At 48.4% G+C, this 57,671-nt stretch carries 55 protein-coding genes (1 of these 55 running past the window's edge); 21 read left to right on the top strand and 34 right to left on the bottom strand.

The genetic code is table 11. The features are described 5' to 3' along the window. Nucleotides 1-459: the 5' portion of an NAD(P)H-binding protein gene (locus tag GSO_RS14375; RefSeq protein WP_010493550.1), read on the bottom strand. 195 nt of this gene lie to the left of the window's left edge; the window shows 459 of its 654 coding nt (coding positions 1-459); it begins with the start codon at nt 457-459; its stop codon lies off the left edge, out of view. 175 nt (nt 460-634) lie between these two features. Here GSO_RS14375 and GSO_RS14370 point away from each other — a divergent pair, with 175 nt between their 5' ends. The 3 genes from GSO_RS14370 (at nt 635) to thiD (ending at nt 3,607) form a co-directional block, all read left to right on the top strand. Continuing rightward, the gene (locus GSO_RS14370) at nt 635-1,471 is read left to right on the top strand and encodes a hypothetical protein (RefSeq protein WP_010493547.1); all 837 of its coding nucleotides are present in this window, start codon (nt 635-637) and stop codon (nt 1,469-1,471) included. Beyond that, complete coding sequence (locus GSO_RS14365; RefSeq protein WP_010493545.1) at nt 1,464-2,525, top strand: hypothetical protein; 1,062 nt, start codon at nt 1,464-1,466, stop codon at nt 2,523-2,525. The genes GSO_RS14370 and GSO_RS14365 overlap by 8 nt, the downstream gene beginning before the upstream one ends. A gap of 260 nt (nt 2,526-2,785) precedes the next feature. Further along, nucleotides 2,786-3,607 (top strand): bifunctional hydroxymethylpyrimidine kinase/phosphomethylpyrimidine kinase, encoded by an 822-nt coding sequence (gene thiD, locus GSO_RS14360; RefSeq protein ID WP_010493543.1) that lies wholly within the window; start codon nt 2,786-2,788, stop codon nt 3,605-3,607. A gap of 118 nt (nt 3,608-3,725) precedes the next feature. Here thiD and GSO_RS14355 read toward each other — a convergent pair whose 3' ends face one another. From GSO_RS14355 to GSO_RS14305, 11 genes are all read right to left on the bottom strand, one after another. Beyond that, nucleotides 3,726-4,358 (bottom strand): hypothetical protein, encoded by a 633-nt coding sequence (locus GSO_RS14355; RefSeq protein ID WP_010493542.1) that lies wholly within the window; start codon nt 4,356-4,358, stop codon nt 3,726-3,728. A gap of 176 nt (nt 4,359-4,534) precedes the next feature. Further along, nucleotides 4,535-4,819, bottom strand: a complete 285-nt coding sequence (locus GSO_RS14350) for a type II toxin-antitoxin system RelB/DinJ family antitoxin (RefSeq protein ID WP_430413362.1) — start codon at nt 4,817-4,819, stop codon at nt 4,535-4,537. Between the two features lie 217 nt (nt 4,820-5,036). After that, nucleotides 5,037-5,561, bottom strand: coding sequence for a DUF308 domain-containing protein (locus GSO_RS14345; RefSeq protein ID WP_010493538.1), 525 nt, complete (start codon nt 5,559-5,561; stop codon nt 5,037-5,039). 78 nt (nt 5,562-5,639) lie between these two features. After that, a complete protein-coding gene (locus GSO_RS14340) occupies nt 5,640-5,819 on the bottom strand; it encodes a hypothetical protein (RefSeq protein WP_010493536.1) in 180 nt (59 codons plus the stop codon). Beyond that, entirely contained in the window at nt 5,816-6,484 is a 669-nt protein-coding gene (locus GSO_RS14335) for an NAD(P)H-dependent oxidoreductase (protein WP_010493530.1), read from the bottom strand. The genes GSO_RS14340 and GSO_RS14335 overlap by 4 nt, the downstream gene beginning before the upstream one ends. Next, nucleotides 6,481-7,272: an alpha/beta hydrolase gene (locus tag GSO_RS14330; protein ID WP_010493523.1), complete on the bottom strand. Its 792-nt coding sequence runs from the start codon at nt 7,270-7,272 to the stop codon at nt 6,481-6,483. The genes GSO_RS14335 and GSO_RS14330 overlap by 4 nt, the downstream gene beginning before the upstream one ends. 114 nt (nt 7,273-7,386) lie before the next feature. Further along, nucleotides 7,387-8,502 (bottom strand): A/G-specific adenine glycosylase, encoded by a 1,116-nt coding sequence (gene mutY / locus GSO_RS14325; protein ID WP_029345626.1) that lies wholly within the window; start codon nt 8,500-8,502, stop codon nt 7,387-7,389. A gap of 428 nt (nt 8,503-8,930) precedes the next feature. Beyond that, nucleotides 8,931-9,407: an Hsp20/alpha crystallin family protein gene (locus tag GSO_RS14320; RefSeq protein WP_010493513.1), complete on the bottom strand. Its 477-nt coding sequence runs from the start codon at nt 9,405-9,407 to the stop codon at nt 8,931-8,933. Between the two features lie 498 nt (nt 9,408-9,905). Next, nucleotides 9,906-10,049, bottom strand: a complete 144-nt coding sequence (locus tag GSO_RS18250; RefSeq protein ID WP_005684115.1) for a hypothetical protein — start codon at nt 10,047-10,049, stop codon at nt 9,906-9,908. Nucleotides 10,050-10,163: 114 nt separating this feature from the next. Then, the gene (locus GSO_RS14310) at nt 10,164-10,748 is read right to left on the bottom strand and encodes an NAD(P)H-dependent oxidoreductase (protein ID WP_010493507.1); all 585 of its coding nucleotides are present in this window, start codon (nt 10,746-10,748) and stop codon (nt 10,164-10,166) included. A gap of 47 nt (nt 10,749-10,795) precedes the next feature. Next, nucleotides 10,796-12,259: a YhgE/Pip family protein gene (locus GSO_RS14305; RefSeq protein WP_010493506.1), complete on the bottom strand. Its 1,464-nt coding sequence runs from the start codon at nt 12,257-12,259 to the stop codon at nt 10,796-10,798. A gap of 146 nt (nt 12,260-12,405) precedes the next feature. Between GSO_RS14305 and GSO_RS14300 the strand changes: the two genes are divergently transcribed. Then, complete coding sequence (locus GSO_RS14300) at nt 12,406-12,924, top strand: PadR family transcriptional regulator (RefSeq protein WP_010493505.1); 519 nt, start codon at nt 12,406-12,408, stop codon at nt 12,922-12,924. 135 nt (nt 12,925-13,059) lie between these two features. Here GSO_RS14300 and GSO_RS16130 read toward each other — a convergent pair whose 3' ends face one another. The 3 genes from GSO_RS16130 to GSO_RS14285 all read right to left on the bottom strand — a co-directional run bounded on the left by GSO_RS16130 (nt 13,060) and on the right by GSO_RS14285 (nt 17,761). Beyond that, nucleotides 13,060-13,389, bottom strand: coding sequence for a helix-turn-helix transcriptional regulator (locus GSO_RS16130; protein ID WP_010493504.1), 330 nt, complete (start codon nt 13,387-13,389; stop codon nt 13,060-13,062). Nucleotides 13,390-13,514: 125 nt separating this feature from the next. Continuing rightward, complete coding sequence (locus GSO_RS14290) at nt 13,515-16,640, bottom strand: AAA family ATPase (protein WP_010493503.1); 3,126 nt, start codon at nt 16,638-16,640, stop codon at nt 13,515-13,517. Next, nucleotides 16,637-17,761 (bottom strand): exonuclease SbcCD subunit D, encoded by a 1,125-nt coding sequence (locus GSO_RS14285; protein ID WP_010493501.1) that lies wholly within the window; start codon nt 17,759-17,761, stop codon nt 16,637-16,639. The genes GSO_RS14290 and GSO_RS14285 overlap by 4 nt, the downstream gene beginning before the upstream one ends. 65 nt (nt 17,762-17,826) lie before the next feature. On the opposite strand from GSO_RS14285, the gene GSO_RS14280 reads away from it, so the two are divergent. From GSO_RS14280 to GSO_RS14235, 10 genes are all read left to right on the top strand, one after another. Next, the gene (locus GSO_RS14280) at nt 17,827-18,453 is read left to right on the top strand and encodes an HAD family hydrolase (RefSeq protein WP_010493499.1); all 627 of its coding nucleotides are present in this window, start codon (nt 17,827-17,829) and stop codon (nt 18,451-18,453) included. 500 nt (nt 18,454-18,953) lie between these two features. Next, complete coding sequence (locus GSO_RS14275) at nt 18,954-19,718, top strand: DeoR/GlpR family DNA-binding transcription regulator (RefSeq protein WP_010493497.1); 765 nt, start codon at nt 18,954-18,956, stop codon at nt 19,716-19,718. Between the two features lie 57 nt (nt 19,719-19,775). Continuing rightward, nucleotides 19,776-20,204, top strand: coding sequence for a galactose-6-phosphate isomerase subunit LacA (gene lacA, locus GSO_RS14270; RefSeq protein ID WP_010493495.1), 429 nt, complete (start codon nt 19,776-19,778; stop codon nt 20,202-20,204). 45 nt (nt 20,205-20,249) lie between these two features. Beyond that, complete coding sequence (lacB, locus tag GSO_RS14265; protein WP_010493492.1) at nt 20,250-20,768, top strand: galactose-6-phosphate isomerase subunit LacB; 519 nt, start codon at nt 20,250-20,252, stop codon at nt 20,766-20,768. A 57-nt stretch (nt 20,769-20,825) separates the two neighbouring features. Next, entirely contained in the window at nt 20,826-21,827 is a 1,002-nt protein-coding gene (locus GSO_RS14260) for a tagatose-bisphosphate aldolase (protein ID WP_010493491.1), read from the top strand. A gap of 248 nt (nt 21,828-22,075) precedes the next feature. Next, nucleotides 22,076-23,014 carry a tagatose-6-phosphate kinase gene (gene lacC / locus GSO_RS14255; protein ID WP_010493489.1) on the top strand — a complete coding sequence of 313 codons (939 nt, stop codon included), beginning with the start codon at nt 22,076-22,078 and terminating at the stop codon, nt 23,012-23,014. A 20-nt stretch (nt 23,015-23,034) separates the two neighbouring features. Then, nucleotides 23,035-23,715 carry a DUF4867 family protein gene (locus GSO_RS14250; RefSeq protein WP_010493486.1) on the top strand — a complete coding sequence of 227 codons (681 nt, stop codon included), beginning with the start codon at nt 23,035-23,037 and terminating at the stop codon, nt 23,713-23,715. A gap of 81 nt (nt 23,716-23,796) precedes the next feature. Further along, nucleotides 23,797-24,822: a serine hydrolase domain-containing protein gene (locus GSO_RS14245; protein ID WP_010493485.1), complete on the top strand. Its 1,026-nt coding sequence runs from the start codon at nt 23,797-23,799 to the stop codon at nt 24,820-24,822. A 119-nt stretch (nt 24,823-24,941) separates the two neighbouring features. Further along, the gene (locus tag GSO_RS14240; protein ID WP_010493484.1) at nt 24,942-25,709 is read left to right on the top strand and encodes a sulfite exporter TauE/SafE family protein; all 768 of its coding nucleotides are present in this window, start codon (nt 24,942-24,944) and stop codon (nt 25,707-25,709) included. 203 nt (nt 25,710-25,912) lie between these two features. Continuing rightward, nucleotides 25,913-26,107: a hypothetical protein gene (locus tag GSO_RS14235; RefSeq protein WP_010493483.1), complete on the top strand. Its 195-nt coding sequence runs from the start codon at nt 25,913-25,915 to the stop codon at nt 26,105-26,107. 122 nt (nt 26,108-26,229) lie between these two features. Here the strand turns inward: GSO_RS14235 and GSO_RS14230 are convergent, their stop codons facing one another. From GSO_RS14230 to GSO_RS14185, 9 genes are all read right to left on the bottom strand, one after another. Continuing rightward, nucleotides 26,230-27,681 (bottom strand): PTS galactitol transporter subunit IIC, encoded by a 1,452-nt coding sequence (locus GSO_RS14230; RefSeq protein WP_010493482.1) that lies wholly within the window; start codon nt 27,679-27,681, stop codon nt 26,230-26,232. Nucleotides 27,682-27,737: 56 nt separating this feature from the next. Beyond that, nucleotides 27,738-28,046: a PTS sugar transporter subunit IIB gene (locus tag GSO_RS14225; protein WP_010493481.1), complete on the bottom strand. Its 309-nt coding sequence runs from the start codon at nt 28,044-28,046 to the stop codon at nt 27,738-27,740. A gap of 14 nt (nt 28,047-28,060) precedes the next feature. After that, nucleotides 28,061-28,555, bottom strand: a complete 495-nt coding sequence (locus GSO_RS14220) for a PTS sugar transporter subunit IIA (RefSeq protein WP_010493480.1) — start codon at nt 28,553-28,555, stop codon at nt 28,061-28,063. A gap of 313 nt (nt 28,556-28,868) precedes the next feature. After that, entirely contained in the window at nt 28,869-29,594 is a 726-nt protein-coding gene (locus tag GSO_RS14215; RefSeq protein WP_010493479.1) for a hypothetical protein, read from the bottom strand. A gap of 326 nt (nt 29,595-29,920) precedes the next feature. Further along, nucleotides 29,921-30,931, bottom strand: coding sequence for an aldose epimerase family protein (locus GSO_RS14210; RefSeq protein WP_010493477.1), 1,011 nt, complete (start codon nt 30,929-30,931; stop codon nt 29,921-29,923). Between the two features lie 475 nt (nt 30,932-31,406). Then, entirely contained in the window at nt 31,407-32,402 is a 996-nt protein-coding gene (locus tag GSO_RS14200) for a LacI family DNA-binding transcriptional regulator (protein ID WP_010493476.1), read from the bottom strand. 42 nt (nt 32,403-32,444) lie between these two features. Further along, on the bottom strand, nt 32,445-33,902 hold the full coding sequence (locus GSO_RS14195) for a UDP-glucose--hexose-1-phosphate uridylyltransferase (protein WP_010493475.1): 1,458 nt from the start codon (nt 33,900-33,902) through the stop codon (nt 32,445-32,447). Next, nucleotides 33,899-34,894: a UDP-glucose 4-epimerase GalE gene (galE, locus tag GSO_RS14190; RefSeq protein ID WP_010493474.1), complete on the bottom strand. Its 996-nt coding sequence runs from the start codon at nt 34,892-34,894 to the stop codon at nt 33,899-33,901. Before galE ends, GSO_RS14195 begins: the two co-directional genes overlap by 4 nt. A gap of 66 nt (nt 34,895-34,960) precedes the next feature. After that, the gene (locus GSO_RS14185) at nt 34,961-36,127 is read right to left on the bottom strand and encodes a galactokinase (protein WP_010493473.1); all 1,167 of its coding nucleotides are present in this window, start codon (nt 36,125-36,127) and stop codon (nt 34,961-34,963) included. A 353-nt stretch (nt 36,128-36,480) separates the two neighbouring features. On the opposite strand from GSO_RS14185, the gene GSO_RS14180 reads away from it, so the two are divergent. From GSO_RS14180 to GSO_RS14165, 4 genes are all read left to right on the top strand, one after another. Next, entirely contained in the window at nt 36,481-37,200 is a 720-nt protein-coding gene (locus GSO_RS14180; protein ID WP_010493472.1) for a glycosyltransferase family 2 protein, read from the top strand. A 228-nt stretch (nt 37,201-37,428) separates the two neighbouring features. Beyond that, a complete protein-coding gene (glpK, locus tag GSO_RS14175; RefSeq protein WP_010493470.1) occupies nt 37,429-38,946 on the top strand; it encodes a glycerol kinase GlpK in 1,518 nt (505 codons plus the stop codon). Between the two features lie 49 nt (nt 38,947-38,995). After that, complete coding sequence (gene glpO / locus GSO_RS14170; protein ID WP_010493468.1) at nt 38,996-40,849, top strand: type 1 glycerol-3-phosphate oxidase; 1,854 nt, start codon at nt 38,996-38,998, stop codon at nt 40,847-40,849. A gap of 14 nt (nt 40,850-40,863) precedes the next feature. After that, nucleotides 40,864-41,571: an MIP/aquaporin family protein gene (locus GSO_RS14165; RefSeq protein WP_010493466.1), complete on the top strand. Its 708-nt coding sequence runs from the start codon at nt 40,864-40,866 to the stop codon at nt 41,569-41,571. A gap of 179 nt (nt 41,572-41,750) precedes the next feature. Here the strand turns inward: GSO_RS14165 and celB are convergent, their stop codons facing one another. From celB to GSO_RS14115, 10 genes are all read right to left on the bottom strand, one after another. Then, a complete protein-coding gene (gene celB / locus GSO_RS14160; RefSeq protein WP_010493450.1) occupies nt 41,751-43,112 on the bottom strand; it encodes a PTS cellobiose transporter subunit IIC in 1,362 nt (453 codons plus the stop codon). 136 nt (nt 43,113-43,248) lie between these two features. After that, nucleotides 43,249-43,776 carry a hypothetical protein gene (locus GSO_RS14155; RefSeq protein ID WP_010493449.1) on the bottom strand — a complete coding sequence of 176 codons (528 nt, stop codon included), beginning with the start codon at nt 43,774-43,776 and terminating at the stop codon, nt 43,249-43,251. Further along, nucleotides 43,751-44,110: a PTS cellobiose transporter subunit IIA gene (locus tag GSO_RS14150; protein ID WP_010493448.1), complete on the bottom strand. Its 360-nt coding sequence runs from the start codon at nt 44,108-44,110 to the stop codon at nt 43,751-43,753. Before GSO_RS14150 ends, GSO_RS14155 begins: the two co-directional genes overlap by 26 nt. 5 nt (nt 44,111-44,115) lie before the next feature. Continuing rightward, entirely contained in the window at nt 44,116-46,104 is a 1,989-nt protein-coding gene (locus GSO_RS14145) for a BglG family transcription antiterminator (RefSeq protein WP_010493447.1), read from the bottom strand. 84 nt (nt 46,105-46,188) lie between these two features. Further along, the gene (locus GSO_RS14140; protein WP_010493446.1) at nt 46,189-46,503 is read right to left on the bottom strand and encodes a PTS cellobiose transporter subunit IIB; all 315 of its coding nucleotides are present in this window, start codon (nt 46,501-46,503) and stop codon (nt 46,189-46,191) included. Nucleotides 46,504-46,561: 58 nt separating this feature from the next. Continuing rightward, on the bottom strand, nt 46,562-47,995 hold the full coding sequence (locus GSO_RS14135) for a 6-phospho-beta-glucosidase (protein ID WP_010493444.1): 1,434 nt from the start codon (nt 47,993-47,995) through the stop codon (nt 46,562-46,564). Nucleotides 47,996-48,306: 311 nt separating this feature from the next. Further along, nucleotides 48,307-48,888 (bottom strand): uracil-DNA glycosylase family protein, encoded by a 582-nt coding sequence (locus GSO_RS14130; protein ID WP_010493443.1) that lies wholly within the window; start codon nt 48,886-48,888, stop codon nt 48,307-48,309. Further along, on the bottom strand, nt 48,885-50,561 hold the full coding sequence (locus tag GSO_RS14125) for a MutS-related protein (protein WP_010493439.1): 1,677 nt from the start codon (nt 50,559-50,561) through the stop codon (nt 48,885-48,887). The genes GSO_RS14130 and GSO_RS14125 overlap by 4 nt, the downstream gene beginning before the upstream one ends. 441 nt (nt 50,562-51,002) lie before the next feature. Next, on the bottom strand, nt 51,003-52,646 hold the full coding sequence (locus GSO_RS14120; RefSeq protein WP_010493437.1) for an ABC-F family ATP-binding cassette domain-containing protein: 1,644 nt from the start codon (nt 52,644-52,646) through the stop codon (nt 51,003-51,005). A gap of 100 nt (nt 52,647-52,746) precedes the next feature. Next, on the bottom strand, nt 52,747-53,412 hold the full coding sequence (locus GSO_RS14115) for an MgtC/SapB family protein (RefSeq protein WP_044113037.1): 666 nt from the start codon (nt 53,410-53,412) through the stop codon (nt 52,747-52,749). Between the two features lie 251 nt (nt 53,413-53,663). Between GSO_RS14115 and GSO_RS14110 the strand changes: the two genes are divergently transcribed. The 3 genes from GSO_RS14110 (at nt 53,664) to GSO_RS14100 (ending at nt 57,551) form a co-directional block, all read left to right on the top strand. Next, nucleotides 53,664-54,605, top strand: coding sequence for a Dyp-type peroxidase (locus GSO_RS14110; RefSeq protein ID WP_010493433.1), 942 nt, complete (start codon nt 53,664-53,666; stop codon nt 54,603-54,605). Between the two features lie 570 nt (nt 54,606-55,175). Further along, entirely contained in the window at nt 55,176-56,492 is a 1,317-nt protein-coding gene (locus GSO_RS14105) for an ammonium transporter (RefSeq protein ID WP_010493431.1), read from the top strand. A gap of 147 nt (nt 56,493-56,639) precedes the next feature. Further along, nucleotides 56,640-57,551, top strand: coding sequence for a quinone oxidoreductase family protein (locus GSO_RS14100; RefSeq protein WP_010493429.1), 912 nt, complete (start codon nt 56,640-56,642; stop codon nt 57,549-57,551). Nucleotides 57,552-57,671 lie beyond the last annotated feature (120 nt).

Genomic DNA, 57,671 nt, shown 5'->3' with positions numbered 1-57,671 from the left:
CCAGTTAACATTATCGGTCATCTGCAAGAAGCGATATTCATAATACTGATATTTAGCGCCATCATACCATGGCTGGCTTGCAGCACTCTCAGGAAAATCAAGAATCATGGGATGGTCCGCGCCTGGCATCGACAGACTCGCGCTACCCAAAATGAAAACCGCTAAAGTGTCCGTATTCCGTAACAAACTAATTAAGTGGGTCGCAAAGTCCAAATGCAAATACCCACGACCGGATCCCCACGGTACACTCAGCGCATCCACAACGGCATCAACGTTATCTAAATCGGCTTCTGTCAATTCCAGCGGCGCCTTCACCAATGTCGGGACATTTTGCCCAAGGCGACTGGCAGCTTTTTGCGTATCCCGAACGACTGCCAACACCTCATGGCCACGTCGCTGCGCCTCGGCAACAATTGCGCTCCCAGCCCGGCCAGTCGCACCTAAAACAGCTATTTTCATTTTCCTACCTCATTTCGTTTACGCTTACCAACCAGATTTGATTTCATTCTAGCATGCATTTGATGAAAGCGGCTGATTCAACCTTCTCTGTGGCAAAAATGAGAATAAAACTTCCTTATATGCCTGTTTATGCGGTACACTTAAAATAACCGGATAGAATGTGAGAGGATATTAAATGTCAATCGAAACGAGTCTAACTTACCAAAAAAAATTCTTCAGTGATTTTACCGATGCCTGGCATAAAAAATCACGTTATCGCTTATATCAGGGAATCGATGCAACCGCCGAAAACTTGCGACTTGATATCGAAGAAGCCCCTGGTTACATCTTAGCCTACGACAAAAGCGCCCAAGCCGAGTTGCACGACTTTTTGCAAATCGGGTTCATTGATTTTTTGCGTCAGCACATCCCTTTTTTTGAGGTCAACGACCAAGGAACCGTCTATTTCGGGAACTGGTACCACCGTCGTGACTTCGGGCATATCAATGTTATTTTACGCGCCATCACCCAGTCGACCGATGAGCAGCGCAAAATTCTGCCACAATTGGAAGCCTTCTCTGCCGACCCTGACCATTATTTAGATCGTCAACTAGATGCGATGCGCAAGGAAGTGTACCGCGATGTTGATTCGCTGCACACGCAAATCGATAATCTCGAAGCCGAGGCTGCGCCGGAACGCGACCAACCTGCCCAAGGCGGTAGCGGATTCCGCGGGTTGTTGAAAAACTTCATCGATCCAAACGATGACGATGATCCTGCGCCAACGTCCCGAACTTCAGCCGCAGACGCTTCACAACTCAAAGCCCGCTTTGACAAAGAAAAGCTGGCCGCTGATGACACCTTCGACAAGCGCAAACGTGAACTGGAAGTTTCTGCAGCCATCACGCGCTATGAATATCAGGCCGTCATGAATACTTACAGTTCCGTTGCTGAATTTGAAAATGTCCTTGCCAATCTAAAGGACGATTTCATGCAGTCATTAAAGCTTGAAGGAGGCCGCACGAATGCTTAATCTGAATGACACACATCTGGCTGCCTTAATTGCCAAGCCCTTATCCGTTTCCCAATTACGGCAACAAATTAGTACCGCCTATCAAACCGAAACCGATCGCCTGGCTGACTCACCTTTATGGGGCGCCAACGATGACGCTTTGACAGCATTATTAGCCAGCTACACCGGTCTCATGCGCGATAAGCTCTATCAGACGTTGCAAAACATGGCGTCAATTCCAGCCAACTTTTTGCAGACGTTGTGGTTCAAGGATACGACAACCGATTCACAGCACAGCGAAATCACCCTCATTCAAGCAACTGAAAACGACAATAACACCTTATTGACGATTGTGAATCCCTTAAGCGCTGACGCAACGCTCAAAGCGGTCAATCTGCCAACCTTATTGCAGATAACCGCAAGCGACAGCCATGCGTTGCCGTACGATGACGATGAAGTCAAGGCACTTTCTGCGTTAACCAAGGCGCTTAACCAAGGCGGCTACCAGTTCTCATCAATTGATGAAACAGTCTTACAACCTGTCAACGGGCTACACTTTAAGACCCGTTTTGACAACCTCAAGCCGTTAGTTGCCAAAAAGACGGTTGTCAAAGCAGGTGCCTTTAGCATTAACGTCACCTTAGATCTTGAAAGCAAAGTACTCGATTATCAGATTCTGGATGAAGACGGCCACGACTGGAAAGATCTGGGCTCGGAAGATGTTAAAAGTGATCGCTTCGAATGGGCATCGACGACAATTCCGGAAGAACTGGTCAATCACCATCTCAAATTGGTCGTGCGGGTTGCGGCTGGCAATAACTTTCCTGCCTTAGACGAGCTATTTGTCATTGCATCAAACAATGCGATTTTGATGCGTCAAGGCAAACAAAAAGGTGTCTACGAATTACCGCTGCCTAATCAAAAACTCTTTACAGTTCTGATTGATCCTGATAATAATATGGTTTATCTGAAGTATCCGGATCCGGAAACTCAGGTAATTGAATTAAACCGGCAGTATCCGTTTATTGGCGAATGGCTCAAAGCCGTATTGCCGCAGAAACGGGCATTTAATTAAGTTTAATCATCACGCATCAGGCAGCTTAACGTGTTCGCTGGTGAGGAAATCTGCGTGTAAAGGGGATCTCGGTGAAAACTTACACTCCGACTTCTAACCGCGCTGGCTCACGCTCATTATAACGCGTTCGCTGGCGCAGAAGTCTGCATGTAAGGACCTCGGTCGCAATGGCCAAAGCCCGGCCATTACGCCCGAGGCCGCTTACACTCCGACTTCTAACCGCGCTGGCTCACGCTCACAATTTGTTGGGAGGTTTTTCCATGGCTAATGAATTTCCGCAAGTAATGACGATTGGCGGTACGGATAGCGACGGCAGTGCCGGCGTTCAAGCCGATTTGCATAGCTTCTTTATGCGCGGTGTGTATGGTGCCACCGTTTTAACCGCTGCTGTTGCTGGCAACTCCTATGGCATTCAGGATAGCATGGTAATGCCATTGCCGTTCATCGATGCCCAATTCAAGTCGTTGGCCGCTGATCTGAAAATCCGCGCGGCCAAAACCGGGATGTTGGCTGATCGCGCTTTGGTGCAGGATATTATCAAGAACTGGCAGCAATATGATTTTGGCGCGTTGGTAGTTGACCCAGTCATTATTACCAAACACGGTGCCATGTTGCTGGAGCAAGACGCGTACGACGCCGTCAAAAATGATCTCATCCCGCTGGCAACCGTTGTGACGCCAAATCACTACGAAGCCGAGCACCTTACCGGCATGAAGCTTGATACGGACGCCAGCATTGAAGCAGCCGCGCATCAACTGCAAGATTCCGGAGCCAAGAATGTCGTTCTAAAAGGCGCACACGATAATCCTGAGCAAAAAGAAGTTCGCGACTTCGTGTTGCTGGAAAGCGGCAAAACCTTCTGGCTGAGCGAACCTTACCACAATACCGACCGGGTCAATGGCACCGGCGATACACTGTCGGCCGTCATTACCGCCGAAATCGGTAAAGGGAACACGATTGAAGACGCCATTCGGATTGCCAAGCGCTTTACGAACCAGGCGATCGGCCATCCCATTGCCGTTGGCCACCAATACGGCCCGATCAATCATTGGGCCAATCAGATCGTTTATCCGCAAAACTGAACAACGCACAGAACTGCAAAACAAAATCGGTGCAGGAAACCCAGACAGTTTCCTGTACCGATTTTAGTTTGGCCCAATCACCAGTACCGCCTAACCATTAAATGCCACAATTAATAAATTAGTTATAGACGACATGCTCTTCATCAATCTGTCCAAAATTTTCGTCTAATGCCACTCGCAAAAGTACAGGTGCCGTTTTCGAATACCCCGCCACATAAACTTCACGATGACGATCATTGTACTTCGGCACCAGCTGATTGTCCGCAATCGTTGTTTGAATCCGCTTCAAGGCAGTTGCGCTATCATCCAGCGGCGTGTCGCTGAAACTCTGAATCTCGAAACCCTCGGCCAACTGTTCAAAATGTAACTGTTTGGCGATGGCGGGATCAAGATCAAGTTGCGCCAATGCAGCCGAAAATTGTGTCTTTTCAATAAACAACGGTTGTTTGAGCCATATCCGGAAAACATGGCGATTGCTGATTTTGTCACCACCTGACCAAACCGCCTGCAATGGATAAGGTCGGTATGCCTTAAAATTCGGAATCTTGATGCCCACGCTAGGACCTTCGCTGATTTGCTTGGCCACTGCCGTAACCGCCGCTGCCAAATCGGTAAATGTTGCATCAGCTAATCGATTCGGCGCAACCCCCATCGCCGTAATATAACTCCGCGTGGTTAATTTAACGAAGCTGGGTGTTGCCGAACGAGAATATTCGTCCTGTTCGACTTCCTCCCAATTGAATTCACTCATTTTATTGTCCCCTCTCTGTAAGCGCTTATCACATTCCTGCCACAGAGTTTAGCGATGTTGGCGGTGAAACACAATTAATTTGTCTGGGGCTTGAGTTGGTGCTGTTTTGGCCGATGTTGAAATCAAAGGGTAAAAACGCCGCCTGTTTCATCCACGCACACCTTGTACATTAATGGTTACTTCCCATTCTCCGATAACTGACGAGAATGGATATCCTGACTGCTGGCCACCTTTTGGAAACGCCGACTAAGTTCTGCTTGATTGGCCTCACTATAAAATGGATCCTTGATCTCAAAAGGAAATCCACCTTCAGCAATACTCTTCTTGATGAAAATGTTTATAGCTGTTGCTAAATCAAGTCCTAAGCTTTCAAATATTTCCGTAGCTCGCTGCTGATCAGCTTGGCTAACTTTAACCGCAATGGTCACTTTCTTTTTTTCACGATCTTGCAAAACCTTCACCTCCGCATCGTTTTAACCTGATGCAAATACGCTGAACAATGCTTATTAAGCCTACAATATCAAATGCCAGTCGCAAGTGATACTGAGTTGATGAAAAATTCTGTTCATGGGCAGTGTCCAACCTAATCATTCATGTGCGCCTATATTGGCTATTAAATTCTGATCGCAAACAAAAAGTCGCGGACATCATGATCCGCGACTTTTCTACATATAGATTTTATTTCTGCTTACTACCAAACAACTGCAGAATCCCCATCACGACTAACAATCCGCCGAATAACGAGAAGACCATCATCACGGTTCTGAATGGGTTAATCACCATGATCGCCCCGATGACGATGAGGGCAACGCCATAGACGATGGTTGGCCACGGTGCGACATTTACATATTGCTGCTGATGACGGGCGCTCATAATTTTATTGATGCCATAAACGATCAACACGATGCCGATGATAAACGGCCCCATGCTCATCAGTGGCATGACAATCGCCGGTAATAGCAGCGCCACTAACAGATAGACGATGCCTGTAAAAAGCGATGTGCTATAAGTTCCGGAACGCTTTTTGGCCGAGAAGCCGTCGATCAGCTTGGGGATGGCCGCAACAACCAACACCGCAGCCACGATCCATAGAAAACTCCGATAGACTTGGTGGGGTTCAATTAAAATCCATGCCCCGATCAGAATCATAAGCAGGCCGCGTAACCACGACCACCGTTGAAGACGATCAAACATTGCTTGCATATATCCGATGCTCCCTTGTTTTACTAATTAAAGCATAGCATATTGCCCAGCAATGCCCCTCCGTCGTCAGACCGAACTTTACCACTGTTCATGATTCCAGCTGCGACCGTCGATTTCTGCTTCCAGTTGTTCGCGGCGCTCGGCTTGTTTCGCGACAAAAGTCTGCAAAGCCGCAAAAAATGCCGCCTTTTCATAAGATACCGCATCTTTTTCATGCTGGGCGGCCGTGTTAATCAGCCACTGTTCGTCAGTCGTCACTCAGACTCACCTGCCTTCAACTCATGCAGCGTTAACCGCAAGCGATCAATTTCATCGGTTTGCGTAGCCAATTGGTCAGCCAATATGGCCGTCTTAGGATCTGCCTGCAACCGATCGATAAACCACTGCGCCTGAGCTTCAAAGTTATCAGGATGCTGCAGCGTCAAATATTGCTGATAACGGATCAGTAATTGCTGGTGTTCCGAATCATTTTGGTTGGCGAATCGGGCAATGGCCAATGGCGTCAACAGCTGCAAGCCGGTCTTTTCTGCCAATGCCGCATAAGGTGCCAAAAATTGGCTCAAACTAAACCCTACCTGGCCGCCAAGTTGATACCCCGATTCCGGTTGGCTAAAGCTCACCACGAGGCCCAATGACTTCCCCTTCAAAAGGCCGCCATGTGCGTCATAAACGAATTGCTTCACCCAAACTTCTGTCAACCACTGATGCAAGCTCGCCGGCGCCATGTACCAATACAACGGGAACTGCAAGACAATCCGGTCAGCTTCCTGAATCATTTGCTGCTCGGCGGCGACATCAAACGGCAAGTTCGCATCTAAATGGTGCCACACAACTTGCGACAAAGAAGCGGCACTGGCTTTTAAAAACTGCTGTGTGTCGCTTTTTTCGATATTCGGATGGCTAACAACCACTAGTGTCTTCAATTTGATCCCTTCAGTAAATGCTGTGCTAAGAATGCGACCGTGCCCGGCCACGCTTCGGCAAGATATCCTTCCGCATGCTGGCCGCCGGGGATGACCTGCAATGTCACCGGCACGCCAAACGTTGCGGCTGCTTGGCCGAGCTGATAAATGCCGCTCACCGGAATGATTTCTTCCTGCGAATTAGCCAGATACATTGGACCAGCCTGCGCCGTCAAACGTTCAAACGGCTCGACTTGCGAAAACTTAGTCTCATCCGCATCCACATAATTCAAAATGAACCACTTGTAAAATGGATCGTTCCGGCCGCCTTGATCAATTTTAGCGCTCGCGGTGTTCACAAAATCGGTTTTGGTATCAGGTTGCGCCACAACGTTTGGGTGCGCCGCAAACCACTGTTGAATGTCAAAAATCCCCGACCATGAAACCATCGGCACGCCTTCAGCCAAGCCAACGTCAACCGATAGAGAACCACCGGCACTCGATCCGAAAACGCCGAGCTTTTTTGTTTCGGCATGATCACGCAACCACGAAAAGGCCGCTAAAACATCATCCCGCGCTGCCGGGAAAAAGGCTTCCGGTGCTAGTCGATAATTCGGAACGGCAACCGCGTAGCCAAGCGCGGCGAAGCGTTCGGCCATACTACCTTCCTTATTCTTTTCACCGCGAAACCAACCGCCGCCGTGAATATCAAGAATCGCGGCACCATTTGGTTTGTCCGGCTCATAGAAATCGAGTTTCTGTAAAGGAGCATCGCCATAAGCAATATCTTTGGTGACTTTAACTGTCAAAATAATCGCCTCTCAATCATCACGATGACCACAGTATAACGCCCTTTTCTATAAAACAGCTAAAAATTGGCCCGCTTCAGCTTGCTGCCAAGCTTGACATAAACGGCCCGAAATCTAATCCAAATCACCCAGTCCTAATGCCTGATTCAACTTCTTCTGGACGGTTGGCAGTGCTATTTTGCCAAAATCCTTAGGCGCCACCCACCGTGCAGGGATAAACTTCAGCTCTTCGGCTTTGGCATCGGCGCCGATTAATGTCATCTGCCAGCGTTGGTGGGTAAACGTATGTTGAACCTGCTTGACCCCAAGATCGGCAAACGTTAAGGACAAGCCTGATGACGCCCCAAAAATCCGGCTCACTTCATCTAGTTGATCGCTCATCATGGTTGCTTCGAGATCCGCCATATCAATCAGTGGGAACATCCATAAATCTGCCAACATCCCGGTGCTAGGACGCTGTTCGAATAAGTAACCGGCATCGGAGCGTACCACTAAAGCAAAATAGCGATGCACAACTGGTCGCGGTTTTTTCGTTTTAACCGGATAATCCGCCACAACGCCATCGCGATAACTCGCATCAAAATCACGGACAGGCGAGTGTTCGGGATCCGGATGACTGGCGGACATATAACTTGAGCCTAGATCCATCACCGCTTGATTGAAATCGCCAGGACGATCTTTTGGAATTAAGGGGCGAATCAGATCGTAAAATACTTGGCGCGTTTGCGGTCGCGCGATATCGGCATCCACTTTGAACAAGCGGGCAAATACCCGAAACGCATTGCCGTCAATCGCAGGCACAACTTCGCCAAAACTAATGGAAGCAATCGCGCCGGCTGTATAAGGGCCGATGCCAGCCAATGTTTGTAACTCGGCTGACGTCTGCGGCCATTTTCCGCCATAATCGTTCACAATTTGTTTCGCTGCCTGCTGTAGGCGCCGCGCCCGTGAATAATAACCTAAACCTTCCCAAGCCTTCAAAACTGCCGCTTCCGGTGCTGCGGCCAACGCCTCGACAGTTGGAAACTGTGTCATGAAGCGTTTGTAATACGGAATCACTGTCTGAACCTGAGTCTGCTGGAGCATTAATTCGCTCACCATCACATGATAAGGGTCATGATCTTGCCGCCACGGCAGCGTTCGCGCGTGTCCGTCATACCAATCTAAAAGTGCCTGTTGAAACGCCGCTACTTTTTCTGGCGGCCAATCCATTAATTTGTTGTTTGTCATCATAGGGATTAGCTTACCATGGAGTTTGGTGTTGGGAAACTGTTTGGTGGCTTGATGGGGATTGTTCTATTTGAGGCAATGGGATGATCAACTTTCGCTTTCTATAACGCGCTCACAGTCGCAGAAACCTGCGTATAAGGACCTTGGTCGCAATGGCCAAAGACCAGCCATCACGCCCAAGGCCACTTATACTCCGATTTCAAAGCACTCCTGTTCGCGCTCAAAAAAAAGTCACCCTCACGATCATACGTATCATGGGGATGACTTCCTTTACGGTTCAATGATCACTGCAACTGCTGCAATTCTCATCGATTCGTTTTGCTTACTACTGGGTTTTGCCCATCAACGACAGTGGTGCCGCTTCTGATCATGCTTGCGATGCAGTTCGTGAGTCTTGAGCCGCCTGACGACAAACACTACTCAATCCATTACTGAATTTCAATGTTGTGACCAGACTCCTTTGATTCAGTCAACTTTGGGCATGTGATGTTGAGAACACCATCTTTGTAGCTTGCCTTGATGTTGCTGTCATCAACGTTTGGCAGTTGATAGCTCCGACTCATCGTGCCATAGCTGCGTTCGGACATCATGACGTTGCCGTTCTTGTCGGCGTGATCTGTGATGTCATCCTTGTGAACATTGATGCTCAAAATGCCATCATGGTAGTTCAACTTGATGTTGTTCTTATCGATCCCAGGAACATCAACATGAACTTCGTAAGCGTCCTTGGTCTCCTTAACGTCAGTCAGCAATCCGTTGACGGCCGTGCTGGCAATGGAAGGAGTTGCCCAATCCATCCAGTCAGATACCGGGCCGAAGAACCGACGCGCCAAGTTGTCAAAGAACGGATCATTAACATCATTCATCAACTCATTATTACGACGATTCATAACTTCATTAGCCATAACAGATAACTTCCTTTCAATCAGAGACTTTGGGGATTCAGGAGAACGATCTTAGCTCCGGAGCCTTTGTTCCTTCTCCCTCGCTCCACCTATAGTTATACCACAAATTAGCACTTGTGAACGCCGAGTGCTAAAATTTTTTGAAAAAATTTTGGTTTGCGGTTGTTATGGGGCGTCATTATTGTGTTTTCGGGTTGTGTATTTACCTATACCTTTGTTGGAAGTAGATATCATCGGGATACTTTTGGTTGTGGCCGTAAGTGATTTTAGCGGCATCGGTATTTGTTCTATTGTCTGCAAAGATAGGTTGGGCTGTTACGTTCTATAACGCGCTCGCAGTCGCAGAAATCTGCGTATAAGGACCTCGGGCGCAATGGCCAAAGACCAGCCATCACGCCCGAGGCCACTTATACTCCGATTTCTAAGCGCTCCTGTTCGCGCTCAACAAAAAAAGATCCCAAACAATTTCTCATTTGGAATCCATGACTTAGCTAAAAATTAGTTTTCATTTTCAAGGCGTTCTGCTTCTTCGTCAATCGTTTCGAAACCTGACTTCTTAGGTTTCTTTTCAGGATGTTCTTGGCGCTCCTTTTCGACCTTAGCGATCAAAGCTTTCTTCTGTTCTTTGCTCAATGATGCCATGTGATGTCGCCTCTTTTTGGTGTGAGTTAGAAGGTTTGACCCTTTCAACTTCTGTTATACCACTTAAATGGCACCTTGACACACCAAATTTTAATCTGACTGCTGACAAGTACGTTAAAAAGCTTTTTTATCAATGGATTGCAAGTAAAGCCGCCGTTGTCCCTCGGTTGAATTGGTAATTCCGCCGAAGTTTGTCCATTGAACATGCCGGATCCCTAGCTGCTTGAGAGTCGCTCCAATCAGCACTTTTTTAACCGCATTACCACAAAAGAAACGTAGGTAAAAAGTCGGCGATGTTGAGGTGGTTAAGATATATCCTTTTTTGATATTGGTTAGCGTTCCCTGTACACCACGCTTGGTCACCACGTGCGTCAGTCCAGGTCCTTCTTTCATTACCTTGTCGATGAAGCCTTTGAGCATCCCTGGAATATCGTTCCACCAAATCGGCGTGATGATAATCAGCGCCTCCGCAGCCTTGATCTTCTGCAGATATTGTGTAACCAGCGGATCGTGGGTCTGACCAGCGTGAAACAACTTTAACTCTTCCGCATCATACGTTGGATTAAACTCATCTCGATACAGGTCAATCACATCAGTCGTGTCACCTTGCCGTTGCAGCTTTTCCTGTACTTTTTCTAACACGGCATGGTTGAAACTGCCGCTGTATGGATGCGTATAGATAATCAAAAATTTGGTCATTAGGATCTATTCCTTTCTGCGTCTAGAAAACTGGCTACTTCCGCAAATCACACCGTCACAAGCTCTTCAGCCAAGTCGACAAACTTTCCTCGGCGCCGGTCCCATTCCAACTTACCCATGACAAGGATATTGATACCGACTGTCACGGCAACCATAACCAGCAAGTCCTGAGACATGCTGCCACCGATAGAAATTCCCTGGCGCAACGCATGGATCCCATAAGTCATTGGCAAAAACGGACTGGATATTTTCGTGAATACGTTAGCGGTTTCAAGCGGATAAACTCCCGTGGACGCTCCTAGCTGCAGGATCAAAAGGATGGTCACCAAGTATTTACCAAATGCCCCTAAAATGACGTTCAGCCCGAAGACACACGTGATGAAAGTGATGGCGGTCACAGTCATTGCCACGACCGTGTTCACTACCGATAGCGGGTTGAGGCCGAGCCATTTCAAGACAACCACACCCAGCAATGCAACTTGGACGCCCACTAAGGCTAGTAACAAACTGTATTTGCTCCACCACCAAGCCATCGCATGGGTCGGCCGTTTCTTCGGCGAATACATGTCATACATAAAGCTCAGCGAGATACAACCCACGTATAAGCCAATCGAGATGGCGAAAGGTGCCATACCGACCCCATTAGTCGGCGTGTTGGAAATATCGACCCGTTTCAAGTGCGCCGGGGCAGCTAAGAGCAAAATGTTCTTCGCTTTTGTAGATAGCTTTGGTGTGGCTTGTTTGGCTTTTTGCAAAGCGGCTTGTAGACTGGCGGTTCCTTGTGCCAACGTTTGACTTGATTGGCTGAGTTGGGTTCCGGAGCTCGTCAGCTGACCCACAGCAGAACGCAATTCAGCCGTGCTTGCCGTGTTAGGGATTCCTTCAGCTAGCTTCTGGATTCCTTGCGTCTGTTGCGCAATGCCTTTAGCCAAGGATGTCTGTCCAGCAGCTACTTTTTGTTCTCCCGCCAGTAGCTTGCTTGTCCCTGTGCCACTGGTCGTCATGCCGGCCAGTAGATTACGGTAGTAGATGGATGAAATTTCCTTATTGAGGTTGGCTTGAATCGCCGTGGCGGTTCCTTTGGCAATCTGTCCGGCAAAATAATCCTGGCCAGTATTGACCTTATAGGTGAGATTCATGGCGGTCGGTTTGGTACTGAGCAATGACCGTGAAGCCCGAGAGAAGTCCTTAGGGATGTCCAATACTAGATAATACTGGCCGTTTTTCAATCCCTTCTCTGCTTTGGCAGCCGTTGTTACCTCATATTGCAGAGAGCCCGAGCTGACCAAACCCTTGATCAAGTCTTTCCCTGCATGCACCGATTTCCCGTTTTCCTTCGTGCCTTGGTCGTTGTTCACGATCGCTGCAGGTAGATTGTTTGTATTTTGGTAAGTGTTCCACATAGAAGAAAGGTAGACACCAGAGTAGATCGCTGGGATCAAGGTGATGAAAAAGAGAACTACCATTACCATTGGCCGTTTAAGGACGGCTAACCATTCGCTTTTGAACATTTGCATGCCTCCATATGTTTTGCGTGTGTATTGACGTCGTTCATATGGATGACAATACTACCCGTTTGCGCAAGTGTCAACCATTAATATTGTTTTCGTTAATATGCTTGTGGTACAGTAGGGACATCCACTAAGGAGGGATTCCCGTGAACAACGAACAAATTATTCTCGGTCTGCTCTATAAAAAAGACCGTACCGGCTACGAACTCAATGAAGTTTTTAAAGATATTTTCAGCCATTTCTACGATGCTTCGTTTGGTATGATCTATCCGACACTGCGGCGACTAGCGAAAAACGGCCTAGTATCTAAAAAAATGGTGGTCCAAGCTGGCCGCCCCAACAAAAACATCTATTCAATTACCCCAGCGGGCAAAAAAGAATTCGAAGCTTCTCTGACCACCCCTACGCTGCCAGACACACGCCACTCCGACTTTCTCATGCGGCTATACTTCGGCGAATACGAAAAGCCAGCTGACCTGACCCGCATCATGCAGGAACAAGTCAACTGGCTAAAAGAACAGATTGATAAACTACAGGATCGCTTGCAAGAATGGCCCAATATAACGCCTCCGCAGAAACTTTCCTTCACAATCGGCATTGCGGAGTATGAGGCTCAGTTAAAGGTGCTGCAGCGCGAACTAACCCCGGCAAAGTCCACCGACTGACACACCATGAACATGCCGGTCTGACAGTTATAAAGATAAACTCAGATAACGCAGTGGCAAAAACATAAAAAACCGCGAAGTTTAACGTCAGCTTCACGATTTTTTATGTTCAACAATAATCAACGCATCATTAAGTTACTTTTCTTGGGGTTTCGCCCAGTCAAATCGTTTAACTTGAGCAAAGTCGTTGGTCTCAGCCTGTGACAACCGATAATTAAAGTCAAGCTGTAAAAGCCATCTAGCACTCAGACCAGTGGCTTGCTCAATTTTCCGCGCAACATTGATGCTCATATACGCATGCCGATTCAAAATAAATGAAAGTTGCTTTTGCGAAACGTTAATGTGCTCCGCAAACTCAGACTGCGTAACATTGTGATACGCCATCAATTCCTTCAACGCATCAGCTGCCGAAGTCGTTGGCACAATGTTCATGGGTACTGAATCATTAAAGTCTACTTCAAACATAAATCCCTCCTGGCAATGGCCATGTTCAGTGCTTGCAAAAATACCAATCGTTTCATTGAACATTACCATATGGGTATATTCCTATCAAGTAAAACTTTTGTCGCACCGCGCTCAACATCCCTTAACTAAGCCATATGCAGCACTTTCAGCCGACTGCGCCCAGTTCCTGCCGGTTGTACCTGGAGCTGATCGGGAATATTATCGCGTAATTCCGTGACGTGGGAAATAATGCCGATCAGCCGCGATTCGCCTTCCAATGACTCAAGGGCGTTCATGGCCACGTCAAGGCTATTGGTGTCCAAGCTGCCGAACCCTTCATCAACAAACAACGCATCAATGTTGATGCCGCCGCTTTCTTGTTGAATCACCTCACCTAATGCCAGCGCCAGACTAAGGGCTGCAATGAAGCTTTCGCCACCAGAAAGCGTCTGAACTGCGCGCTGTTCGCCAACCTGATCATCATAAACATCGATTTCCAAACCGGAATGAATTTTCTGCGTGCCTAGATCGGTGTGCAGCACAAACTGATACCGCTGATTGGACAGAACCTGCAACCGCGTGTTGGCGACGTCCAGAATTTGCTGAAGATAGGCTTGCAGAACATACCGCTCCAAGCTCAGTTTCTTCGGCCCATTGCCGTTCATCACTGTGGTTAACGTCTGTAAGTCAGCATAGGCAGCCAAAGCAGTTTGATTTTTTGCCAAAACGTCCGCAGCTTGCTCCAACAGCTTCTTGGCCGTGTCATGCGCCTGCTTCACTTCAATCAATGCGGTCTGGGCCTTGGTTGCTGCAGCTTCCGTCGAAGCAGCCTGCTCTTCAAGTTGATCAAGCGCCGGCTCGTGCTGATCGCCAATGGTTTTATTGCTGGATTCTAATAACGTCTTTTGTTTCAAAACCGCATCCTTATAATCTTGAGTCTGTTGCTGCAAAATCGGCAACTGATCCAACTGTTCTTTTAGTGCAGTAAATTGTTTGGACCCATCTGCACCAAAATATTCTGTTACTGCTTGTAAAAAGGCCGCCGCTGCTTCCTGATGGTCCTTTTCCAGTTTTGCAATTTGCTCCGTGGCGTGGCGCTCATCAGCATATAGTCCAGCTAGCTGGCGATCCAAGTCGCTTACTTTGTCTTGTGCGGCTTGGCGGTTTTTCTGATAGGTGTCAACCGCTTGGGTCAGTTCCGCTGACTGTGCGGTCACAGTTGCCAAATCGCCGGTTCCTTCAGGCAGCGCCGCTTGCATCGTTGCCAGCGCACTCGTAGCCGTAGCGGCCTCAAGTTTGGCAGTATTAACTGCATCTTGAGCGGCTTGAACCTTGTCCGTATCCTTCGTGACAGCGGTTTGCAATGATTTCAATGCTGTCTCAAGCGCTGTTTGTTTTGCCTCGGCCGCTGCCAGCTTCTTCACGATTTTATTAGTCTCAGCTTCAAACGCACTCAATTGAACCAAAATATCGGCATTGTCAGCCTCAGAACTGAGGAGACTTGGTTGCTGGGCCAGTTTTTCCACAAAGTCACGTTGGGCAACACTAGCTTTTCGGGTCGCCGCTGCCTGTTGCTCTTCAAGATTTTTAAGCTGCGTTTGCAGAGTTGTTTCTTTTGCGGCAGCCTGCTGACGCGTTTGTTCTGCCTGCTTGATGGCCGCCTCGGTTACCAATGGTTCAGTCGTGGCAACGGCTGGGTGGGGATGCTCAAGGCTGCCACAAACCGGACAAGGCGTGCCTGGTTCCAGCTTAGCCGCCAGCCGGGCAATTTGCTGTTTGATTTGGGTTTGTTGCAGGTCATTTAGTTGTTGCGCTGTCGTTTTGCTGGTCTGTGTCGCCTTTTCCAACGAAGCTTTAACTTTTGCTAACTTTTCTCCAAAAGTAATGGCATCTTTTTGCGCTTCCTGGTAGTTCGCTGCAATCGGCGTCAAGGTCGCCAATAACTGTTTATGTTCGGCTGCTTGATTTGCTAAATCGGTCACTGACAAGTCAGATAATTCGGTTTGCTTCTGGGTGAGCGTTTGTTGATCATCCGCAAGTTTTTGCTGCGCCTTCTTCAATGCAGCACTTGCTTTCGTGACCGCAGCGGCTTTCATCGCTGCCTGTTGTTTTTGCGCGCTCATGGCAACAAGTTGTTCGCGAACCGCCTGCAGCTGATCAAGCTGTTTTTGCTTCGCGTCAATGGCAGGCTCTTGTTGCTGCAGCTCGGCCAAGCTTGCTTTAGCCTGATCCATGGACTGTTGGATCGTCACCAAAGTTGCCTGGGTCTGCGTTGCTTGCTTCCGCGCGGCTGTCAAATCCTGCGCTGTGGTTTCGACTCGTTGCGCAGCGGCTTCATGTTGCTGAACCCAGGTTAATTGAGCCATGCGTTTCAGTCGGTCTTGTTGAGCCGGTTCCTGCTCAGCGAGTTCCGCCAGGGCAGCGGTGGTCTGTTCGCGATCTTTGAACGCTTGCGCCAACTGTCTGCCTGCTTGAAGCGCTGCCTGTGCAACCTGATAGGCATGATGACTGCTATCGGCAGCTTTTTGTCGTGCCGCAACTGTCACCGCTTGTTTTTCGACAGTCTCCCGCATCAAGTCCAACTTGTCCGCTGGGGTGGCATTTTCATCTGGCTCGACTTCAAAATCAAACTGAGATGTCAGCAGGTTGAGCATGCGTTCCTGATCCTGAATTTCCGCGCCCTGCTTTTTGGTTTTGTCCAACATCGCTGTCTGCCAGCGCTGAATGAGCTGCGTGCCAAATAAATCACGTAGTAAATCTTCCTTAGCATTGCTGTCCGCATCCAAAAAGTGCCGAAAATCACCTTGAGGCAACAGCACAATCTGGCGAAACTGTTTGGCATCCAGATGCAAAACCGCATCTAACTGCGCCTGCACCTGATTCTTCTTGGTATATTCCGCTACCTGCTTATCGCCATCCGCGATCGCCAGCACGACCTTAGCCTTAACCTCGGTAAGCCCATCCCCGCGCTTTTTTTGTTGCAACTGTTGCGGCTGCCGCGTGACCGAATAGTGTTTGCCATCATGCTCAAACGTCAACGTCACCTTGGTCAAATCATGATGGCTGGCAAAATTCGACCGCATCTGAACGCCATCACGCTCGCCAGAAGTTTCACCATATAAGGCATACACCAGCGCGTCAAAAATGGTGGTTTTCCCGCTGCCGGTCGGACCGCTGATCAGAAACAAGGGGCTGGTCTGAAAATCATCAAAATCAACCGTTTCATCTGCGTATGGGCCAAAAAACTGCATGTGTAATTGTTTTAGTTTCATTGCTTCTGCTCACTTTCTGCTGCGGCAAGACCAGCTTTTGCCCATTTTAACTGATCAGCCGTCAGATCTGTTTGCATCAGTTCTTCATAAAAGGCCTTCAATAAACTGACCGGATCCAGATCACGTTGCCGCTGCTGTAATGGTTTCACCGCTTGGACACCATTTTCGCGGCGTAAGCTGATGATGCGTGGATAAATCTGCCGCAACTGAGCCATCACATTGGGAATCACCTGGGTATCGGTTAAATCAACCCCGATGTAGGCATCTCGATCCTGCTTTTGGTAATACGCCGGATCGGTCAAATCAGCATAGCTGGCTTTTAATTCCAGTAAGTCATGCTGTGGCTTCAGCGACACAAATTTCCGCTGCATCGTTTCGGTGTCCACAATGTAGACACCCTTCTCCTGCTTCGCCTCGCCTACTGCATACTTCAGCAAAGCGCCGCTGTATTGAATTTTCGGCTCGCCATGCAGCGCATTGTGATTATGTAAATGTCCCAGCGCAACATAATCAAACGCCGCCAAATCATCGATCGGCACCGCGTCCAAGCCGCCGACATTCACCTTTGTTTCTGAAGCGCTATGGTCACTGCCAGCCGCAAAAAAATGGCTCACTAAAATATGCCGCATGTCCGGTTTGAATAGCGTCTTCATCTTGGTAACGATCGGCCGAATCGCCTGCGCGACGTTCGTAATGGTCTGATCCTGAAAATATTCGCGAACCGCGAACGGCTCGAAATACGGCAGCAGGAAAAATTGAACGCCATCCATCTCAATCGGCGTGAACGCTTCGGCTAACTGCGTATTGACATACATTTGGGTGGCGGAAAACCAGGAACGACCGGTTCGCAAACGAACCGCCGAATCGTGGTTGCCCGAGATCACCAACAACGGGTAATGCAAGTCGCGATTCAACTTCACGAGCATCTGGTCCAGCACCGCCACCGCTGCTTCGCTCGGCAAGGCTCGATCATACAAATCGCCGGCAATCACAATGGCGTCTACCTTTTGTGCCTTCGCAACCGCCACCAGCTGATCAAAAACCGCCTGTTGGTCTGCTAATAAGTCAAAATCGTTTAATTTTTTGCCAATATGCCAATCGGCTGTGTGTAAGAATCGCATTTGAACGCCTTTCTTTGTTACCGCTTACTTGCTACAATAATATTGGTTATTTAGGAGGAAAATTTATGAACACGTTTATCTTTGATATCGATGGAACCTTACTCGATAATGTCGAGGGTTATCTCTACGGTTTACAGAAAACGCTGATGCGGCACGGTCGCAAGGTACCCATCCAGGATCTGACTTGGACCAATGGCCGCGCCGGTGTCGACAGCTTAAAAGAGCTCGGCTTTAGCGATGCGGAAATCCCCACGGTTCACGAAGAATGGCGGGAAGATTCTAAAGCCTTTTTGACTGACGTGAACTGGTTCCCCAACATGCAAACTGTTCTTAAACAGTTAGGCCAGCAATATAAACTCGGACTCGTCACGTCAAAAGATAAACCGCAGTTTCTTGAAGAAGACAAGAAGTATCACTTCAGCCCTTATTTCCAGACGGAGGTTGTCGCTGGTGAAGCCAAACGCAACAAGCCATTTGGCGATCCGATCACGTTAGCTCGTGAACGGCTGGGCGGCACCCCTGAAACAACGGTCTACATCGGTGATACGTCAACCGATGCCCAAGCAGCCGCCGATGCCAATGTCGCTTTTGCGCTTGCCGGATGGACCACGCCGCCTTCACCGGCCGTCGCCCCGCGCATCGCTGTCTTGCATCAAGCCGCCGATTTGCTGAAGCTGCCCGACTTAGGATAAACGGTTGTTTCTATTATATACTATGCATTTGTTACGCTAACGTCATTTTAAAAGGCCGAAAAAATGGACAAGAAATCGATCATACTCATATAGAAGCTTTTAGAAAAGCCGACCCTCGACGAACTTTGCCTGTAGGGATCGACTTTTCTTTGGTTTTATCAACTGATTGGTGCAGCAGATGACGCACTTTCTCCTTCACCAGAAAAGCTCATCTTTAAATGGCTTCTAGCCTATCGCAACCGTAAGCCAAGCAGAAATTGTGCGAACGGTATATACCGAGCGTTAAAATCTGTTATATTCTGTTCACTTTTTCGTGCAATTTGTGAGCTTATTCAGGTAATAACCAATTTCTTAAAGATTCAAACAAGTCGCCAAAAACCATATAATCAACGGAAAACATTGTCATTATGAGCTTGACGAATGGTGTCGCCGGTGGTAACTTAAAAATGTAATAAGGAACAAAAACAAACAACAACGAACAGATTATGTGAGGTGATTCAATGTTAAAAGACGAGCGCTTGCTGACAATCCGTAACTTAGTGGATCGCAAAGGGATTGTGACCGTTAACGAAATTGGTGATAGTTTAGGTGTTTCAACCATGACCGTGCGCCGGGATCTGGAAGAGCTCGCCGATCGAAATGAGTTAATCCGCATTCACGGCGGTGCCCAAAGCACGCATTTTAAGCCGCTAACCGAATTATCCCGAAACGAGAAGCGATCCATTCATGTCAACGAAAAACGCAAAATTGCCGCGACCATCGCAGACATCATTACGTCAGGCGATACGGTGTACATCGGTCCCGGCACGACCATGGAACTCATTTCCCAGTACCTCAAAAAACCGGAAGTGCGCATTATTACCAATAGCCTTCCTGTTTTTCAGAGTTTTCAGGATCGTGCAGATTATTTTTCACTGAAACTAATTGGTGGCCAGCTGCGAGAGCGCTCCGGTGCTTTCATTGGCAGCTTAGCTAATGAGATGTTAGCTCACCTCACGACTACCAAGGCATTTATCAGTGTCAACGGGATTGCCGACAACCATATCAGCAATGCCAGTCCTGAAGAGGGACAGACCCAGCGGATTGCCCTCAACAATGCCGGCATGAAGTTTGTTGCTGCGGATCATTTTAAACTGAATCGACAAGATTTTTACAGCTTCTATGACCTCGATCAGACTGATGGCCTCATCACGGATGATGGTATCAGCGCTGACGATAAGCAGCATTTTAGTGAGTATACCTCTGTTATCGTAGGAAAAGCATAACGCGTTTACTGGCGCAGGCGCCGGTTCACGCTCACACACACAAAGGAGAATTGAATTATGGATGTCATTATTGGTGCAGACAAAGACGGATTTGCAATGAAGGAACAGGTTAAGAAGTATTTGGAGGATCATCAGTATCAAGTTGCTGATGTGACGCCTGAACCTGCTGAAGATTTTGTTGAATCTGCTTTGGCAGTTACAAAGAAGTTGCTGAACGGCGACGCTCATAAAGCAATTATGTTCGACCGCTATGGTGTTGGTTCGGCAATGGCTTCCAACAAAGTTAAGGGCATGGTCACTGCCGTTGTTCAAGAAGAAAACACGGCGCACATGACCGCGGAACACAACGGCGCCAAGGCAATTGCGATCGGCACCGGCATCACCGGCCCTGACCGCGCCATCGCGATCGTTCAACGTTACCTCGACACTGAATACGCTGGTGGCCGTCATCAGATTCGGTTAGATATGTTGGAAAAAATGATCTAAGTTACGTCTCCGTTTATTTAAGCCAAGAAAGGAAGTTTCATCCTAATGATTATTGCAATCGGAAATGACCACATTGTCACCAATGAAAAAATCCAAGTCTCCAATATGCTGAAAGACATGGGCTACAAGGTAATTGATGAAGGTACCTATGATACTCATCGTACTCACTATCCAATTTATGGCAAACGCGTTGCCGAAGACGTTGCTGATGGGCGCGCAGATTTAGGTATCGTAATGTGCGGAACCGGTATCGGTATCTCAACTGCTGCCGACAAAAACGAAGGCGTTCGTGCCGCGATGGCCAATGACGCAACTTCAGCAGTTTATGCACGTGAACAGTTGAATGCCAACGTCTTGGGCATTGGCGGTGCCGTTACCGGTATCCACTTGATTGAAGATACGGTTAAAGCTTTCCTTGACGCAACTTACAAAGAAACTCCGGAAAACAAGAAGATCATCGACAAGATTGACAACATTGCTAAGCCTAACCCAGAACAAAAAGACAATCCGCACTTCTTCGATGCTGAGCTCGAAAAGTGGGACGAAGGCGTTTATCACGATTAATTTGGCTTCATGAGCGTTAACGCGCTCACTAGCCTTTACTAATGGAGGAATTCTCATATGACTGTTACCCTTACTGCTGGTCAATTTAAACACTTACAAAAACTTTCCGATGACAACAATGTTATCTCCGCTTTGGCCATCGACCAACGCGGTTCCCTGAAGAAAATGCTGGCAGCTGCTGCCAACAAGCCGGCTGATGAAACCACGATTGTTGATTTCAAAAAGGCCGTTTCTGAAGAATTAACCAAATACGCTAGCTCCATTTTGCTGGATCCGGAATATGGTTTGCCAGCTGCAAAAGTTCGGGCACCTCAAGCCGGCCTGCTGCTTTCTTACGAAAAAACCGGTTATGACGCCACCGAACCTGGCCGCTTCCCTGATTTGATCGACAACCAGAGTGCCTTGCGCATCAAGAACGAAGGCGGCGACGCAGTTAAGTTCTTGCTGTACATTGATCCGGACGAACCAGACTCAATCAACGATCGCAAGTACGCCTTTGTTGAACGTGTCGGTGCCGAAGCTAAAGCCAACGACCTGCCGCTGTTCCTTGAATTGGTTTCTTACGATGGCAAGACCAATGAAACCGGCACTGCTGCATGGGCCAAGGCTAAGCCAGAAAAGGTTATCAAGATCACCAAGGAATTCAGCAAGCCACAATATAACGTTTCTGTCCTCAAAGTTGAGGTGCCAGTTGACCAGAAGTTTGTTGAAGGCTTCACCGATGAAGGCATGACCCCGGTTTACACCAAGGAAGAAGCCGCGAAGTATTACAAGGCACAGTCAGATGCCACTGATCTGCCGTTTATTTTCCTTTCGGCAGGCGTTTCAAATGAATTATTCCTCGAAGAACTCAAATTCGCTAAGGAAGCAGGTTCAACCTTTAATGGTGTTCTCTGCGGTCGCGCAACTTGGAAGCCAGGCGTTAAGCCATTTGCTGCTGAAGGCGAAGCTGCCGGCAAGAAGTGGCTGGAAACCGAAGGCAAAGCTAACATCGATCGTTTGAACAAGGTTTTGGCTGAAACTGCCACCCCTTGGACGGACAAGGTTACCCACGATTAGTTCGTGTGTAGGCCATAAAAGCCGACTCCCCAGGGAATCGGCTTTTATTAAATGAACGACCGGCAAAAGCGCAGAATGACGTTTGAATGACTGCGCGCCAGCTCACGCTCATCATAACGCGTTCCCTGGCGCAGGAGCCTGCATGTAAGGACCTTGGTCGCAATGGCCAAAAACGGGCCATCACGCCCAAGGCCACTTACACTCCGGCTCCTAACCGCGCCAGCTCACGCTCAGAAGGAGAAGAACAAATGATTTTAACCGTCACTTTAAACCCCTCAATCGACGTTTCCTACCCACTCGAACATCTTAAAATTGACACGGTGAATCGCGTCAAAAATGTTCGTAAGACCGCTGGTGGTAAGGGGCTGAATGTTTCCCGGGTGATTCACATGCTGGATCACGATCTTACTGCGACCGGTTTTATCGGCGGCTATTTTGGCAAATGGTTGGAGCATCAACTGGATCAAGATGGTATCGCCCATGATTTTCTGCCGATCGATGCGGAAACCCGCAGTTCGATCGCGATGCTGCATGATGGCGGCAAGCAAACCGAAATTCTTGAAGCCGGACCAACGATTACCCCTGAAGATGCGCAAAAGTTTCTCGATCACTTTGACAAGCTGCTGGATCAAGCCGATCTGCTGACGATTTCCGGCTCCATGCCACAAGGACTGCCCGAAGACTATTACACGCAAATGATCGCCCACGCCGGCGCCAAAAACGTCAAAGTCTTGCTCGACACATCGGGCGCCACTTTAAAGTCAGCACTCGAAGCACCGGTGAAGCCGCTTTTGATCAAGCCAAACGAAGAAGAACTGGCTGGTCTGCTTAACCGCGAAGTCGATAAAACCGATTACGCCGCGTTGAAACAAGACCTCCAGGATCCGATTTTTGATGGCGTTGATTGGATTGTCGTTTCTTTGGGATCAGCAGGCGCCTTTGTTAAGCATCAAGACGAATTTTATCACGCCGCCATTCCTAAGATCCAGGTCGTCAATCCGGTTGGTTCCGGCGATTCAACCTTAGCCGGGCTCGCCATGGGCATTCACGATGGCAAGTCTGACGAAGACATTATGAAGACGGCGATGACCACTGGGATGCTCAACACGATGGAAGCAGAAACCGGCTTCGTCAATCCGGCGAAGTTCGATACCTATTTTGCCAAAGTCACGATTGAAAATTACTAATTTTGGAAAGAAGCCATCAAATGTCAACTTTTGAAAAGATTCAGCAGTTGAATCCAGATAAGCAGATTCATCAGCTAACGGATCCTGTGTTTGCCGATTACGGCGTCACCTACCCGCAATACGATGTCAGTGAGCTCAAGACGTTCATGGACCAACACGTGACCATCCCTGCCCCAACCGAAGCCAACCTCTATGTTCCGTCAAACCCGGACATGGAAAAGATCCCGGTTGTTCAACAAATCGGCCGCGATGTTTTCGCTGGCCTGCCAATTGAAGCAGGCGAATGTGCCGGCCACGCCGAAGCTTTAACCGCCGTGGAATTCCACCAAGGCAGTGAAGTGAACGTCTTTTTCACAGATGTCGTCATGGTCATCGGCAAGCGCGGCCAAATGCACGCTGGCAGATTCAACGCGGAAAAGGATGCTAAATTGTTCTTCGTTCCAGCTGGCACCGTGGTTGAATTCTTCAGCGACACGTTGCACTACAGCCCGTGTGAAACCCATGCCAGTGGGTTCAAGTTTATCGTGATGCTGATCCGCGGCAGTAATCAATCCTTACCAGCTGATTACCACACTGACAACAAGCTGATCGTTAAGCAAAACAAGTTTCAAGTCGTTCATGCCACCCGCACCGATAAAATCAAGCAAGGAATCCAAGTCGGCGTGACAGGCGAACTCGTCAAAGTGGCACATTTAGATTAATCAATCATGGCCGACGACGCCGATGCCCCAACAAGCACAAGCTAAGACTCGACCGATCGTTCAATTTTGGAGGCGTTATAAATGGTAGAACTAGAATCAGTTAAAGATGAATCACCATTAAGTCGTTCCTTACAAACCGAACACTATAACGGCGCAGTCGCAGTGGTGACTGCCGACAAAGAGTTAGCAGCAGATTCGCAAGGCTTTGCCCATATCGATATGAAGGTTCCATTCGCATCACATACACGCAGCGGTGCCGGAACTGTCACGCAACAATTCTTCGGCGTTTTGCTCATGCAATTTGTTGAAAAAGGCGCATTAAAGCTGACTGACAAACTGTCACAATATGTGCCTGAATATAAGCAGGCTGACAAAATCACCATCGGCCAGCTCGCCACCATGCAAAGCGGAGTTCCTGATTACTTAACGCTCATGGCTGAACCGTTCAAGGACAACGCTCCAGCCACCTTGCCGGCTGAGCGTCTGGCCTTACAAATCAACCAACACAATGCCGCTGACATGGATCTGGCCAAAGTCTTGGATGTCATTGATGATCAACCGTTAGCCTTCCAGCCAGGCAGCCAGACTGCTTATAGTGCCACCAACGCTATTTTATTAGGCGAAGTGCTTGATCGGCTCACTGAGGAACGCCCGCTTGAAGCCATTTTGAAGGAAAACATTTACGATCCTTTGGCTTTGACACATACCAAAATCGGCACCTCACACGCTTTTGCCGAAAGCTATCACTGGATTGCCGGCAACCCTAACCTCGCTGGTAAAGGTGACGAAAATCAGCCAGATCGCGGCTTAGTCACAACAGTCGACGATCTTGAAAAGTTTGCGGAAGCTGTCTTGAAAGGTAAGTTACTCAAAGCCGCAAGCTGGGAAACCATCTTCAAGGCTGCTGAAGGTGGCTACGGATTCGGCTGGCACAAGCTTGCTGACGGCTGGTTAGGCAACAGTGGCAGTGTCCTCGGTTATACCGGCTTACTCAGCATCAACCGCAAGCAGAAAAAGGCTGCGGTCGCCCTGACGAATGTTCTAAAGCCGCAAGCTGATATGACAGAATTCGTTGATAAAATTCAGCGGGCTGCACAAGAGCTTTAAACTTCATAGACAAGAAACCCCGGCTGAAGCCACCGACTTCAACCGGGGTTTTCTTGACATTCATGACGTCTTAGCGAGACACTAACAGAGAAAAATTGAAAAGCAGATGGAGCGCAATCATGACATTTTGGTTATTCATTTATTTTATCGGCGCCGGCATCCTCGGCGGCTTATTGGCCTCGATTGCTGGCTTAGCTTCATTAGTTTCCTACCCAGCACTGCTCATAGCCGGCATTCCGCCAGTCATCGCCAACGTGACCAACACGGCCGGACTGGTACTTTCCGGAATCGGCGCAACCGCATCATCATCCCGCGAACTTCGCGGTGAAGGCAAACTGGTGACCGGCTTAACCGCCCTCACGCTAGCAGGCGGCATTCTCGGATCTGCACTTCTACTTATTGAGCCGGCATCCACATTCGAACACGTCGTCCCCTTCTTCATCTTGTCAGCCGGTGTTCTTCTCTTAGTCAGCGGACACCAAGCGGACCGGAAGAATGTCCCTGCCTTACGCGATCAGAACAAGTTCGGCCTGGTTTTAAAAGCTATCGGTCTCTTCTTGATCGGTGCCTACACCGGTTACTTCGGTGCGGCAGGCGGCGTCATTATCCTCGCAATTTTAACGCTCAGCCTACCCCAGCGCTTTGCGGTGCTTAACGCCTTCAAGAACGTCATGGCCTTCATGGCTAACGCAGTCGCGACGATTATTTACGCATGGACTGGCAAAATTGATTGGCTAGTAGTTCTCCCGCTTGGCATCGGCTTTCTGATCGGCGGCTACTGTGGTCCAATCGTTGTGCGGCATGTTCCGGTTAAGTTACTTCGGATTTTAATTGCGTTTGCTGCGTTTGGGTTGGCGGCTGATTTGTTTGTGCAGGCGTATTTTTAGCACGTCAAAAATCAACGCTCTGGATATTGAAAAGACTAACTAGCATGCATCTAAACGTGCTGGTCAGTCTTTTTTGTGAAGGTTTAAAAAAATCCAGAAACCTGTTTGTTCTTTTTTGTTTTAAAAAGTTTGTTATTGTGTGGAAGTTGTGCAAAAACTACGGTACAATGGAATTAGTTAATAAGTAGCGGAGGTGTTTGCTCATGACAAATCGAAGAAAAACTTATCTCATCTGGCTTGGCGTTGTCACACTTGTCGCAATCGTCAATGGAATCTTCAAAAATACATTTACTCAAGTTTTAGTCATGGTCACTGCATGTTATGCACTGTATCAGCTTCTCAAGATAGATCATGTTTTTGACCGTAAGAAACGGCGAGCTAACCGACTGAACCAATAACGATAATTCTTTTTCCTAAGTTGCGGATATCCGCAACTTTTTTTTGTGCTTAAATGACAAACTAAAAAAGCCCCCAGCGAATGAGGACTTTTCCAGCTTACTTTTTCTTTTGCAAACAAAGCTTATTCGGCTGAGCTAGCTGCGCCATGCGTCGGCACGAATTTAACATCGTCAGCAACTTCCTTACCATCGTCAGAGTACTTCTGATTCCGCTTCATCATTTCGTGGCGATACCAGAAGAACAATGCGGTGTATGCAACTAATGCCAGTGCAGCGTACAGAACCATCATCATTTCGCCCTTAGAAGCTTTACCAACAAGAACGGCGATGAATTGTTCAATCGGGCCTTCCTTGGTTGACGCTGAGAACAAGCCAGTGGAAGGAATGCCAGGTGCGTGCAAAGCACGAGCTGTGTGCGTAATGAATGGTGCTGACAGTGTGCCTGCCCAAAGGAACAGTGGCAGTTCAATTGCACCAATGACAATCATCCGAATGATCTTACCACGCGTAACAACTAACAGCGCTGGGGTAACACCCATGGCGATAATACCGCCTAAAGGTAAAATCCCGTTGCCTGGTAAAACCAGTGCTTCAAGCAACATGATAGGTGCCAAAACGTTGGCAGCTGCCCAGATTTCGGCACGGCCAGCTAAGAACGGCCAGTCAAGTCCGATGTTCAGCATCCGGCCGCCAAGACGTTTGTTGGCAAAATCACTAACACCCTGTGACAGTGGTTCAACAGCGGCAATAAACCAAGAACCGATGATACTAAACAGCTCCAAGCAGGTTGCAGCCATAAAGGCCAGCGTTGCAATGGATTTAACACTCTGATGGGAGATTAATCCGATAAAGATTCCTAGATAAATCCCAATGGCAAATCGACTGCCCCAGAAGCCGATCTTTTCATTCAGCTTTGCAGCATCAAAGTCGTATTTGTCTAACCATGGGAACAACTTGTCAAATAGCTTATCAAAGATCATGATGACTGGGTTCATCATATAATTCAAATGGGTTGTGGTCATTGGGTTTTCCCAGTCATCAAGTAAATCATTAAACGTTGGCTTCATAAGATCAGAATTGATGATCTTCAAAATGCCAATAAAGATGACCAAAACAGTAGCAACAAACAAGTTGGCCCCGAAATAAATAGCCAGTAAACCGGTAAATGATAAGTGCCAGATATCAAAAATATCAACATCCAACGTATTCGTGCGATTCAAGAACAAGAGAATCAGATTAACGATTACCAGAATTGCTAAGAAGAATAATGTGTATGGTGAACCCCAAGTAATCGTTGCCAGTGGTGCCCAGCCTAAATCGGTGATGGAAAGATTAATGCCAGTTGATTTAACAAACGCATTCAGCGCAGGCTGATACGTTGTGGTCAGTAAACCGATAACACTCCCGATCGCGGTGATCGCAATCGCAAGCTTGATGCCACCTTCCAACGCATGGAAGAAATTAACACCAACTGCCCAAGCGATCAAGGTTAGCACGATCAACATGATCGGTGCTGCCCCTAAATCGATAATTGGCTTAAAAATGGTGTTAGCCAAGTCAATAATGGTTTGCATGAAACTTCTCACTCCCTTATATGTATCCGATGGTTCATCGCCATCAGATCATAAGCCTACTTCAGATTTTCTTTTTTAATAACTCCTTCAATCTTGTCATAAACTGGTTTAGCCATTGCAGGCATCCGGTACAAAATCGGACCTGCGTTAATTACTGGAATTGTGGGGGTAAAGCCTAAGTCTGTTTTCGCAATCGGTGTGAAGATATCATAGTTTTTCATCATGTCTTCATTAACATCTTTGACCATCACCGCATCAGCTTGCACGTTGTAACCGCGCTTCTTGAATTCCTTTTCGATAGCATCCTTGATTTGGTGACTGGAGTTAACACCTGCACCGCAAGCTGCCAAAATCTTAACTGTCATAACAAAAGTCCTCCTTATTTTTTAAAACCTGCTACTAAAATTTTATAAATGGTTGCCGGGTCTTCTGCCTGGAACAGGCTCTTCAATGTTTCAGCAGAAGACGTCGTCAGAAAATCCATGATCTGAGCCAAGACATTGGCTTGGCCTTCAGGATCATTGTTCAAAATCATGAACAGAAAACTAACCTGGAGCTTTTGATCTGGCGCAATCATATTCGCAAACTCAATCGGCTTCTCGAGGCGGATCGGCACAACTTTGCGCACATTAACGAATTCTCCTTCTGTGTGCGGGATCGCAACATTCGGGTATGCCGGATTGACAACACTCATGTCAATACCTGTCGGATAGCTCTTTTCCCGTTCACTAAGGTGCTGATAGAAATCCGATTTTACTGCGCCTGCTGCCAACAGCCGGTCGGAAACTTGTTTAAAGATGGTATCCTGATTATCACCGTCCTCGACAAAAACTAATTTTGAATCAAAAAGGTCACTCTCAAGCGCTTCAGCCATTTCCTTCACTCCTGTTAATTAATGTTTGTTTCTGTTCACTCTTAATTATATTCAAACGCTTTCAGTAGTCAAGGGAATCTTAGAAAAGGTTTGCAAAACGGATCAATGATTTTTACTTGTGTTCGATCCCTTGTTATGCAGGCACTTAGAGCATCGGGTGAACTTTGCATTTTTATGTTCTCCTTGGCAATCGTATCAATATTGTGTAACAAAAAAGAACACATTTAAACAAATGGCCAACAATTAAATTGCTGACCATTTGCTTTGAGACTATTCAATTAACTAAATCACAATAATTATAAGCGTAAATATGCTAATTTTGGTAATGACGAAATTCAACTTGCTTTCTGCCTATAATGACCCAAGTCAATAAAATTAACCCAACAGCAATCGCCCAACTTGGCCAAAATGACACGGACCAAGTGTTTTGGCCAGTATGACCGAAGAAGAACGTGTTTTCCAAAATCTGCTCTCCGTGAAGAGTCAAGCTTAAGTTTGTCATCAAATAGACGATCCCACAAAGGAAAACGATCCAGCAAGCCACTCTAATCGCCCTTCCCTGCTTTGAGCTATAGCGAAACATTTCACTGTATAGTCGTAGAGATCCAACAAACAATGCCATAAAGATCAGCAATCCCAACGTCACACTTGATCGTTCGAGCATTGACAACTTTTCCAAGCCGGTTATTGGTAGCCAAAAAGTCGTCATAAAAATGATGACAATAGCAAACAACCACAACGGTACTACTGCCTGCAGCACTTGCCGAAGTGAACGTTGCCCGCTACTCCGTTTGTTAACACGATAAAAACCGTACCACGTGAGAAAAAGAATAAACCAGAACGAAAATTGCATCCAATCAGCGGTTACAACTCCGCCGACCCTTGATAGTAATGGAACAAGCGGCGAAAAAGAGGTTGGTGCCAAATTTTGTGCAGTCGGAAAATTATAGCCGATGAACACCAAGGCTAAGGCAAACCAAATGGCACCCAGGATCATCCCTTGGAATGCGCTTGGTAAGTGTTGCCATTTTGTTTTCATGATAGTTTCCTCCAAAAGATCATCCGATTGCCGCCGTTACAAGCGCCACAGCACATTTCCCGTAATTAGAAATATTGGCCATTCTTTTGAAATACATAAATTAACTTTGGCACTTGTCGATTTAGGCATCAAGTCGCTTACACAAAGCATCATCAAAATTCAACCACAATATACCTAAAACGATTATGTAAAACAAGAAATACGCCTTTTCACCGATGCGTGACCTGATAAGTACAAAAAAGAAGCTTCCCGATTTAAGGAAAACTTCTTTCTTCCATAAATACTGCTTTTTATCTCACAAAACTGGAATAGCTACCGAATGTTTCTTATTCAAACGTCCAAGTATTCGCCAACGTAAATGGCTCCCCTGGCAACAGCGTGATCGCCGAGAGGTCATCCCCGCTAACCGGCGCAAACTGGCATTCAAGCGCCACACCGTCAAATTGTTTGATGTTGTGGGGAATACCCGTACCATCGAAGTGATTGGCCGTGTAGACAACTACACTTGGCGCGGTGGTGACTAAAGTCATGGTGTGCTTGGCAGTTTGAAGCTTGGCCGCCAGTGTTTTGCCGTCTTTCAAAAGAAATGGATGGTTAATGCCGCGCTCGGACGTGATTTGATCGGCGCGGGTGTGGATGACATCGCCGAGTTTTTGGCCTTGGCGAAAATCGAACACAGTGCCGGATACCGGCTGCCAGCCTTGATTTGGCAGGTGTTCGGCATCTAATGGCTTGTAGTCATCGGCCGGAATTGTCAACGTGGTGTCATCAATCGTGGCTGGTTGATCCAGCGCAAAGTAAGTATGGTTGGTCGGATTAAAGAGCGTTCCCGCGTCACTTAGCGCATCGACCCGATACTGTAAGGCATTTGTGTTGGTTAGCGTGTAGGTGACTTGCAACTTGAGATTGCCGGGATAGCCGTTGTGGCCGTCCGGATCGACGAACGTAAAGCTGGCGCTGGCGGTCGTTGCCGTTTTTTCGATGCGGAAATTGTAAACTTGCCGATCGAGGCCGTCATCCCCGCCATGAATGTGATTGTTGCCTTCGTTCATGGGCAAGTCGACTTTGACATCGCCGTGCTGCCAAACATGACCGCGGATCCGGCCGACAATGCGGCCAACTGTTCCGCCTAGAAAATTACGCTCTTTTGAGTAATCCTCACGACTTGGTAACGAGAGAATCATATTGTGCAACCCGTCAGCTTCCGGCAGCAGTACTTTTTCCAAAGTGGCACCGTAGTTTAACAGTTTGACCACCATTCCCTGATCATTGGTCAAGGTTAGTTCATACAAGTCGTGTCCTTGGTACTGACCATATTGTTCAACTGAAACGTCCATCATACCCTGCTATATAAAACGTGGAAGAATGTCTCTTTGACACCAATAAAGGTTTTACATATTTCCTTTCTTGATTGACAATCCTACATTTCATTTAGTCCCGTCAACAACGGTATTCCCACTCTGAAATAAATCATCATGACAGTGACCGTCTCCTGAACTTTAAGGGTATAACCTACCCCGTTACTTTTGATTCGCATAAGCCACCAGATTCTCAACGGTACCTCCTCTCGATTAGCTGGTTGAAAGCTACTTGAGAGAAAGCTTGAGATAGACGTTCAAACCAATACTCGCGCTTGGTAAGAACCACAATACCGTAAGACTTAGCCCTTATCAAGACATTTCGCTAGTTAACTTGGTTTGAACACACGGACAGCTTCCACTTAATTATTCTGTCCATGTTGTACCGCTTAATTCCATATTGTTCGTCATATTTGAGTGCTGTTAACACCCTCCTTAATCAGTGATGCATAGGCTACAAACTGCTAGCCCGCATCACAAGCTCACTCTTAAAATTGACTTGGCGTGGCACCCGCTTGGCGTCACTCAGCCTTGCCTGCAGCAACTCAACCGCTGTCTGCCCCATTTGATCCGTGGCCGCGTGAACCGTCGACAGTGGCGGCGTCGTGAATTTGGCGACCGCCACATCGTTAAAGCTGATGACGGACACCCGTTGTGGCACTGCTAAGCCCGCCTCGTTCAACGCGCGCAAGGCACCGACTGCCATGGTATCGTTGGCGATAATGAAGCCATGCGGCAATTGATCGCCTAACGTTTCGATCGCCTTTTTCATCAAGCGGTAGCCCGAATCCGGCGTAAATTCGCCGATTAACCGAAACTCAGGGCGGGCAAGTCCGCCTTCTTTCGCCACGCGATCAAATGTTACCGTGCGCACATCCTGAAACTGCTCACGGCCGCTGCGACTGGTCTCAAGTCCGCCAAGAAAGCCAATATCATCAATGCCAACTTTGCGAAAATGCTCGATGATCTCTTTAATTGGCCCAGCATAATCGGCGGTGACCGAATCGCAGTCGAATGCCAGCATGTTCTGATCAACAAAGACCACCGGTAGTCCCAATGCTTTCATTTTAGCCACTTCACCTGCGTCATATTTACCTAAAGCGATGATGCCTTGGATGTTCGCAACACTGTCACTATCCAGCTGCTCAAGGTGAAAATTCTGCAAATGGTACCCGACGCTGGCTGCTTTGGCTTCAATCGCGTATTGAATTTGCAGATAATAAAGATCATTCAATTCTTCCTGCTCACTGCGCCATTGGACAAGGGCCACCGTTGTCTGCGTGGGCACCCGTTTGCGTCGTCGCGGTTTATACGCTAGTTTCTCAGCGGTCTTCAAAACGCGCTGCCGCGTTTCTGGCGTCACAGCCAGCGTCGCGTCATAATTCAAAATTCGCGAAACCGTAGCGATCGACACCCCCGCCGCCTTCGCAATATCTGTAATCGTGGTCATCGATTCCCTCCGTTTCCCTGACTGTGCTGCCAAAAGGTGCGCTTAAAGTGTGCGGCAGAAGCGGCCAAATGCCTCTTGACCGATTTCATCGCGTTTGAACACGCCGGCATCTTCCAGCACGCGGGCAAAGACGCGGCCCACAGCTTCTTGCAGCTGGGCTTCTGCATTCTCCGGCGTCCACTGGTATTTGGCCTTAAGCTGGTCCGCCCAGGCTTTGTGCATCGGCTTCATGTCATTGGCTTCACCTAATAAATATTTTTGCACCTCAGCCAATTCCGTCTTAAGCCGTGCCGGTAAAATGGCGCGTCCCATCACTTCAATCAGTCCGATATTTTCCTTTTTAATATGTTGGACATCCTGATGCGGGTGGAAAATACCGTCAGGATACTGCTTACTGGTCTGATTGTCACGCAAAACCAGATCAAGTTGGTATTCGGAGCCGACACGACGGGCAATCGGCGTTACGGTATGATGCGGCTTACCGTCCACAAACGCCCGTACATCAACGGATTCATCCGTATACTGATCCCATACCTGCCGAACATGTTCAGCGGCATTCACCAGTTCCTCGCGATCAGCGCTGACCAAGCGAATGACACTCATCGGCCACTTCACGATACCCGCGAAAACATGCGGATGGCCGCTAATTTCGACTTGGGTCTCAATCGGTGCCTTAGCCATCGGGAACGTATGCCGGCCACCTTGGTAATGCTCGTGAGCCAGCATCGAACCGCCAACAATTGGCAAGTCCGCGTTGGAGCCGACAAAATACGTCGGGAACATAGCCACAATCGCCAACAGATTTTCAAATGTGCTCTGATCAATCACCATCGGTTCATGAATGGCATCCAAGAAGATCGCATGCTCGTTGAAATAAGCATATGGCGAGTACTGGAAGCCCCAGGTTTTCCCACCTAACAGGAAGCGGATAATCCGGTGGTTGGTACGTGCAGCAAAATTACTGCGGCCTGCATAACCTTCCGTTTGCAGGCACAACGCACATGCCGGATAACCGGACTGGGCGTGGGCTGCTGCGGCAATATCTTTCGGATATTTTTCCGGTTTGGAGAGGTTGACCGTAATTTCCAAGTCGCCATACTCGGTTTTAGCCGGAAAGACCAGATTCTTGGCAATCGCCCGAGTTTGAATGTAATTATTCGCCCGACTCAAAGCAAAGAACCAGTCAGTTGCGACCCGTGGACCCGCCTGATACTTATCCCAGAACATTTGGTTGACGCGACTCGGAGTCGGTGTGGCAAAATCCATCAGCTGCGCTTCAAGAATCTGGCGGGCTGACTGTGAATCCGGAATTTTACCGTTATCCTGGGCAGCTTGAACCATCAAATCCAGATTCTTCAACGGATCCTTATCACCTGGCAGGTCCAGTGCCGCATCCCCGATTAGGTTCAGCAACTTGTTGGTCAGGTACACGGCGTCCATGTGGGTATAATCAGGATTCAGCTTGATAATGGTCTCAATATGATTGGTAATTGCGGTCAATTACGGTCACCAAAACCTTCCGGATGATTCTCGTGCCAGTTCCAGGCAGTCTCGATAATTTTGTCGATGTCGTCATAGTTCGGTTTCCAGCCTAAGATGTCGCGTGCCTTGTCCGAGCTGGCGATTAAGGTACTTGGGTCGCCTGCACGCCGCGGCGCCATGGTTGCCGGGATCTTCTGGCCGGTCACTTTACGCGCGGCATTCAGGATTTCCATATTTGAGAAGCCGTGTGCGGAGCCGATATTGAAGGCCGATGACTGGTTACCCGCGTTCAAATACTTCAATGCCAGTACGTGGGCATCAGCTAAATCAACCACATGTACATAATCACGAACATTGGTGCCATCCTTGGTTGGGTAATCATCGCCATAGATTTGCAGACCGGTACGCGTCCCTGCTGCAACCTGCAAGATGATTGGGATCAAGTGGGTTTCCGGATGGTGATCTTCGCCAATCGAACCATCTGGCATTGCCCCAGCCACGTTGAAGTACCGCAGTGCAACAAACTTCAGACCATAAGCAATATCGGCCCAGTGCATGATCTTTTCCATGGCCAGTTTGCTTTCGCCGTATGGGTTGGTTGGCACTTGCGGATCGGTTTCCTTAATCGGCACCTGCTTCGGTTCGCCATAAGTAGCAGCGGTCGATGAGAAGACAATCTTTTTAATGCCGAACTGGTTCATCGCTTCAAGCAGCGTGATCATGCCACCGGTGTTGTTGTCAAAATACTTCAGTGGATCTTTCATGGATTCCGGCACAATCGAAAAGGCCGCAAAGTGCACGATGCCGTCGATCTTTTCCTTGCTGAAAACTTGGCTCAGGAAGTGGTAATCGCGAATGTCGCCTTGGTAAAAACGGGCACGCGGATCAACCGCCTTGCGATGACCGGTAATCAAGTTGTCTAAAACAATAACATCTTCCCCGTCAGCCAATAGTTGCTTAACCGTATGTGAACCGATGTAGCCTGCGCCACCTAAAACTGCAATTGTCATGTTAATATTTTCTCCTTTACTTTTTGCTTCTGCATCCGTCTGCGCTGATTGATATTCCTATCAGCGTTAATTTAACTGCTTAGCTCCATCGGCAATGTCGGCCACATAGAAGTGGGCATCATAGCCGATCTTCTCAGTATAAGCTTTGCCGACGTTACTAATAAAGTCCTCGACGTCAGCGCTGTTAACAATCGCGATCGCGCAGCCGCCAAAACCGGCACCGGTCATCCGTGCACCTAAGACGCCGCGTTGTTTCAAGGCGTTGGTTACCAAAGTATCGAGTTCAACGCCGGTAACTTCATAATCAAAGGCCAAGGAAACCCCAGAGGCGGAAACCAGCTTGCCGAAGGTCGTCAGGTCGCCTTTTTGCAACGCCTGTGCCGCCGTCAGTGTCCGTTGGTTTTCAAAAACCGCATGGCGGGCACGTTTGATCAGAATCGGGTCATAAATGAGGTAGGTATTTTCGTCAAATTCGTCTTCAGTCAGCTGGCCAAGGCTCTTCACGTCGATGCCTTTTTGCAGCATCGCCAAAGCCTTTTCGCATTCACTGCGGCGTTCGTTGTACTTGGAATCAGCCAATTCGCGACGCTTGTTGGTGTTCATGATGACGATGACGTTATCGCCCATTTCAACCGGCAGATACTCGTATTTCATCGTGTTCGTGTCCAGCAAGGTTGCTTGGTTGGCGCGGCCCATTTCGATGGCAAACTGATCCATGATCCCGGAGTTAACGCCGATATAATCGTTTTCGACTTTCACGCCGAATTTAACCAAATCCAACGGGGCAAATCCGCCGTCAAAAAGATTGTTCAGAATCGTGCCGACCAGCATTTCCAATGAAGCCGAGCTCGACAAGCCGGCGCCATCCGGCAAATTACCATTAATATAAACGTTCAGGCCGTGGGTATAATTAATGCCCGCCGTCTTCATCACGCGCGCCATACCCTGGAAATAATCCGTCCACAAGCCGCGCTTTTCCTGGAAAAGATCCGGGAACGGAATGTCGATGATACCAACCTTAGGGAAGTTAGCTGAATACAAACGGAACGCATTGTCTTCATTAGCACCAACCGCGGCATAAGTACCAAGCGAAATCGCGCAAGGGAAAACGTGCCCGCCATTGTAATCGGTATGTTCACCAATCAGGTTAATCCGTCCCGGCGCGAAGAACGTATGCTCCGCCTGCTTACCAAATTGCTCCGTAAAGCCTTTCGTGACATCTGTACTGTTCACTCTTGATTCCTCCTATGTTTAAAAAATACGTCAATTTGTTCGCGATTTTTGTAACCGTTTTTATTTTACTAAAAAAGTCGCGCAAATGGAAGCGCTATTGTCAAAATATTTTATTTGGATTGAGGCATATGTCCGTTCCTTGCTGTGTTATCTGGTTATGTTTTACTAAAATTTTAATATCCAACTGCCACTTACGCCGGATTGATCAGCGTGCTTGCAGGCACCCAAGTCATTTTAATTGACGCCTCCCAAAATCTGACGATAATGATCAAAGCAAAGGTCCGATATTGCAATGATTTAACCGCTTAGGCGCCGTGCACGATTGCGGTGCCGCCAAGGAGGTTTTGGCTTTTATGACAAATTTGGATTTAACCATCATTGTGCCAACGTACAATCTTGGCCGGTATTTGCCGGCTACCCTTAAAACCATTCAGGAACAAACAATTGATGTTGAGTTGTGGCTCATCGATGATGCTTCAACAGATCGGACGGCGCAAACAGCGGCCGATTTTGTGCGCGGCGTGCCAAATTACCATGCTACGGCTTTTGATCGTCATCGTGGTATTGGCGCCGCCCGCAACTTTGGGATTGATCATGCCAGTGGTCGGTTTATTGCTTTCGTTGATGGTGACGATTTGATCGCGCCTACTTTTGCCGAGACCCTTGTCCGCGGCTTCACGCCAGGTGTCGTTGCGACCGCGGTTGGTTACGATTGGTGGCATCGCAGCCGCGGCGGTCCTGATCGGTTCCGCTTATTGTCCCAGGCCGAAATGTTTGAACAGGTTTCTCATCACGGGACGGAAATCGGCGGGTATATCTGGAACAAGGCATTTTCCCACGCCGCCTTGGATGCGGGCAACATTCGCTACAAAGAGCAGCTGCGAATCGCCGAGGATTATGACTTCACAGCCGAGTATGTTGCTCATACCCGCGGCAAGTATGCGTACAATCCAACGGTTCTGTACAAAAAAATCAACCGCCCGAATAGCACGATGCACAATTTTTCTTGGGACGATCGGCGACAGGAAGACAAAATTTTTGACCACATTTATCAGCTCAAACAACTCATCTAATCAGCCTTACCTAACCCGGCCACCATGCCGGGTTTCGTGTTTCTGAATGCATAAGCCTAATGAAATTTAGGTGAATCTATATTCTCAATTGCGAATATAGGTCTTATGGTTAAAATAACTTATTATTTATATAAGCATAATGCTTGCATTCGTCCCGGCGATCGGGTATAACTATTACCGGAAACGTTTTCATTGTGTGCAATTATATTTCACTGGAGGTAGCTAATCGTGACAAACGAACAACAATATATTTTAGCGATTGATGAAGGAACGACCAGCACCCGGACCATCATCATCGACCATAATGGGCAAAAAGTGGCGGATGCACAACGCGAGTTTCCGCAGTATTTTCCGCATCCCGGTTGGGTAGAGCATAACGCTAACGAAATCTGGAACGCTGCCCTGTCAACGATTGCCACGGCTTTCATTGAATCCCATATTCAGCCGCGGCAAATCGTCGGCATCGGCATCACCAATCAGCGGGAAACCACGGTTGTTTGGGATAAGCAAACGGGTTTGCCGATTTATAACGCCATTGTCTGGCAATCACGGCAAACCAGCGAGATTGCCGACCAACTCAAAGCCGATGGATACGACGATCTCATTCACGATGCTACGGGCCTGCTAATTGATTCTTATTTCTCGGCGACCAAAATTCGCTGGATTTTGGATCACGTTCCGGGTGCACAGGAACGTGCGGAAAAAGGTGAATTGCTTTTCGGCACGATCGATACTTGGCTTTCCTGGAAGCTGTCCGGCGGTGCTATTCACGTCACGGATTACACCAATGCCTCGCGTACCATGCTGTTTAACATTCATAAGTTGGATTGGGACGACGAGATTCTGCGCATTTTGAACATTCCTAAGCAAATGTTGCCGGAAGTCCGCAGTAACTCGGAAATCTATGGCGATGCCGCTGCTTATCACTTCTTCGGCAGTACCGTTCCGATCGCCGGCATGGTTGGGGACCAGCAAGCCGCTTTGTTCGGCCAGCTGGCGATTCAACCAGGCATGGTCAAGAACACTTACGGAACCGGTGCCTTCATTGTCATGAACACCGGCGACAAACCCACCCTTTCCAATCACAACCTGCTGACTACCATCGGCTATGGTCTTGATGGCAAAGTCACCTACGCACTTGAAGGCTCGGTCTTCGTTGCCGGCAGTGCCATTCAATGGCTGCGCGATGCAATGAAAATGATTGAACGCTCAAGCGATTCCGAAGCCGCCGCTTTGGCATCAAAAAGTCAAAATGAAGTCTATGTTGTTCCCGCCTTTACCGGTTTGGGGGCTCCTTACTGGGATTCCGATGCCCGCGGTGCCATTTTCGGGATTACCCGCGGTACGACCCGCGAAGATTTTATTAAGGCAACTTTGCAATCGCTTGCATATCAATCCCGCGATGTTGTCGACACGATGAACGCCGATACCGGTATGCCGATTCCGGCACTACGCGTTGATGGCGGGGCTGCCAATAATGATTACCTGATGCAATTCCAGGCCGATATTCTAGGGATTCCGATCGAACGGGCCGCTAACCTTGAAACCACCGCGATGGGCGCTGCCTTCTTTGCCGGCTTGGCGACAGGCTTCTGGAACAACACCGACGAACTGCAAAGTATTGTCAAGGTCAGCAAGCGGTTTGAGCCACAAATGGACGCCGTCGATCGTGACTATCTGTACGAAGGCTGGAAGCAAGCGGTTGCCGCCACTCAGATGTACAAGCATCCGGACAAACACAACTAATTCTTTTTAAAAAAATCATTCAATCATTATTCAAAAGGAGTTTATAAAAATGGCATTTTCAAATGAAACCCGCAAACAAACGATTGAACAATTAAAGCAAACCGAACTGGATCTTCTGGTTGTCGGTGGCGGCATTACCGGTGCCGGAGTGGCGATTCAGGCGGCCGCAAGTGGCATCAAGACCGGCTTGATCGAAATGCAGGACTTTGCTGAAGGCACCAGTTCACGTTCGACCAAACTGGTCCACGGCGGCATCCGTTACCTTAAGACATTTGACGTTGGCGTTGTTGCCGATACCGTCAAGGAACGGGCCGTTGTTCAAGGCATCGCGCCGCACATTCCGCGGCCATTCCCGATGTTACTGCCGATTTTCCAGGAACCTGGCAGCACGTTTGATATGTTCAGCATCAAAATCGCGATGGATCTGTATGATCGGCTGGCAAACGTCGAAGGCTCGCAATATGCCAACTACACCGTTACGAAAGATGAAATTCTACAACGTGAACCGCAGCTTGAAAAAGACGGACTGCAAGGCGGTGGGGTTTACCTCGACTTCGTAAACAATGATGCGCGCCTGGTTATCGAAAACATTAAAGAAGCGGCTGAACTCGGCGGACTCATGGCCAGCCGCGTGAAGGCGATCGGTGTCTTGCACAATGACGCTGGCCAAGTCATCGGTTTGCGCGTCAAGGATCTTTTAGATGACAGCGAATTCGATATTCATGCCAAACTCGTGATCAACACCACCGGTCCATGGTCCGACAAGTTTAAAGCGCTCGACAAGAACGAAAATCAGGCACCTACCCTGCGTCCGACTAAAGGGGTTCACCTGGTTGTCGATGGTTCCCGTCTGCCGGTACCGCAACCGACTTATATGGATACTGGTTTGAATGATGGCCGGATGTTCTTCGTGGTACCGCGTGAAGGCAAGACTTATTTTGGCACGACCGATACCGATTACACCGGCGACTTCAAGCATCCACGCGTCGAGCAGGCCGATGTGGATTACCTGCTGAAGGTGATCAACAAGCGTTTCCCGGAAAGCCACATCACGATCGACGACATCGAAGCCAGCTGGGCCGGTCTGCGGCCACTGATTGCCAACAACGGAAGCTCTGATTACAACGGCGGTGGCGCCAACACTGGCAAGGTTTCGGATGATTCGTTCGAAGCCTTGGTCAAAGTCGTTAACGATTACGAAGATAACCAGGCAACCCGGTCCGATGTTGAGCACGCCATTTCCAAACTGGAGACCGCGCATGCCGAAGCGTCCCTGAGTCCATCCCAGATTTCCCGCGGTAGCTCCCTTCGCCAAGCCGATGATGGCATGATCACGCTGTCCGGTGGGAAAATTACCGACTACCGGAAAATGGCGGCTGGCGCCCTTGCCTTGATTCGTCGTGTCTTGGCTGAAAAATTTGCGACCGAAACCCGCACCGTTGATTCTAAAAAGCTTCAAGTCTCCGGCGGTCATTTTGATCCGACCAATGTTGACGATACGATTGCGTTCTACACTCGGATTGGGATTGACGCTGGCATGCCTGAAAAAGACGCCGCTGACCTTGCCAATCGCTACGGCTCCAACATCAGTCGCGTGGTTACGTATGCTGACGGCCAGCCGGCACCAGGTTTGAGCCTCAAAGAAACCATGAGCCTGCGCTATTCAATCAATGAAGAAATGACGCTGACGCCGGTTGATTACCTGTTGCGCCGGACCAATGCCATTCTTTTCCATGCTGAAACGCTGGATGATTTGAAACAGCCGGTTGTGGACGAAATGGCCCGCATCTTGGGTTGGGACGAAGCAACCAAGGCACAACAGCTGGCTGATTTGGAACAGGCCATCAGTGAGAGTCGGTTGGATGACTTGAAGAAGGCGCCGGCTTCGGCTCCTCAAGCCTAGAAAGGGGCACCCATATGTGGACACAAGCATTAGGTGAATTCATTGGTACCTTCGTTTTAATCCTCCTTGGCGATGGCGTGGTCGCAGGCGTGTCACTAAACAAATCCAAAGCTAATGGTGCCGGTTGGGTTGCCATTACCCTAGGATGGGGATTGGCCGTGACCATGGGCGTTTATACCGCCGCCTTCTTAGGACCGGCACACCTTAACCCAGCAGTCACCGTCGCATTTGCTGCGATTGGCAAATTCCCTTGGGCGTGGGTCATGCCATTTATCATCGCCCAGTTACTGGGTGCGTTGCTCGGAGCAGCTGCTGTCTGGTTGCATTACTACCCGCACTGGGCAGCCACCAAGGATCCTGCAGCAACCTTAGGCGTCTTTGCTACTGGTCCGGCCATTCGCAGTTACGCGGCCAACTTCATTTCCGAGTTCATCGGCACTGCCGTCTTGATTTTCGGACTGCTGGCCTTCACCAAAGGCAAATGGACAGATGGTCTGAATCCAATCGGCGTCGGCATCCTGATCACCGCGATTGGCTTATCACTTGGCGGCACCACCGGTTATGCCATTAACCCGGCGCGAGACCTTGGACCGCGGTTGGCGCACGCTATTTTACCAATTGCCAACAAAGGCGACTCCGACTGGCCATATGCCTGGGTACCGGTTTTAGGCCCACTGGCAGGCGGTGTGGCAGGCGCGTTGATCTTTGCGGTTTTGCCATAATCATCAATTCATTTGAACCACAAAAACCGACATCGCGATTGATGTCGGTCTTTTGTATACCCTTGACTCATCCCTGAAAAGTAAGCTTCATGTAGGTTAAAACGTATCATTCAAGATGTTCTGATTGTTGCGAACGTCCTTCCCTTGGCTATACAACGATAGTCATATCAGTGAAGATTCTATGCTTCAGCCTCTTTTCCAGCAGCAACCTGCTTTTCGTCATTGACCAATTTAGCATCGTACAGTTTGATAAACGGAAACCAGATCAGAAATGCCACGACGCCACACAGGATCGCCACAATTACCGCTCGTATATCGACGGTGCTGATCAGTGCGCCGAAGCCCATTGGTGATGGCCATGGTGCCTGTGTGATGATCGGATTGATTAATCGAAAATAAAAGGCAGCGTAAGCCAATGAAGCGCTTGCCATCGGTGCCAAGAAGAATGGAATCGCCAGATAAGGATTATAAACGATTGGCAGACCGAAAATTAGAGGCTCATTGATATTGAAAAATGCTGGCGCTAACGATGCTCTCCCCAAAACCTTCAGCTGTTCCGAGCGTGCAGCAAAGGCAATGAAAATGCAAAGACCAAGTGTGGCCCCGGAGCCACCCATAATCGCAAATGAATTGTTGAATTCCCCGGCAAACGGAATATGTGCACCTTTTGCATTAGCAGCCATGTTGGTCAGCAAAATCGGACCGATAAAAGCACTGATAATGTTTGCGCCATGAACACCGACAATCCACAGAGCATGGATCAAGAATTCGATGACGATGACGCCGATCCATGTACTCGTCAGATTGGTGACAAAACTAAACGGAATTGAAATCATTTTGAAAATATCCGTCCCTAACAAGACAAGCGAGCCATTGATGACCATCACAACAAGGGCAATGACAGCGGTTGGAATCAGAGCAGTGAACGAACGGGAAACACCTTCAGGAACAGCTTCCGGCATTCTAATCGTCCAATTATGCTTGACACAAAATTTGTATAAATAGACAGCCACAATCGCCATAATAATTGCTGTGAAAATGCCTGAAGTTCCCAGACGATCGATCGTTGCCGTCATTCGAAACCCACTGATCACCTTCTCTTTTGGCGTAATAGAATTAAGTAAAATGATCTTCCCGCCCTTAACGACCAGCTCGGGCAAACACATGAAAAAGGCAAAAAGTGACAAGAACGCGCCGTTTAGCGGTGCAACTTTCAGCTTATCCTCTGTTTGAATGATTCTGGTCAGCTCATAGCCGATCGCCAGCGCAAAGTACATCGCCAAAATACCCATGGTTGCAGTGTTGATAACCATATAAAGATCACTGAACTTCATAAAGGTGGCGTTCCAAAAACCGGCTGTCACCGGCCAAACTAAAGGGATAACATTAAGAACCAACACCATTGAACCGACAATTGTGAAAGGAATACTCGCCATGCCGGCTGCCATGACCGCACGTACAATCCGATACTGGGCAACCTTCGACATGGGTTTAAGCAAGGTCTTCGTCATAAAATTGAAAAAGCGCCCGTTATTTTCCATTACAGATTCCTCCTACTTTTATGAGCGGGCCAACGCGGTAATACTTGCGATGACACCAAAAATGACACTTAACAGTCCTTGACGCGAGGAACGAAATTAGCTTCCCCCTCTAAAAACTCAAACACGCTGACTTTCGTTACTTCTGAAGCGTTGCTTGATATGCCTTCAAACGACCATAAAATCGATCCTTGTTCTGCTCAATCAAATGCAGCCGGCGTAACGACCAGCCACCAAGGCCAATACCGATCAGCAAAATCAAAAGAACAATGCCGCGATTGTTATTCGTGTCGCGAACAAAGGGGTATAACGCATTGAATAGTGGCGTCACGATCAAAATACTGAGGCCAATGTTCACCCCTGTTTGGCACCGGAAATAAAGTGTGGTATATGGCAAGTGATTCGTTGGGGTGCCAAAGAGTTTAATTTGTTCATAGATCACCGGAATTGCAAGCACCATTAACCCCACCGGCAGCCATTTGCTCCAAAGATTGCTAGCAATGATTGCCCACCAAAGATTAGCAAAGAAGAACACAGCGGTTAGATAGCGAATACCCAAAAATCGATTGAACCGCATACTTTGTAAACTAAGTGCTTGGCGATTTTTATCAATGGTCGTCGTTGTTTGTGTTTGTATGTTCTCACTTGCCTTTATCTTCCGGTTCATCGTTTTTCAACTCCCCTGCAGCAGCTTGATTGCGATAAAGGTGCTCCATTTCCAGTGCAACTTCGCGTAACGTCATCGTGGTCATCAAGTGGTCCTGGGCGTGAACTAAAATGATCTCCATCTCGATTTTTGTACCACTGGCATATTTCTTTAAGAGGTCGCTTTGCGATTGATGTGCTAGCAAAAGTTCGTCATTTGAAGCCTTTAATCGTTCATCGGCTTTATCAAAATCGCCAACACGCATAGCCGCGAACGCCTCATGAATCATGGTTCTTGAATTACCGCTATGCAAAATAATTTCAAATTCAATTAATTGAATATCATCTGAATTCATCGGCACTATTCCTCCTCCATCATTTGTAAAAAGCGGTGACGAAAACTTTTAAAATCAGGGGCTGCCACTAATGATGTTTGCCAATCCGCATGGTCAGTCAACGCAACAATTGTCTGGGTGACTGAGGTCAGCCCTCGATTTCCCAAATAAGAAGGTGACAGAAGAAACACGAGCTGGACAGCTGAAAAGCTTTCGGACCATTTCAATCCCGCAGGAATGACGCCAATGGCAATTTGGGTAAATTGGCCGACTGGCATTGCCGGATGAGGAACAGCGATTTTTGGACTAAATATAATACTGCTCATCTGTTCGCGTTGATGTACTTGCGCTTTTAACTCATCGGCAAAATTAGCCGGTTCAAGAAGCGCTAATTGAGCGCAAAGGTGATTTAAAACCGTCTCGCGATTAACCGGCTCTGTCCACCGTACAAATCGACTAGAACCAATAAATTGATCAAAAAGGCTTTTGTCGACAGCAGCAATAGCCTCGACTTTTGAAGTTGCTTTCCCATGTGGGCGATTATGCGTCTCCAAAAATTGACGAATCGCTCGGACATCCATTTCGCCCAAGAAGACACTGACCTGAATGACTGGGACACGCAGCACCTGGGTCGATAAATCAATCGCTGAAATGATTAGATCAACGTCAGCCAAACTTTCGTCATCGACTTCGTAATAACCTTTGACCCCGACAATATTCAGCGCCTCGCCAAATTCTTTTTGCACGCGATTATTGAGTAACTCTGCACTGCCATAACCGGTGGCACAGATGATCAAGGTTCGTAATTTATGCGCATTATGATACTTTTCGACTGCCGCCATGAGATGCATTGCCATATAGGCCGTCTCGTCATCGTTAATCGTGTACGCAGACAATATTTTTGACATTCTTAGAAAGCGCTTGGTGTCGGCAAAATATTGCGGATAGTGGGTCTTGATTTCTTTTAACAGTGGATTTTTAAGCTGAATGCCTTGCTGCAACCGCACTAGCATTGGCTTGATGTGTTCAGCTAGACTCTTTCTTAATGCGTAATCCGTGCTCACTGGATAACCTGTTTCTGTTTCGATTCGCTTAAGTACTTGATCCATGTCTTTCCAAAGAGCCTGGTCAGTCGAATCTTGCGGATTTCCCTTTGCCATCGCAACAAGCTGAATCGCTAAATAGGCGACTTCACTTTTCGAAAACTGCAATCCGGTACTTCTTGCGATCCGTTTCATGATCCGCTCAGCCACTGCATCATGCCGCTGATGTTCTGGCGCTTGTTCAACCTTCACAGGAGGTAAACTGTTCCCTTTTCGAACCCGCTCGATGCTGAGTGCCAGGTACAAGACAATATTTTGAATGATGAAATCCGACAGCCGTAAACTGGCTTCGCGGCATTCATCGATCACGACGATCGTCAGCTGTTCAAAACTGACATCGGCAAAGAAAGACTTATTTTCCATAAACCGTTGAAAGTTATTCTGACCATGGCTAAAGAAATAATCCAGAATGAAATGTCGCCGATTGCGTTCTGTCCCGACAACATAAAAGCCCTTGTTCGCCCTGCTCTCAAGATGCAACGCATAAGGCTCCAGCTTCTCACGGACAGCAATCATGTCTTTCGAAAGTGTTGAGCGACTGACAAACAGCCGATCAGCGAGATCATCCATGAGCAATGCCTCGTCCTCGATTAACAGTTTATTGAGAATATAATTCTGGCGATCAATCGACTCGGACGCCGTTGCAGTATCATCGACTTTTGGACTTAACACCTTATGCTGGTTAAAAAACAGATCAAACGCCACCGGGTGGAGAATATGTAAGCGATAACCGAAACTCGGCTTCGCTTCGAGACTCGCACCATGTTTTTCGATCATGACTTTTAAACTTTTAACATAGCTTCGGACCGTCCTAGGCGTCATCAAAAGTGTGTTTGCCAAGTCTTTACTCGTGACATATTGATCCTGATTCTCAACGAGATAAAGCATTAACTCGCGCTCTTTCTGCTTCATCCAGACGGCCTCCTCGATCCGGTCTTTGCTTCGCGGGTTTCTACATAAGCGTGTTGTCGTCGCCGACCTGAAGTAAAAGTAACTTCAGAGATTTTTTTCAACCAACTTGGCCATTTTCTCGATCCCCATCGGAATTGGAATGTAAGCATCAAATGGAATGCTGACGACTGGCTTACCTACCTCTTTGCCAACTTTCTGGAAGTTATCCAGATACATGTTGGTCTGCGGTGAAATCAGGAAAAGATCGAAGTCGCCGTTGCGGATTTCATCTTCACCTTCAGTTGCTGTGACAGCATCTAACTGAATGTCCTTACTATGTGCCTTAAAGTAATCTGTGGTTTTCTTTGCCATCATGGATGATGACATTCCTGCTGCACAGATGATCAATGCTTTTTTCACGATACAGTCTTCCTTTCCTACTTGACGGCCAGCGATCACACTGCCGACTGCCATTGCCTTAATTCAGATTCTCGCCGTTGGACGCGATGACCTGTTTGTACCAGAAAAATGAATCTTTACGGCTACGAGCAAGCGTTCCTTCGCCTTGGTTGTCCTTATCAACGTAAATGAAGCCATAACGTTTGTCCATTTCGCCGGTTCCGGCAGAAACCAGGTCAATCGGGCCCCACGGTAAGTAACCGATTAAATCGACGCCATCTTCCGTCACTGCCAGTTTCATTTGTTCAATATGTGCGCGTAAATAATTGATGCGATATGAATCGTGAATCTGACCATTCGCCTCGACTTTGTCATACGCGCCGAAGCCATTCTCAACAATGAACAACGGTTTCCGATACCGATCTGTCAGCCAATTCAGCGCGTACCGCAACCCGCGCGGATCAATTTGCCATCCCCAATCGCTAGCCTTCAGATAATTATTTTTAACCAGTTGCTTTAAGTCGAAATCGTCAAAAGATTTAGCTGGATCCTTTTTAACAGCGTGCGACATGTAATAACTAAGCCCAATATAGTCGACTGTGCCATTTTTCAGAATCTGGCGGTCTTCTGCAGTGATTTCAGGTGTAATGCCTTTGCGCTCCCAATACTTGAGCAACGTTGCCGGATAATCACCATGAACGTGCACATCAGCAAAATAGTAATTGTGTTCCATCGCTTTTTGCGCCAACAACACGTCCTCAGGATTCATGCTGTATGGATAAATCGGCCCCATCGCAATCATGCAACCGATTTGCAGCGTTGGATTGATCGCATGCCCGATTTGCACGGCCTCTGCACTGGCAACCAATTCATTGTGGGCTGCCTGATACATGATGGCCTCCCGATCATCGCCAGGTTGATAACGTAAACCCGAGTTGGTGAATGGTGCAAAATCATCGACAAAATTTGCCTGATTGTTAATTTCGTTAAATGTCATCCAATACTTAACCTTGTTCTTATACCGTTCGAAACAGGTAGTAGCGAACCGAACAAAAAATTCAATCAACTTACGGTTTCTGAATCCGCCATATTCGGTCACAAGGCGATACGGTAATTCAAAATGTGACAAGGTGACAATAGGTTCAATGCCGTTCCTCAGTAGTTCATCAAAGAAATCATCGTAAAACTGTAAGCCCGCTTCGTTTGGCTGAGTCTCGTCTCCATTCGGATAAATTCGCGTCCACGCAATCGAGGTTCGAAAACTGTTGAAACCCATTTCCTTGAATAAAGCGATGTCTTCCTTGTAGCGATGATAGAAATCGATCCCATCATGGTTCGGATAGTATTCTCCAGGAACCACGCCGTCTGTGATCGTCCGCGCTTTTTCCGGACCACCCACCGTCATAACGTCGGCAACACTGACACCCTTTCCGTCTTCTTGCCAAGCGCCTTCCAGTTGATGGGCAGCAACCGCACCACCCCATAAAAAGTCTTTAGGTAACTCTGTTGTCATGTTTGAACCTCCTCCTCTTGTTCTTACATGAACCAGCATAATATGTAACCGGTTACACGACCATATCAGCTTTTTCCGCATAAATGAGGAAACGGACTAGCAAAAAAGAAGCAGTCGTATTTTTAACCGATTCCTCTGCGCTGCATTTGTCTACTAAAAAACGGCTCCCATTTAGGAAGCCGCCAATCGTTCGAACGATTTATCAACATTGCGGGTGACTAGGCCGCGATGATCTTCGAATGACACTTATACTTAGCTCTAAAAACACATTATCATTTTCGGTACTTGCTGTCATTTTTTTGAGTTCCGAATCACTTCATCAACCGCGCCACCCGCTCCTGCAACGCCGGAACGACCTCATCCATGAACCACGGATTGCGATTCACCCAGCCGTAGTTCAACGGCGAAGGATGGACGATGGGAAAGTAGGTCGGCAGATATGCCCGGAAATTTTTGACGGTCGCCGTCAGCGTCTTTTCCCGGCGTTTGCCAAGGTAGTACTTTTGCGCATAGGCACCGATCACAATGGTCAATTGGATGTGTGGCATCAGTGCCAGCAGCGGGGGATGCCACTTAGCCGCAAAGTCTTTTCTTGGCGGTAAGTCCCCTGACTTGCCTTTTCCCGGATAATAAAAGTCCAGCGGCAGGACGGCGATTTTGCCGCTGTGATAAAACTGGTCGTTCGTCACGCCCATCCAAGTGCGCAAACGGTCACCGCTTGGATCATTCCAATAAGTTTTCGTGGTTTGCGCTTTCCGGCCAGGCGCCTGACTCGCAATCAAAATGGTTGCGTCTGGCTCGATATGGTAAAGCGGATCCCACCCCTGCGCAGTGAAGTCTGCATTGGCCGGATCACGCCGGATTGCTTCAAAAATCTGATTGGCTGTTGTCACGCCTGAATGCCTCCTTGTCGATATCTCGGCCATGCTTTGGTCCGTTCAAAATCAGCCGCAAGCGTCCGGGCATCCTTAATCAACGTTTCCGGATACGCCATTGTGGCCAATAAGGTGATCGCATTATGCGACGTCGCCGGACCTTGATGCAGCAAGTAGTCAAAGACAACGCCATCCTTTTTGGTGACCTTTTCCTGAAAATGCCAGTTGACGCATTGTTCGCCCATGATATCGGTCAGCTCGTTATCATGCGTCGCGACTACTACCAAACTAGGATAATGGCTCAACCAGTTGATCACACTGGCCGATGCGGCAATTCGTTCGACCGTATTGGTGCCCTTCAGAGTTTCGTCGATGAAACCATAAATTCGCTTGTTGGTTGCAACCGCATTTAAAAGCCGATGAATCGCCTTGATTTCAGCTACAAAATAGCTGTCGCCTTCACTTAAATCATCCCGGATCGCCATAGCCGTGATCACCAGCCCCGGTTGGATCGACATGTCCTTAGCCAAAACTGTGTTGATCGTTTGCGCCAGAATTGCATTGACGGCAATGCTTTTGACATACGTTGATTTACCAGACGCGTTGGCACCGGTAATCAAGGCGTTCTTCTGCCAGTCAACCGGATTGGCCACCGGATGTTTGAGCAACGGATGAACCAGCTCCTTCGCTGTCAGCCCGCCATCCGCAAAAACCGGTTGACTGCTGTCTGCATGCGCCTCGCGAAAATTAGCAATCGCAATCGCCAACTCCAAGTCGCCCAACGCCTGCCACAAAGTCAACGCCCCCGCATGCCGACTATGCAATCGCGTCAGGACGTTGTTATAGGCGATAAAGCCCAGCATAAACATACTGCTAAAATATTCGGTCATCATATCGGCACTGCTGTTATCGCGCGTGCGGAAAACAAAGGCAAGCCGCGTGATCCCGCGCATCGGCTTCAACGCGGTGCGCAAAGCCGCTTGCGTTGGTTGGCCAATTTTGACGAGATGCTCGGCCGTCACAATCGTCCGCACCAGATACCCCATCGCCATCACTTCGGCGTCCAGTGCCTCCCTTTTCAAAACGTAATAAAAAAGATTCACCATGAGGCTCAACGTCGCCAGAGCCACACCAAGCGCTGGTAACAACGGAATCAGGAGCAGGCCCAAAACCGGTAACCCGCCTAAAACCTTAAAGCGCCACGCATGCGGCAAGGCCTCTTGCGTCGTCGTGCGCAGATAATGCTGACTATTATTCGCCGCTTCCGTGCCCAAACCGGCAAACGCAAGCTGAACTTTTAGCCGCTCCTCGGCGTGCGTGCGAAAAAAGTCAATCAGCGTTTCGTTAACATCAGGCTTGCCCAAGTCGTAAGCCCGCAACTGAGCATACACCCGCTCCGCACCAACGCTGCTCTGTGTGGCGTTGAGTTGTTTAAACACCTCAAACATATCCAAATCCTGCCACGTCAAATCATCAATGAGACAATCATGATTAACCTGCGCCTCATGATCAAGATACGCCGCCTTCAAATAGCGCTCGCTACCACCACGTTTAACCGGCAACGTCCCCCAGTCAGCAAGCAGCTGCCGCTTCAACTTCGCCTGACGCCGCCACGCCAACAGCAGATTAAGCACAACGACGGCAACAGCAAAGCCGCCAACACCAAGCAAAATTATCACGGGTTGGGTCATATCGATCATCCCTTCTTATGCACCAGGTCACGGGTCCACGCCGGTCATTTATCACACAAATCTAATGATATTATCTCTCGTGCAAAGATAAAAGACAAAAAATAGACGAATCAACTTCCTGCGACGTTATGCGGAAGATTAATTCGTCTGTTTCTAAAGAAGCTAAAAAGAAATTCGGAGAATATTTAGTTGCATCCTTGAAAAGCCCAGTGCCAAAGCGGAGCAATCGGAGGCCAGATGGGGCTCAGGGGTGACATTGTTGTAGGCGGGGCGCCCTTTGCCCCGCCTACAACAAGGCCGAGCTTTAAGACTCAGCCGTTTTTGCTGAGGCTTAAAGTCGTGCCCACCCCTCTAGCTTCGCGGTCGCCAGCCCCCGGCCCCGCCGGAGATTGCGTAGTTTGGCACGGCACGGGACTCATTACCTCAATTTTTCCGTCACACTTAAGCCTGCCGCAACGACTCCGGATAAATAGCTTCCACCTGCTTCTGCGCCGTCTCATGCTGCATAAACTCGTCATAACTGGTGTCAGCCCGATCAACAACACCCAGTGGCCCGACCTCGATGATATGATCCGCAATGGTCTGGATGAACTGGTGATCATGACTGGTAAAAATCACGGAACCCTTAAAATCAATCAACGCATCGTTCAGACTAGTAATACTTTCCAAGTCAAGATGGTTAGTCGGATCATCCATGATCAACACATTGGCCTTACTTAGCATCATCTTCGCCAGATACGACCGCACCTTTTCGCCACCAGACAGGACATTCAACTGCTTAAGCACCTCATCGCCGGAGAAAAGCATCCGCCCGAGGAACCCGCGCAAGAACGTATTATCCTGCTCATCTTGCGGCGCAAATTGGCGCAACCAATCCAGAATATTAAGGTCAGCGTGATCAAACTCGGGATTGAGATCCTTAGGCATGGCGGCACGACTGGTCGTGACACCCCAGGTAATCGTGCCGCTATCCGGCTCCATCTCACCTGCCAACAGCTGCATCAACACCGTTGCCGTCACATCGCTGCGGCTGATAATGCCGGTTTTATCACCCGGCCGCAATATGAAACTGACATCTTTCAGCACCTGTTGCCCGTCAATCGTCTTGGAAACATTTTCGACCCGCAACAAATCGTTCCCGATCGCCCGCTCAGGTTCAAACTTGATATACGGATACTTGCGGGAACTCGGTCGAATATCGTCCAAAGTAATCTTTTCAAGCTGCTTCTTACGCGACGTCGCCTGCTTCGACTTGGATGCATTAGCCGAAAAGCGGGCAACGAATTCCTGCAGCTGCTTGATTTGTTCTTCTTTTTTGGCATTGGCCTGACTCTGCAGCTGCAACGCCAACTCGGAACTCTGCTTCCAAAAGTCATAGTTCCCGACGTAAAGCTCGATCTTGCCAAAATCAACATCGCACATCATGGTACAAACCGCATTCAGAAAATGCCGGTCATGGGAGACAACCAACACAGTATGCTCATAGTCCGCCAAAAAGTCTTCGAGCCAGCTAATCGCCTGGGGATCAAGACCGTTTGTCGGCTCGTCCAGCAGCAACACGTCCGGCTTACCGAACAACGCTTGCGCCAAAAGCACCTTGACCTTCTCCCCTTCAGGCAGATCGGCCATAAGCTTTTGATGTTCGCTTTCCCGGATACCCAGCGACTGCAACAATTGCGATGCATCGCTTTCCGCATTCCAGCCGTCCATTTCCGCAAACTCGCCTTCAAGTTCGGCAGCCTTGTTACCGTCTGCTTCACTGAAGTCCGCTTTAGCGTATAGCGCGTCTTTTTCCGTCATCACTTGATACAGACGTTCCCACCCTTGTAAAACCGTGTTCATGACGGTCTGGTCATCGAACGCAAAGTGATCCTGTTTCAGGCTACTCATGCGCTCATTAGGTGACAGACTGACAGATCCGGTTGTCGGTGTCAGCTCACCTTCAAGAATTTTGAGAAAAGTCGATTTGCCCGCCCCGTTGGCACCAATAATGCCATAACAATTACCGGGCGTGAATTTCAGGTTAACGTCTTCGTACAGCTTTCGGTCCGAGAACGTCATCGAAACATTGTTTACTGTGAGCAATTTCATACCTCGCTTAAAAGATTTCTACATATATTATCAGATTATCGCGGGTTTCACAAATAACGCTGTTTCGTCAAACATTCTCAGTTCGGCTGACCGGCTAAAACTCGATAGAAATAATATTAGGGTTGTCGGCATAAAACATCAGCAAGCGCCGCATATCTTCGTTGGCCCTGCTTTCGACATGCAGGCTCATTTTCACCTCATCGCCTTCATGCTTGATGGAGACGTTCAAGACTTTGATGTGATACTTGCCAAGCGTCTGACGCATGTGTTCCATATCAAAGCCTTCATTGCGAATCCGAATCGTCAAAACCCCATTGTCGCCACTTGGCAGCCAACGATAATGGTGATGCAGGACTACCTGAATGCCCAAGACGAGCGCCGTCGCCGACAAACCCAGAATATACAGTTTGGCACCAATCGCCATCCCGACAGCAGCCGTGGTCCAGACACTGGCAGCAGTCGTCAAGCCATTGACGTTGTTGTGCCGCACCAAAATCGCACCGGCGCCAAGAAAACTGACCCCACTCACGATCTGCGCCGCGACACGAGACGGATCCAATGCGATATTTTTCAAATTCAAAATATCAAAGAAACCATACTTAGAAACAATCATAATCAATGCCGAACCCAGCGCGACAATCATGTGCGTTCGGATACCGGCATTTTTAAAGCGATTTTTGCGTTCAAACCCAATGGTAAACCCGCAAAACGCTGCGACCAGCAGTCGAATGACGAGTTCGACTTGATCCATTATTGTCATTGTCAAAACATCACAACCTTTGTTCTTACTTTACCACCCAAGGCAACGGTTTAAAACGCACGAATGGGACCCCCGACTCAGCGTGGACGTTTAACGAAAAAAGTTCAATGATAGCGGCCGCTGACAGCCTTCACGACTGCCAATACAGCTGCTTAACCAAATCATCCTGTCCAGGTGAAAATCGTTGCAATCCCTACCTGCTATGCTACACTAAAACCAGATTAAAATGATTCTAGTTTGGAGGAGAAAGAATGGCAATTGATTTACGGGATGTACAGGACGTGTATAAAGATGCGGGGTCGGATATTATTTTTGCAACATTTGATCTTAAGCGGGAAGACGTCGCAAGCGACAAGGAGATGATTGCCGATTTGGCGGATCATCTGCCGGCCTTCATTAACAGTCTGAATATTCGTTATCCTGATGCAAAACTGGCAACGGCTTTCGGCTTTTCGCGGAAGGCGTGGGATTATCTTTTTCCTGATGCCGAACGACCAAAGGAGTTAGAAGAATTCCAGCCAATCGTGGGCCCTAAATACACCGCGGTTGCCACCCCGGCGGATCTATTCTTCCATATCCGGTCACAAAACTCCGCCGTACCGTTTGAATTGATGTCCGAAATCATGGAAATCATCGGCGACAACACGGTCACACTTGATGAAACCCATGGCTTCCGCTACTTTGAAGGCCGCGCCATCATCGGCTTTGTAGACGGCACGGAAAATCCCAGCGCACTGGACACACCGGAATACGCGGTGATCGGCGATGAAGACCCTGCGTTTGAAAATGGTTCGTATGCTTTTGCCCAGAAATACCAACATAACCTCGATGCTTGGAACAAACTCAAAACGGAAGACCAGGAAAAAGCCATCGGTCGCAAGAAGTTCAATGATTTTGAGTTAGCTGATGAGGAAAAACTGGTTAACTCGCACAACGTTGTGTCTCAGGACAACGAAGGCGGCGTGGAGCATAAGATCGTGCGCATGAACGTTCCCTTCAGCAATCCTGCCGAAAAAATCAACGGTACTTATTTCATCGGTTACGCCCGCCACTGGGCCGTCACCAAGCGAATGTTGCAAGGCATGTTCGATAACTCCGACCGCCTGCTCGACTTCTCGACGCCATTGACTGGTGAGCTGTTCTTTATCCCGTCCAAATCGGTGCTCGGGCAGATTGCGGATGGTGAGCTTTAAAAATCTGAATTTTTTAATCCTTGCCGTGCCAAACTCCGCAATCTCCGGCCAGCTGGGGCTGGAACGTGGTGGGCACGACTTTGAGCCTCAGCAAAACCGGCTGAGTCTCAAAGCTCGGCCTTGTACTACGCTGGGAGGACCGCCCAGCTAGTACAATTTCACCACTGAGCCCCATCTGGCCTCCGATTGCTCCGCTTTGGCACTAATGTTTTAAAGACTTAGACAAATTATCCTGTTGAAAAAACGAAAAGATCCTCTATGGACGAGAATCTTTTCTTTTTTGTCATACCTAGACAATCCTCTAGAGTAAAAACAATATCCACAGTGCTCGTGTCGTCATATTTATATAGACCAATCCGTTGAAGATCATTCATCCCCGTCGACCGTCAAGTTCTGGTGTCACATAACCTAACGCAGAAAATAATTTTTTGCAACCCAGAGAATCCTTTAACATCGGCAAGGTTATAATCCAGCCGAACATTGGTCTAGATAAATGCTAGATGGCCTAACCCTGCTTCGGCAAAAACCCGTGCTACAATACCACCATTCAAGATGAACGGGGTGGCACAGATGAATTTAGCCGATACAGGGTTTGTGATCATTGCAAGTGTGCTGGTTTGGTTTATGACACCAGGGCTAGCTTTCTTTTATGGTGGACTTGTTTCCAAACGCAACGTGATTAATACCATGCTTTCGGTCTTTTATATTACCGGCATTGCCATTTTATTGTGGGTCGCCGTTGGTTACGAACTGAGTTTTAACGGTAATCTATTTGGCGTCATTGGTCAGGTGCACCATTTTTTCCTGAGTGACATTTCGCTTGGCGCGGTCACGGCGGCGCGGATTCCGACCGGGGTTTATATTCTTTTCCAGATGATGTTTGCGATCATCACGCCGGCTTTGTTTGTCGGTGCGGTGGTCGGGCGAATGCATTTTAAATTTCTGACTTGCTTCATCGTTTTGTGGTCATTGCTGGTTTATTATCCGCTGGTGCATCTGATTTGGAGTCCAGATGGTTTGCTGGCAGGTCTCGGTGTTCTCGATTTTGCCGGTGGGACGGTGATCCATATTAATGCCGGGATCACGGCACTGACCCTTTCAGCGTTTCTTGGTCGCCGGACTGACGAGCATACGGTTCCTTACAATCGGCCATGGGTGCTGCTGGGAACCGCGATTTTATGGATTGGCTGGTATGGCTTTAATGCCGGGTCTGCGCTGGGTGTGAATCAAGCGGCCATGACCGCTGCCTTGACAACTTCGGTCGGCGCGGCGGCAGCGCTGGTCACCTGGATGTGTCTCGACATCTGGCAAACCGGGCATCCCACCTTGATTGGCACTTGTACCGGCGCTTTGTGCGGACTGGTCGGCATCACGCCCGCAACTGGCTATGTCACGAGTTTTGGCGCCGCCTGCATCGGCGTTTTGGCAACATTAGCCAGCTATTGGTTTATCAGCAAAGTCAAGCCGCGCCTCGGGATCGATGACACCTTGGATGCATTTGGCTGTCATGGTGTGGCTGGGATTATCGGCAGCATCCTGACCGGTGTTTTCGCCAGCAAGCAGGTCGCGCCGAACATTGCGCACGCCGGTCTGGCCTATAATGGCGGCTGGCATCTGCTGCTGATCCAGCTGGCCGGCACGGTAATTGTCATTGTCCTGGTTGGAGCAATGGTCACCATCATTACCATTGTATTATCACGATTTGTCAGCATCCGTGTATCCCCTGCCGCCGAAAAAATGGGCCTGGATTACAGTGAACACGCCGAACCGGTCGATGAAGAAGTGGCAGCTAGCTGGGAACATCACACACCTGTCAGTTCGTTTCCGGATGAGTTTAAGGGCCAACTACACGGCTTTGATCCGCGACCGCATCAGGATGATCGCTGATTGAATTACGATTAAAAGGTTGACTAAGAGGACACCAGCTGTAACCGTTCACTTTTCCTTACCCACTTCAAGGCACTTTAATTGTCTTTTTCCTTAATCATGGTTAAAATGCCGCTAGTTTAACATTGACGTGATGGAGGGAAGAATATGATCGGATATGGATTTAGCGAGGCAGGCGGTCCGGAAGTCATTGATGCGATTGAATTACCGACACCGCAACCGGGTCCGCGGGAAATTCAAATCAAAACAGAAGCAATCGGCTTGAACAACCGAGACCGGATCGCACGGCAAATGGGCGGCAGCGGCTTGACAGTGCCGGGCTATGATGTTGCTGGGATCGTCAGCGCAGTTGGCAGTCGCGTTACGCAATTTAGCAAAGGCGATCGCGTCATTGCCCGAACCACCAGCGCGTATGCCGAAATCGTGACCGCAGCGGCGGACATGAGCGTTTTATTGCCAGCTGCCATCACTGCGGAAACCGGCGTCGCGCTGATTACCCCTGGCGTCACCGGTTATCGCATGGTCGAACTCGGTAAAATCAAAGCCGGCGATACGGTGATTGTAAAAGGTGCTTCTGGTGGCGTCGGCTCTGCTGCAATCCAGCTGGCGGTAGAGCGCGGCGCTTCCGTGATCGGCATCGCCGCCAGCCGCCATGAAACCGAGGTCAACCGTCTTGGAGTCGAACATTTTGTTGCGTACGATCGTGGTAATCCTGTCGATGAGTTGCGTCAAACGGTTGATGTCGTGATTAATGCAGCGATGAATGGTCTCGGCGGTGATGACGACGTTGAAATGGCCAAGGACGGTGGCCTGATCGTTTCGGTTAGCCACACCGAACCCCTGCTAAGTCGCGGCGTTCGGTTCGTGCATACGCGACCACTCGGCGGCTCTGAAGTCGGTCGGGCGCTGCAAACGCTTGTTAATTTAATGGCGCAAGGAAAACTGACTGTCCAAGTCGGCTACGTGTTGCCATTTACCCGCGAAGGTTTTATCAAAGGCCATCAACTGCTCGATGATCCGCGGCATGAAGGCCGGATTGTCATTAAAGTTTCTGAATGATCAAACTTATTTTCGTCCTGATGATCAAACAATTGACTTAGAAGTGGTGCTTAGATCATCTGAAAATGCGAATATTAAAAACCGCGGTCACGCTAACCGCGGTTTTTTTGCATGTAACTT

Origin of the sequence: Lacticaseibacillus zeae DSM 20178 = KCTC 3804 (assembly GCF_000260435.1) — a bacterium.
Classification (GTDB): domain Bacteria; phylum Bacillota; class Bacilli; order Lactobacillales; family Lactobacillaceae; genus Lacticaseibacillus; species Lacticaseibacillus zeae.
This window is presented reverse-complemented; position numbering and strand designations above follow the sequence as displayed.

Bases quoted from the DNA above. Each gene is read 5' to 3' on its own strand.
- GSO_RS14370 (WP_010493547.1), top strand. From the start codon at position 635: ATGTCAATCGAAACGAGTCTAACTTACCAAAAAAAATTCTTCAGTGAT.
- GSO_RS14365 (WP_010493545.1), top strand. From the start codon at position 1,464: ATGCTTAATCTGAATGACACACATCTGGCTGCCTTAATTGCCAAGCCC.
- thiD (WP_010493543.1), top strand. From the start codon at position 2,786: ATGGCTAATGAATTTCCGCAAGTAATGACGATTGGCGGTACGGATAGC.
- GSO_RS14355 (WP_010493542.1), bottom strand. From the start codon at position 4,358: ATGAGTGAATTCAATTGGGAGGAAGTCGAACAGGACGAATATTCTCGT.
- GSO_RS14345 (WP_010493538.1), bottom strand. From the start codon at position 5,561: ATGCAAGCAATGTTTGATCGTCTTCAACGGTGGTCGTGGTTACGCGGC.
- mutY (WP_029345626.1), bottom strand. From the start codon at position 8,502: ATGACAAACAACAAATTAATGGATTGGCCGCCAGAAAAAGTAGCGGCG.
- GSO_RS14320 (WP_010493513.1), bottom strand. From the start codon at position 9,407: ATGGCTAATGAAGTTATGAATCGTCGTAATAATGAGTTGATGAATGAT.
- GSO_RS18250 (WP_005684115.1), bottom strand. From the start codon at position 10,049: ATGGCATCATTGAGCAAAGAACAGAAGAAAGCTTTGATCGCTAAGGTC.
- GSO_RS14310 (WP_010493507.1), bottom strand. From the start codon at position 10,748: ATGACCAAATTTTTGATTATCTATACGCATCCATACAGCGGCAGTTTC.
- GSO_RS14305 (WP_010493506.1), bottom strand. From the start codon at position 12,259: ATGTTCAAAAGCGAATGGTTAGCCGTCCTTAAACGGCCAATGGTAATG.
- GSO_RS16130 (WP_010493504.1), bottom strand. From the start codon at position 13,389: ATGTTTGAAGTAGACTTTAATGATTCAGTACCCATGAACATTGTGCCA.
- GSO_RS14290 (WP_010493503.1), bottom strand. From the start codon at position 16,640: ATGAAACTAAAACAATTACACATGCAGTTTTTTGGCCCATACGCAGAT.
- GSO_RS14285 (WP_010493501.1), bottom strand. From the start codon at position 17,761: ATGCGATTCTTACACACAGCCGATTGGCATATTGGCAAAAAATTAAAC.
- GSO_RS14280 (WP_010493499.1), top strand. From the start codon at position 17,827: ATGAACACGTTTATCTTTGATATCGATGGAACCTTACTCGATAATGTC.
- GSO_RS14275 (WP_010493497.1), top strand. From the start codon at position 18,954: ATGTTAAAAGACGAGCGCTTGCTGACAATCCGTAACTTAGTGGATCGC.
- lacA (WP_010493495.1), top strand. From the start codon at position 19,776: ATGGATGTCATTATTGGTGCAGACAAAGACGGATTTGCAATGAAGGAA.
- lacB (WP_010493492.1), top strand. From the start codon at position 20,250: ATGATTATTGCAATCGGAAATGACCACATTGTCACCAATGAAAAAATC.
- GSO_RS14260 (WP_010493491.1), top strand. From the start codon at position 20,826: ATGACTGTTACCCTTACTGCTGGTCAATTTAAACACTTACAAAAACTT.
- lacC (WP_010493489.1), top strand. From the start codon at position 22,076: ATGATTTTAACCGTCACTTTAAACCCCTCAATCGACGTTTCCTACCCA.
- GSO_RS14250 (WP_010493486.1), top strand. From the start codon at position 23,035: ATGTCAACTTTTGAAAAGATTCAGCAGTTGAATCCAGATAAGCAGATT.
- GSO_RS14245 (WP_010493485.1), top strand. From the start codon at position 23,797: ATGGTAGAACTAGAATCAGTTAAAGATGAATCACCATTAAGTCGTTCC.
- GSO_RS14240 (WP_010493484.1), top strand. From the start codon at position 24,942: ATGACATTTTGGTTATTCATTTATTTTATCGGCGCCGGCATCCTCGGC.
- GSO_RS14235 (WP_010493483.1), top strand. From the start codon at position 25,913: ATGACAAATCGAAGAAAAACTTATCTCATCTGGCTTGGCGTTGTCACA.
- GSO_RS14230 (WP_010493482.1), bottom strand. From the start codon at position 27,681: ATGCAAACCATTATTGACTTGGCTAACACCATTTTTAAGCCAATTATC.
- GSO_RS14225 (WP_010493481.1), bottom strand. From the start codon at position 28,046: ATGACAGTTAAGATTTTGGCAGCTTGCGGTGCAGGTGTTAACTCCAGT.
- GSO_RS14220 (WP_010493480.1), bottom strand. From the start codon at position 28,555: ATGGCTGAAGCGCTTGAGAGTGACCTTTTTGATTCAAAATTAGTTTTT.
- GSO_RS14215 (WP_010493479.1), bottom strand. From the start codon at position 29,594: ATGAAAACAAAATGGCAACACTTACCAAGCGCATTCCAAGGGATGATC.
- GSO_RS14210 (WP_010493477.1), bottom strand. From the start codon at position 30,931: ATGGACGTTTCAGTTGAACAATATGGTCAGTACCAAGGACACGACTTG.
- GSO_RS14200 (WP_010493476.1), bottom strand. From the start codon at position 32,402: ATGACCACGATTACAGATATTGCGAAGGCGGCGGGGGTGTCGATCGCT.
- galE (WP_010493474.1), bottom strand. From the start codon at position 34,894: ATGACAATTGCAGTTTTAGGTGGCGCAGGCTACATCGGTTCACATACG.
- GSO_RS14180 (WP_010493472.1), top strand. From the start codon at position 36,481: ATGACAAATTTGGATTTAACCATCATTGTGCCAACGTACAATCTTGGC.
- glpO (WP_010493468.1), top strand. From the start codon at position 38,996: ATGGCATTTTCAAATGAAACCCGCAAACAAACGATTGAACAATTAAAG.
- GSO_RS14165 (WP_010493466.1), top strand. From the start codon at position 40,864: ATGTGGACACAAGCATTAGGTGAATTCATTGGTACCTTCGTTTTAATC.
- celB (WP_010493450.1), bottom strand. From the start codon at position 43,112: ATGGAAAATAACGGGCGCTTTTTCAATTTTATGACGAAGACCTTGCTT.
- GSO_RS14155 (WP_010493449.1), bottom strand. From the start codon at position 43,776: ATGAACCGGAAGATAAAGGCAAGTGAGAACATACAAACACAAACAACG.
- GSO_RS14150 (WP_010493448.1), bottom strand. From the start codon at position 44,110: ATGAATTCAGATGATATTCAATTAATTGAATTTGAAATTATTTTGCAT.
- GSO_RS14145 (WP_010493447.1), bottom strand. From the start codon at position 46,104: ATGAAGCAGAAAGAGCGCGAGTTAATGCTTTATCTCGTTGAGAATCAG.
- GSO_RS14135 (WP_010493444.1), bottom strand. From the start codon at position 47,995: ATGACAACAGAGTTACCTAAAGACTTTTTATGGGGTGGTGCGGTTGCT.
- GSO_RS14125 (WP_010493439.1), bottom strand. From the start codon at position 50,561: ATGACCCAACCCGTGATAATTTTGCTTGGTGTTGGCGGCTTTGCTGTT.
- GSO_RS14115 (WP_044113037.1), bottom strand. From the start codon at position 53,412: ATGACAATAATGGATCAAGTCGAACTCGTCATTCGACTGCTGGTCGCA.
- GSO_RS14110 (WP_010493433.1), top strand. From the start codon at position 53,664: ATGGCAATTGATTTACGGGATGTACAGGACGTGTATAAAGATGCGGGG.
- GSO_RS14105 (WP_010493431.1), top strand. From the start codon at position 55,176: ATGAATTTAGCCGATACAGGGTTTGTGATCATTGCAAGTGTGCTGGTT.
- GSO_RS14100 (WP_010493429.1), top strand. From the start codon at position 56,640: ATGATCGGATATGGATTTAGCGAGGCAGGCGGTCCGGAAGTCATTGAT.